Annotated in this window: 52 protein-coding genes and 1 riboswitch; of the genes, 11 read left to right on the forward strand and 41 right to left on the reverse strand. The window is 41.1% G+C overall.

Going from position 1 to position 57,671, the window contains the following annotated elements:
* Positions 1-36: 36 nt before the first annotated feature.
* From ACLNCS_RS06465 to uvrA, 8 genes are all read right to left on the reverse strand, one after another.
* Positions 37-342, reverse strand: coding sequence for a DUF1292 domain-containing protein (locus ACLNCS_RS06465; protein ID WP_000017624.1), 306 nt, complete (start codon positions 340-342; stop codon positions 37-39).
* A 15-nt stretch (positions 343-357) separates the two neighbouring features.
* On the reverse strand, positions 358-777 hold the full coding sequence (gene ruvX, locus ACLNCS_RS06470) for a Holliday junction resolvase RuvX (protein ID WP_006152930.1): 420 nt from the start codon (positions 775-777) through the stop codon (positions 358-360).
* Positions 778-780: 3 nt separating this feature from the next.
* Positions 781-1,047 carry an IreB family regulatory phosphoprotein gene (locus tag ACLNCS_RS06475; protein WP_424847851.1) on the reverse strand — a complete coding sequence of 89 codons (267 nt, stop codon included), beginning with the start codon at positions 1,045-1,047 and terminating at the stop codon, positions 781-783.
* 98 nt (positions 1,048-1,145) lie between these two features.
* On the reverse strand, positions 1,146-1,715 hold the full coding sequence (locus ACLNCS_RS06480; RefSeq protein WP_424847853.1) for an SP0191 family lipoprotein: 570 nt from the start codon (positions 1,713-1,715) through the stop codon (positions 1,146-1,148).
* Positions 1,716-1,775: 60 nt separating this feature from the next.
* Entirely contained in the window at positions 1,776-2,174 is a 399-nt protein-coding gene (spx, locus tag ACLNCS_RS06485) for a transcriptional regulator Spx (protein WP_006149601.1), read from the reverse strand.
* A gap of 135 nt (positions 2,175-2,309) precedes the next feature.
* Positions 2,310-4,970: a magnesium-translocating P-type ATPase gene (gene mgtA, locus ACLNCS_RS06490; RefSeq protein WP_424847855.1), complete on the reverse strand. Its 2,661-nt coding sequence runs from the start codon at positions 4,968-4,970 to the stop codon at positions 2,310-2,312.
* 298 nt (positions 4,971-5,268) lie between these two features.
* A riboswitch (M-box (ykoK) riboswitch) is annotated at positions 5,269-5,422 on the reverse strand.
* 53 nt (positions 5,423-5,475) lie between these two features.
* Positions 5,476-6,537: a M24 family metallopeptidase gene (locus ACLNCS_RS06495; protein WP_424847857.1), complete on the reverse strand. Its 1,062-nt coding sequence runs from the start codon at positions 6,535-6,537 to the stop codon at positions 5,476-5,478.
* A complete protein-coding gene (gene uvrA / locus ACLNCS_RS06500) occupies positions 6,530-9,361 on the reverse strand; it encodes an excinuclease ABC subunit UvrA (RefSeq protein WP_424847859.1) in 2,832 nt (943 codons plus the stop codon). Before uvrA ends, ACLNCS_RS06495 begins: the two co-directional genes overlap by 8 nt.
* Positions 9,362-9,503: 142 nt before the next feature.
* On the opposite strand from uvrA, the gene ACLNCS_RS06505 reads away from it, so the two are divergent.
* The 3 genes from ACLNCS_RS06505 (at position 9,504) to ACLNCS_RS06515 (ending at position 11,597) form a co-directional block, all read left to right on the forward strand.
* Entirely contained in the window at positions 9,504-10,448 is a 945-nt protein-coding gene (locus tag ACLNCS_RS06505) for a magnesium transporter CorA family protein (protein WP_036758156.1), read from the forward strand.
* Between the two features lie 12 nt (positions 10,449-10,460).
* Positions 10,461-11,135 carry a DUF1129 domain-containing protein gene (locus ACLNCS_RS06510; RefSeq protein WP_006146142.1) on the forward strand — a complete coding sequence of 225 codons (675 nt, stop codon included), beginning with the start codon at positions 10,461-10,463 and terminating at the stop codon, positions 11,133-11,135.
* Positions 11,136-11,333: 198 nt separating this feature from the next.
* Positions 11,334-11,597, forward strand: a complete 264-nt coding sequence (locus ACLNCS_RS06515; protein WP_004250486.1) for a SemiSWEET family transporter — start codon at positions 11,334-11,336, stop codon at positions 11,595-11,597.
* 60 nt (positions 11,598-11,657) lie between these two features.
* On the opposite strand, the gene ACLNCS_RS06520 is transcribed toward ACLNCS_RS06515, so the two are convergent.
* From ACLNCS_RS06520 to mutL, 4 genes are all read right to left on the reverse strand, one after another.
* Entirely contained in the window at positions 11,658-12,335 is a 678-nt protein-coding gene (locus ACLNCS_RS06520) for a lysostaphin resistance A-like protein (RefSeq protein WP_424847863.1), read from the reverse strand.
* Positions 12,332-12,895 (reverse strand): DNA-3-methyladenine glycosylase I, encoded by a 564-nt coding sequence (locus tag ACLNCS_RS06525; RefSeq protein ID WP_424847865.1) that lies wholly within the window; start codon positions 12,893-12,895, stop codon positions 12,332-12,334. The genes ACLNCS_RS06520 and ACLNCS_RS06525 overlap by 4 nt, the downstream gene beginning before the upstream one ends.
* Positions 12,896-12,904: 9 nt before the next feature.
* On the reverse strand, positions 12,905-13,498 hold the full coding sequence (gene ruvA, locus ACLNCS_RS06530; RefSeq protein WP_424847867.1) for a Holliday junction branch migration protein RuvA: 594 nt from the start codon (positions 13,496-13,498) through the stop codon (positions 12,905-12,907).
* A gap of 119 nt (positions 13,499-13,617) precedes the next feature.
* Positions 13,618-15,567 carry a DNA mismatch repair endonuclease MutL gene (gene mutL / locus ACLNCS_RS06535; RefSeq protein ID WP_424847869.1) on the reverse strand — a complete coding sequence of 650 codons (1,950 nt, stop codon included), beginning with the start codon at positions 15,565-15,567 and terminating at the stop codon, positions 13,618-13,620.
* A 183-nt stretch (positions 15,568-15,750) separates the two neighbouring features.
* On the opposite strand from mutL, the gene tyrS reads away from it, so the two are divergent.
* A complete protein-coding gene (gene tyrS / locus ACLNCS_RS06540; RefSeq protein ID WP_424847871.1) occupies positions 15,751-17,007 on the forward strand; it encodes a tyrosine--tRNA ligase in 1,257 nt (418 codons plus the stop codon).
* 53 nt (positions 17,008-17,060) lie between these two features.
* Positions 17,061-17,909: a putative RNA methyltransferase gene (locus ACLNCS_RS06545; protein WP_424847873.1), complete on the forward strand. Its 849-nt coding sequence runs from the start codon at positions 17,061-17,063 to the stop codon at positions 17,907-17,909.
* Positions 17,910-17,962: 53 nt separating this feature from the next.
* Here ACLNCS_RS06545 and glgP read toward each other — a convergent pair whose 3' ends face one another.
* Both glgP and malQ read right to left on the reverse strand, forming a co-directional pair.
* Positions 17,963-20,221 carry a glycogen/starch/alpha-glucan family phosphorylase gene (glgP, locus tag ACLNCS_RS06550; protein ID WP_424847875.1) on the reverse strand — a complete coding sequence of 753 codons (2,259 nt, stop codon included), beginning with the start codon at positions 20,219-20,221 and terminating at the stop codon, positions 17,963-17,965.
* A 23-nt stretch (positions 20,222-20,244) separates the two neighbouring features.
* Complete coding sequence (gene malQ, locus ACLNCS_RS06555; protein ID WP_424847877.1) at positions 20,245-21,762, reverse strand: 4-alpha-glucanotransferase; 1,518 nt, start codon at positions 21,760-21,762, stop codon at positions 20,245-20,247.
* A gap of 417 nt (positions 21,763-22,179) precedes the next feature.
* Here malQ and ACLNCS_RS06560 point away from each other — a divergent pair, with 417 nt between their 5' ends.
* The 5 genes from ACLNCS_RS06560 (at position 22,180) to ACLNCS_RS06580 (ending at position 27,707) form a co-directional block, all read left to right on the forward strand.
* On the forward strand, positions 22,180-23,448 hold the full coding sequence (locus ACLNCS_RS06560) for an extracellular solute-binding protein (protein ID WP_424847879.1): 1,269 nt from the start codon (positions 22,180-22,182) through the stop codon (positions 23,446-23,448).
* A 123-nt stretch (positions 23,449-23,571) separates the two neighbouring features.
* Positions 23,572-24,861 carry a carbohydrate ABC transporter permease gene (locus ACLNCS_RS06565; RefSeq protein ID WP_004250464.1) on the forward strand — a complete coding sequence of 430 codons (1,290 nt, stop codon included), beginning with the start codon at positions 23,572-23,574 and terminating at the stop codon, positions 24,859-24,861.
* Position 24,862: 1 nt separating this feature from the next.
* Complete coding sequence (locus ACLNCS_RS06570) at positions 24,863-25,705, forward strand: sugar ABC transporter permease (RefSeq protein WP_070678328.1); 843 nt, start codon at positions 24,863-24,865, stop codon at positions 25,703-25,705.
* 205 nt (positions 25,706-25,910) lie between these two features.
* On the forward strand, positions 25,911-26,711 hold the full coding sequence (locus ACLNCS_RS06575; RefSeq protein ID WP_424847882.1) for a DUF1189 domain-containing protein: 801 nt from the start codon (positions 25,911-25,913) through the stop codon (positions 26,709-26,711).
* 9 nt (positions 26,712-26,720) lie between these two features.
* Positions 26,721-27,707 (forward strand): LacI family DNA-binding transcriptional regulator, encoded by a 987-nt coding sequence (locus ACLNCS_RS06580; RefSeq protein WP_424847884.1) that lies wholly within the window; start codon positions 26,721-26,723, stop codon positions 27,705-27,707.
* Between the two features lie 53 nt (positions 27,708-27,760).
* Here ACLNCS_RS06580 and ACLNCS_RS06585 read toward each other — a convergent pair whose 3' ends face one another.
* The 13 genes from ACLNCS_RS06585 to hisS form a co-directional block, all read right to left on the reverse strand.
* A complete protein-coding gene (locus ACLNCS_RS06585) occupies positions 27,761-28,702 on the reverse strand; it encodes a YitT family protein (protein WP_049496772.1) in 942 nt (313 codons plus the stop codon).
* A complete protein-coding gene (gene aspS / locus ACLNCS_RS06590) occupies positions 28,680-30,443 on the reverse strand; it encodes an aspartate--tRNA ligase (protein WP_049496770.1) in 1,764 nt (587 codons plus the stop codon). The genes ACLNCS_RS06585 and aspS overlap by 23 nt, the downstream gene beginning before the upstream one ends.
* A 137-nt stretch (positions 30,444-30,580) precedes the next feature.
* Positions 30,581-30,796, reverse strand: coding sequence for a hypothetical protein (locus ACLNCS_RS06595; RefSeq protein ID WP_049496767.1), 216 nt, complete (start codon positions 30,794-30,796; stop codon positions 30,581-30,583).
* Between the two features lie 18 nt (positions 30,797-30,814).
* Entirely contained in the window at positions 30,815-31,456 is a 642-nt protein-coding gene (locus tag ACLNCS_RS06600) for a lysostaphin resistance A-like protein (protein ID WP_424847887.1), read from the reverse strand.
* Positions 31,457-31,465: 9 nt separating this feature from the next.
* Entirely contained in the window at positions 31,466-31,966 is a 501-nt protein-coding gene (locus ACLNCS_RS06605) for a DUF3169 family protein (RefSeq protein WP_424847970.1), read from the reverse strand.
* Entirely contained in the window at positions 31,857-32,159 is a 303-nt protein-coding gene (locus ACLNCS_RS06610) for a hypothetical protein (RefSeq protein ID WP_424847889.1), read from the reverse strand. Before ACLNCS_RS06610 ends, ACLNCS_RS06605 begins: the two co-directional genes overlap by 110 nt.
* A gap of 14 nt (positions 32,160-32,173) precedes the next feature.
* A complete protein-coding gene (locus tag ACLNCS_RS06615; RefSeq protein ID WP_049496756.1) occupies positions 32,174-32,524 on the reverse strand; it encodes a PspC domain-containing protein in 351 nt (116 codons plus the stop codon).
* The gene (locus ACLNCS_RS06620; RefSeq protein WP_024054457.1) at positions 32,521-32,724 is read right to left on the reverse strand and encodes a hypothetical protein; all 204 of its coding nucleotides are present in this window, start codon (positions 32,722-32,724) and stop codon (positions 32,521-32,523) included. The genes ACLNCS_RS06615 and ACLNCS_RS06620 overlap by 4 nt, the downstream gene beginning before the upstream one ends.
* On the reverse strand, positions 32,724-32,927 hold the full coding sequence (locus ACLNCS_RS06625) for a helix-turn-helix transcriptional regulator (RefSeq protein ID WP_414288079.1): 204 nt from the start codon (positions 32,925-32,927) through the stop codon (positions 32,724-32,726). The genes ACLNCS_RS06620 and ACLNCS_RS06625 overlap by 1 nt, the downstream gene beginning before the upstream one ends.
* A 196-nt stretch (positions 32,928-33,123) precedes the next feature.
* On the reverse strand, positions 33,124-36,051 hold the full coding sequence (gene pgfM1 / locus ACLNCS_RS06630; RefSeq protein ID WP_424847892.1) for a glycosyltransferase PgfM1: 2,928 nt from the start codon (positions 36,049-36,051) through the stop codon (positions 33,124-33,126).
* A 210-nt stretch (positions 36,052-36,261) separates the two neighbouring features.
* Positions 36,262-38,034, reverse strand: coding sequence for an Ig-like domain-containing protein (locus tag ACLNCS_RS06635; RefSeq protein ID WP_424847894.1), 1,773 nt, complete (start codon positions 38,032-38,034; stop codon positions 36,262-36,264).
* A 133-nt stretch (positions 38,035-38,167) separates the two neighbouring features.
* Positions 38,168-44,482 carry a G5 domain-containing protein gene (locus ACLNCS_RS06640; protein ID WP_424847897.1) on the reverse strand — a complete coding sequence of 2,105 codons (6,315 nt, stop codon included), beginning with the start codon at positions 44,480-44,482 and terminating at the stop codon, positions 38,168-38,170.
* Between the two features lie 273 nt (positions 44,483-44,755).
* Complete coding sequence (gene hisS / locus ACLNCS_RS06645) at positions 44,756-46,033, reverse strand: histidine--tRNA ligase (RefSeq protein WP_424847899.1); 1,278 nt, start codon at positions 46,031-46,033, stop codon at positions 44,756-44,758.
* Positions 46,034-46,228: 195 nt separating this feature from the next.
* Between hisS and ACLNCS_RS06650 the strand changes: the two genes are divergently transcribed.
* Complete coding sequence (locus ACLNCS_RS06650) at positions 46,229-46,801, forward strand: MptD family putative ECF transporter S component (RefSeq protein ID WP_424847901.1); 573 nt, start codon at positions 46,229-46,231, stop codon at positions 46,799-46,801.
* Positions 46,802-46,823: 22 nt separating this feature from the next.
* On the opposite strand, the gene ACLNCS_RS06655 is transcribed toward ACLNCS_RS06650, so the two are convergent.
* From ACLNCS_RS06655 to ACLNCS_RS06720, 14 genes are all read right to left on the reverse strand, one after another.
* Positions 46,824-47,516 carry a methionine ABC transporter permease gene (locus tag ACLNCS_RS06655; protein WP_424847903.1) on the reverse strand — a complete coding sequence of 231 codons (693 nt, stop codon included), beginning with the start codon at positions 47,514-47,516 and terminating at the stop codon, positions 46,824-46,826.
* A gap of 1 nt (position 47,517) precedes the next feature.
* Complete coding sequence (locus ACLNCS_RS06660; RefSeq protein WP_424847905.1) at positions 47,518-48,579, reverse strand: methionine ABC transporter ATP-binding protein; 1,062 nt, start codon at positions 48,577-48,579, stop codon at positions 47,518-47,520.
* Entirely contained in the window at positions 48,572-49,945 is a 1,374-nt protein-coding gene (locus ACLNCS_RS06665; protein WP_424847907.1) for a M20 family metallopeptidase, read from the reverse strand. The genes ACLNCS_RS06660 and ACLNCS_RS06665 overlap by 8 nt, the downstream gene beginning before the upstream one ends.
* Positions 49,946-50,066: 121 nt before the next feature.
* Complete coding sequence (locus ACLNCS_RS06670) at positions 50,067-50,921, reverse strand: MetQ/NlpA family ABC transporter substrate-binding protein (protein ID WP_424847909.1); 855 nt, start codon at positions 50,919-50,921, stop codon at positions 50,067-50,069.
* A gap of 151 nt (positions 50,922-51,072) precedes the next feature.
* Positions 51,073-51,915, reverse strand: a complete 843-nt coding sequence (locus tag ACLNCS_RS06675; RefSeq protein ID WP_424847911.1) for an amino acid ABC transporter substrate-binding protein — start codon at positions 51,913-51,915, stop codon at positions 51,073-51,075.
* Positions 51,916-52,017: 102 nt separating this feature from the next.
* The gene (locus ACLNCS_RS06680; RefSeq protein ID WP_424847913.1) at positions 52,018-52,341 is read right to left on the reverse strand and encodes an AzlD domain-containing protein; all 324 of its coding nucleotides are present in this window, start codon (positions 52,339-52,341) and stop codon (positions 52,018-52,020) included.
* A complete protein-coding gene (locus ACLNCS_RS06685) occupies positions 52,331-53,026 on the reverse strand; it encodes an AzlC family ABC transporter permease (RefSeq protein WP_424847915.1) in 696 nt (231 codons plus the stop codon). Before ACLNCS_RS06685 ends, ACLNCS_RS06680 begins: the two co-directional genes overlap by 11 nt.
* A gap of 70 nt (positions 53,027-53,096) precedes the next feature.
* Entirely contained in the window at positions 53,097-53,699 is a 603-nt protein-coding gene (locus ACLNCS_RS06690) for a hypothetical protein (protein ID WP_424847917.1), read from the reverse strand.
* A gap of 95 nt (positions 53,700-53,794) precedes the next feature.
* The gene (locus ACLNCS_RS06695; RefSeq protein ID WP_424847919.1) at positions 53,795-54,418 is read right to left on the reverse strand and encodes a hypothetical protein; all 624 of its coding nucleotides are present in this window, start codon (positions 54,416-54,418) and stop codon (positions 53,795-53,797) included.
* Positions 54,419-54,510: 92 nt separating this feature from the next.
* A complete protein-coding gene (locus ACLNCS_RS06700; RefSeq protein WP_424847921.1) occupies positions 54,511-55,134 on the reverse strand; it encodes a hypothetical protein in 624 nt (207 codons plus the stop codon).
* Positions 55,135-55,199: 65 nt separating this feature from the next.
* Positions 55,200-56,210: a tRNA (adenosine(37)-N6)-threonylcarbamoyltransferase complex transferase subunit TsaD gene (gene tsaD, locus ACLNCS_RS06705; RefSeq protein WP_424847923.1), complete on the reverse strand. Its 1,011-nt coding sequence runs from the start codon at positions 56,208-56,210 to the stop codon at positions 55,200-55,202.
* Positions 56,200-56,637, reverse strand: a complete 438-nt coding sequence (gene rimI / locus ACLNCS_RS06710) for a ribosomal protein S18-alanine N-acetyltransferase (protein ID WP_424847925.1) — start codon at positions 56,635-56,637, stop codon at positions 56,200-56,202. Before rimI ends, tsaD begins: the two co-directional genes overlap by 11 nt.
* Positions 56,634-57,317, reverse strand: a complete 684-nt coding sequence (gene tsaB / locus ACLNCS_RS06715) for a tRNA (adenosine(37)-N6)-threonylcarbamoyltransferase complex dimerization subunit type 1 TsaB (protein ID WP_424847927.1) — start codon at positions 57,315-57,317, stop codon at positions 56,634-56,636. Before tsaB ends, rimI begins: the two co-directional genes overlap by 4 nt.
* 110 nt (positions 57,318-57,427) lie before the next feature.
* Positions 57,428-57,634, reverse strand: a complete 207-nt coding sequence (locus ACLNCS_RS06720; RefSeq protein ID WP_424847929.1) for a hypothetical protein — start codon at positions 57,632-57,634, stop codon at positions 57,428-57,430.
* Positions 57,635-57,671: the final 37 nt, after the last annotated feature.

A 57,671-nucleotide genomic window follows, 5' to 3' on the forward strand; every position in this document is an offset into this window, starting at 1 on the left:
TCTAGGAGTTGGGCTAAAAACATCCCCCGGATGTTTTTACTCCTCCATAAAGCTGTTGAAGACTTCTTCAATCATGTTCCATTCATCTTCTGAATCTTCAGGGATTGGTTGCAATTCACCTTCAGTTCCATCTTCATTTTCGATGAATGAGTATGCTTGGATTTCAACTTCACCGTTTTCATCTTCTTCTGCATTAACTGGTACAAGAAGAACATAGTTTTTACCAAATTCTTCTTTTCCATCAATAGTCAAAAGGATTTCAAATAAAGTTTCGTTTCCTTGCTCATCTACAAGTGTGATAAGTTCACGTTCTTCGTGATCGTGGTTGTGATCGTGTGACATAGTTTCTCCTCTGTCTTAAAATTTTCTATCTAAATAATTTTGCAAAATCAATTGAGCTGCTAATTTATCAATAACTTTTTTACGCTTATTGCGACTAATGTCTGCTTGCTCAATCAACATGCGCTCAGCAGCAACTGTGGTTAGGCGCTCATCTTGGTACTCCACTGGCAAACCAAAGAGTTCTTCCAGTTTTGCTCCATATGCTTGACTCGCTTCCACGCGCGGTCCGCTGGTATTATTCATATTTTTAGGCAAACCAACAACAAAGCGCTCTACCTTATAGGTGTCAACCAATTCCTTGAGTCGTTCAAAGCCAAACTCTCCCTGGTCTTCATTGATTTGGATGATTTCGAGCCCTTGTGCTGTAAAACCTAACGGATCGCTAATCGCTACTCCTACTGTTTTGGAACCAACGTCCAACCCCATAATTCTCATTGGTTATAGATCGACTCCTTGTCCCTTAAGGTAGTAGCGGACTAATTCTTCAACAATCTCATCGCGTTCGTATTTACGGATTTGATTTCTTGCGTTATTGTAACGAGGAACGTAAGCTGGGTCTCCACTGAGAACATAGCCCACAATTTGATTAATAGGGTTATACCCCTTCTCATCCAATGAAGCATAAACTTCTGTCAATGTTTCACTGATCTCTTTTTTATTGGAATCGTCCAATTTAAAACGTACGGTTTCTTCAGTAAATCCCATTCTAACACCCTCTTTCCTTAGAATAGTACTATTATAGCACATTCACTGTCGTTCTACAAATGACACAGTCTGATTTTTCCTGATTTTCTGCGACTTCTTTACTGAACAGTCGCCCCACTTGCAACTCGATTTGCGATATACTCTTCTGGTTCGTTTTTTAGTAGATTTTCCAAGCCAACATTTTTTAAATATTCGCTTTCGCTTGCCTTTTTAACATCTAGGACTTGAAAATCATAACTTGTTTTCGTTTCAATCTCTGTCTCACTTAAAAGATTGGTTTCAAGACTAAAACCAGGAATTTTTCGAGCTGCTTGAACCGATTCATCCTTGTCTTCTTCTTTCAAAGCACTCTTTGCCTGCTCTAATCCATGTTCTGCAATAAAGTTCTTGAGGTCTTCTGAAGCTTGCCGTTTTTGCTGAATCGTTAAGGTCAAGAACTGTTTGCCCTTATAGGTAATGGTCTGGGTTTGTTGAACCCCATTTTCGTCAGTGGGTAGGACAAGTGTCTTGGTTACTACTGTATTGTTATTGGCATTTTCTAGGACTGGTAGAGTTGATTGGAGAGCTTCTGTTGTTGTATCTTTAGCAGGTTCCGCAGACTCTTTTTTCTGTCCACAGCCAGCTAGCAAAAATAGGAGCGCAACTGTACCGATAACTATCTTCTTCATGTTCGTTTTTCCTTATTTACCTATCAAATAAGGCCAGGAGTCACTCCCAGCCTTTATGTTTTATAGTGCTGCACGTAAACGTGCTTCTGCATTTTCTACATTGCGGACAGAGCGTGGCAAGAAGGCACGAATGTCATCTTCTTTATAGCCAACTTGTAAACGTTTCTCGTCAACAAGAATTGGACTTTTTAGGATACGTGGTGTTTCCATTATTAAGGTGAGCACTTCATTGACACTCAAATCTTCGATATCAACTCCAAGAGCTTTAGCGTAGCGATTCTTTGATGATACAATGCTCGCAATTCCATTGTCTGTTTTTGTTAGAATATCTAATAATTCTTCTCTAGAAATCCCCTCTTTACCGAGGTTTTGTTCTTTATAACTTAACTGGTGGGCATTGAGCCAGGTTTTCGCTTTTTTACAGCTAGTACAACTTGAGACTGTATAAATTTTGATCATGTACCTACCCCTTTCGCTACATGTTACTATCAGTTTATTCTATTATACCATAAAAAACATCCGACTTGCGACCTATTTTTAAAAAAATTTAACTTTTTCCCCAGTTTTCTATCTTTTTTCTTGACAAAAACCGAACTATAACCATTCTTTGTACTTCCTAATGTAAAATTTCTTAATAACTGTGACGCTAAACATGTACAAGAAAATAATACAGGTTAGGAAGAAGAAATAAGGAAGTCCTAATGGAGCTAAACGAAGAATATTTACTAGCGGTCCATAAGGCAGACTAGTTACGAAAATTGCGGCAATCAAGGTTGTCAAAATCACAAGCCAAGCTGGTCTGCTTTGTACAAAAGGAACTTTTGCTGTACGAAGCATATGGATGACCATGGTTTGAGACCACATAGATTCGATGAACCATCCTGTTTGGAACAAGATAATAAACTGAAGGGCAGATTCAGAACCATGAACATAATGATAACCTGTCACCAAAGGAACAATGATAAAGTAGAGGAAGATAAAGGTCAAAATATCAAAGATAGATGATATTGGACCCATCCAAACCATAAATCGAGTAATGGATTTTGCTTCCCATGTATGGGGTTGTTTGAGGAAATCTTGGTCCACATTATCAAATGGCAATGCCACACAAGACAAATCATAAACTAGGTTTAGGACAATGAGATGAACAGGAGCCATTGGTAAAAATGGCAAGAAGATACTTGCAACAAGGAGTGAGAAGATATTCCCAAAGTTTGAACTAACGGTCATCTTGATGTACTTGGTCATGTTGGCGTAGACCTTACGGCCTTCAACGATACCAGTTTCAAGGACCATGAGATCCTTGTCTAGCAAAATAACATCAGCTGTTTCCTTTGCGATATCTACTGCTGTATCAACGGAAATTCCAACATCTGCCACCTTCATAGATGGGGCATCATTAATACCGTCACCCATATAACCAACTCCATGACCATTTCTCTTTAACTGTAGAATGATACGCGCTTTTTGGTCAGGTGACAATTTAGCAAAGACTGTTACTTTTTCAACAACTTCTGCCAATTCTTTGTCTGTCATTTGGTCGATATCAGAGCCTAAGAGCATATGTTCAACATCCAAACCAACCTTTTCACAGATAGCTTGGGTTACTTTTTCGTTATCCCCAGTTAAAATTTTTGTTTTGACACCATGCTCAAGCAGAGCTTGAATAGCGGGTGCTGCAGATGGTTTTGGTGGGTCTAAAAAGGCAAGGTAACCTGTAAGGATCATGTCACTTTCATCCATCACAGCATAGGCATAGTCTTCACGTAGACCTGACTTGTACCCAACACCTAAGACACGCAAACCTTGACGGTTTAATTGCCCTACTTCTGCTAGTACTTCTTGGCGAATGTCTTCGGTTAGGGGAATGATCTCTCCGCGGTACTCCACGTGTGTCGAAATGTTCAACATTTCTTCTAAAGCGCCTTTGGTCACCATACTAACGACATTGGTATCGTCTTTGACGATGACACTCATGCGTCTACGTTCAAAGTCAAATGGAAGTTCATCGATTTTTTGGAAGCTAGTATCCAAATTTTGTAGGATAACATGTTCCTTGGCTTCTTTTTCAGTTCTACTGATGATGGCACGGTCCATCAAGTTTTTCAAACCTGTTTGAAAATGTGAATTTAGATAAGCCCTTCTTAAAACCGCCATATCCAAATCACCATGGATATCCAAGGGATATTCTAAGACAATCTCATCTTGCGTTAGAGTTCCAGTTTTATCCGTACAGAGGATATCGATTGCTCCTAAGTCTTGGATAGCATTGAGTTTTTTGATGACCACCTTTTCCTTGGCCATAATAATAGAACCTTTGGCCAAGCTGGCTGTGATAATCATTGGAAGCATTTCTGGTGTAAGTCCGACACCAACGCTCAAGGCAAATACTCCCGCCTCTAGCCAGTCTCCATCGGTTAAACCATTTGCAAAAAACACAATCGGAACCATGACAAGCATCAAGCGGATCAAGAGCCAGGAAATGCTGTTCATTTCACGTTCAAAAGAAGTTGGCTCATCATAGGTGTTAAGAGTTTGCTCAATAGCTCCCATCATGGTGTCATCACCAACCGCTAGAACCATAGCTGTAGCACTTCCTGAGATAACGTTTGTCCCCATAAAGGCCAAAGATTCTGCTTCTAAGAGGCTATCTACATTTTGACCAGTGGCTTTATTTAAAGCTAGCTTTTCAACTGCATCACTTTCTCCAGTCAAACCTGACTGTTGAACGAAAAAGTCGCGCGATTCGAATAAGATGACATCTGCTGGAATCATATCTCCAGCGCTCAATTTCACGAGGTCTCCCACAACCAACTCATCGATTGGCAACTCTTGTTCAAGACCATCGCGAATAACAGTTGCAGTGTTGACAATCATTTTTGAAAGATTGGTTGTCGCCTTGTCGCTCCGCAACTCTTGGACAAAACGGATGCCTCCTGAAATCAAAACCAAGACAACGATAATAATAGAGGTCGTAGGGTCCTCTTGACCAGGTTTGGCAAGCCAGACGTTTGTAACGAGAGAAATAAAGGCAATCACAAGCAAAATGATTGTGAAAGGATTGATAATGGACTCATAAATCTTTTTAAATATGGAATCCTCTTGACCCTTAGTAATAGTGTTTTCACCATATAGGTCACGGTTTTCTTCGACTTGTTCTTGGTTTAAGCCTTTTAGACTTGTATGGTAAAAAGCTAGACTATCTTTTAATGGAGTTTGAATAGCTGCTGCTAGTCTTTCTTTTGTAGTTTTCATTGGTTTCTCCTATCTGTATAAATGGTGATTTCATACTCAATGAAAATCAAAGAGCAAACTAGGAAACTAGCCACAGGCTGTACTTGAGTACGGCAAGGCGACGTTGACGTGGTTTGAATTTGATTTTCGAAGAGTATCATACACAGAGACCAATCACTTTATAGGGACAGAACGACACAAATCAGCGATTGGCTGTGTATGTGCGGTTCTGGATGATCGTCAATTTGCATCGTTTGTCTCCTTTCTTTGTTTTAAAACAGCAGAAAATCCTGCCATAAAATGGCAGGACTAAAAAACTTATGATCTGTTTTCGTTCAAGCTTTAACTCCATAGGGCAATGTAACGAGCTTAGTCTTGACCTTCGCGACCAGGACTGTTGACCAACGAGTAGTGTCTCCACTGCTTTGCGGTAGTCATCCGTATCCCTATGGTAGCCTCACCTACCGTTTTCGCCTTTCAGTATAAACCTTTAACTAGTAAAAGTCAACGATTTATCTCATTTTTCTTAGATTACGATTAATTCTTTTGGAGCTAGGGTTAATACCTCGCAACCGGTATCTGTAATCAAGATATCATCTTCGATACGAACTCCATATTTACCTTCGATATAAATACCGGGTTCATCAGTCAAGACCATACCCGATTTAATAACTTCTGTAGAAGTTTGGCTAAAGTAAGGTTCTTCGTGGATATCAAGTCCGATACCGTGCCCGATACCGTGAGTAAAGTATTCTCCATAGCCTGCCTCCACAATAATATCACGAGGGATTTTATCAAAGTCACGGAAACCTAAGCCATCCTTAGCTTGGTCAATCAGAGCTTGATTAGCCTTCAAAACGGTGTTGTAAATTTCTGCTTGTTCATCACTAACATGACCTAGGTAGATGGTACGTGTCATATCACTGACATAGTGGTCATAAAGGCACCCAAAATCCATAGTGATTGCTTCGCCTAGTTCTACTGGCTTGTGCATTGGGTGGGCATGGGGTTTAGAAGAGTTGATGCCACTCGCTAGAATGGTATCAAAAGACAAGCCTGCCGCTCCCAGCTCACGCATACGGAAATCAAGGAAATTGGCAATTTCAATCTCTGTCTTACCAGGCTTGATAAATTCAAGGGCATCGTGGAAAGCTTGATCTGAGATTGAACAAGCCTTGCGAATAGTCGCGATCTCTGTCTCATCCTTAATCATACGAAGCGCTTCAACAAACTGTGTCTGTGGAACTAGTTCCAAACCTTCAAAGGCAGTTTGCATGCGATGGTAATAAGAAACTGAAATCTCATCTTCAAACCCGATACGAGAAAGACCCATGTCTTTAGCAATTTTTGCGATAGTAGCCAACTCGTCACGCTCTGCAAAAATCTCAAAACCAGTAACTTCTTGCTTAGCAGCGATAATATAGCGAGCATCTGTCACTAAGACCTGACGGTCACGACTGATAAAGACTGTCCCATTTGAACCCCAAAATCCTGTCAAATAGTAGACATTTTTAAGGTTATTGATAATGATTCCATCTAGTTCTTTTTCTTGCATTTTATCGAGAAATGCTTGCACACGTTTATTCATGATGTAACTTTCCTTTCAAATACTGTCCTGTATAGCTAGCTTCATTGGCCGCTACTTCTTCTGGGGTTCCTGTTGCAATGATGGTACCACCACCGACACCGCCTTCTGGACCTAAGTCGATGATATGGTCTGCTGTTTTGATGACATCTAGATTGTGCTCAATCACGAGAACTGTATTACCATCATCTACAAAGCGAGACAAAACGGTAAGCAGACGAGCGATATCCTCGGTATGAAGACCAGTTGTCGGTTCATCTAGAATGTAGAAGGATTTACCGGTCGAGCGTTTATGGAGCTCACTAGCCAGCTTCATACGCTGCGCTTCTCCACCAGAAAGAGTTGTGGCAGGTTGTCCCAAGGTCACATAACCTAGACCTACATCCTTGATGGTCTGGAGTTTACGTTGAATTTTTGGAATGTGTTTGAAAAATTCCACCGCATCGTTGACAGTCATATCCAAGACTTGCGAGATATTCTTTTCCTTGTAGTGAACTTCTAGGGTCTCACTATTATAACGGGTTCCGTGGCAGACTTCACAAGCTACGTATACGTCTGGCAAGAAGTGCATCTCAATCTTGATAATCCCGTCACCTGAGCAGGCCTCACAGCGACCGCCCTTGACATTAAAACTAAAACGACCCTTCTTATAGCCACGAATCTTGGCTTCATTTGTCTGAGCGAAGAGGTCTCGAATGTCATCAAAGACACCTGTATAGGTTGCAGGATTGGACCTTGGTGTTCTTCCAATAGGACTCTGGTCAATATCAATCAGACGATCGATATGCTCAATTCCTGTAATCGCCTTAAACTTTCCAGGCTTGTCTGAATTGCGATTGAGATTTTGAGCAATGGCTTTTTTGAGAATGCTGTTAATAAGTGTCGACTTCCCTGAGCCAGAGACACCTGTCACCGCAATGAATTTCCCTAGTGGGAAGCGAGCGGTGATATTTTGCAAGTTATTCTCACGCGCACCTGTCACCTCAATAAAGCGACCATTTCCTACACGGCGTTCTGACGGCACTGGAATGACACGTTTTCCTGACAAGTACTGACCTGTGATAGACTTGCTATTGCGAGCTACCTGCTTAGGCGTTCCTGCTGCTACAATCTCTCCACCAAAGACACCTGCACCAGGACCAACGTCAATCAAATAATCTGCCTCACGCATGGTATCTTCATCATGTTCTACTACAATGAGAGTATTCCCTAAATCACGCATCTTTTTCAGACTGGCAATCAGACGGTCATTGTCCCTCTGGTGAAGACCGATGGACGGCTCGTCTAGGATATAAAGCACTCCTGAGAGATTGGAACCAATCTGGGTTGCCAAGCGAATACGCTGACTCTCCCCTCCTGATAGGGTTCCTGCCGAACGAGAAAGTGTCAGATAGTTGAGTCCGACATTATTGAGGAAGGTCAAGCGGTCTTTGATTTCTTTAAGAATAGGACGAGCGATGATAGCTTCATTTTCAGATAGGCTTAGTTGATCAATAACCTCCAAATGGTCTGCGATGGAGAGGTCTGAAATTTCTCCAATATGAGGGGCTTTCTCTCCTCCTACACGAACGGATAAGGCCTGATCGTTGAGGCGATAACCGTGACAAGTGCCACAAGTTAGCTCATTCATATAAAGACGCATCTGTGTGCGGGTGTAGTCACTATTGGTTTCATGGTAGCGTCGCTTAATATTCCCTATAACACCTTCAAAGGGAATGTCAATATCACGAACTCCGCCGAATTCATTTTCATAGTGGAAATGGAATTCCTTACCATCTGAACCATAGAAAATGAGATTCTTATCCTCCTCTGACAAGGCCTCAAAAGGAGTATCCATGTCCACTCCAAAGGCTGTCATAGCTTGTTCCAGCATATTTGGATAATAGTTAGAAGAGATAGGGTTCCAAGGTGCTAATGCTCCCTCACGAAGGGTCTTGCTAGCATCTGGTACGACTAAGTCCGTATCAACCTCTAGCTTGATCCCCAAACCATCACACTCACTACATGAACCAAACGGTGCATTGAAAGAGAAGAGACGAGGTTCTAGTTCCGGAACTGTAAAGCCGCAAACTGGACAAGCATAGTGTTCTGAAAAAAGCAACTCTGAATCATCCATAGTATCGATGACCACATAACCTTCTGCGATACGAAGGGCTGCTTCGATGGAGTCAAAGAGACGACTACGGATACCTTCCTTGATGATAATACGGTCTACCACCACATCGATTGTATGTTGTTTATTCTTTTCAAGTTCAGGAACTTCGGTCACATCGTATACAACCCCATCGACACGGACACGAACATAACCATCCTTTTGAATTTTTTCAATTAGCGTCTTATGTTGCCCTTTTTTCTTACGAATAACAGGAGCCAAAATCTGCAGACGCTGGCGCTCTGGCAACTCCAAAACCTTGTCGACAATCTGCTCTACAGACGAAGCCTTGATAGCCCCATGCCCATTGATACAATAGGGTGTTCCTACACGAGCATAGAGGAGACGTAGATAATCGTTGATTTCCGTCGTTGTCCCAACCGTTGAGCGAGGGTTTTTACTAGTCGTTTTCTGGTCAATAGAAATGGCAGGGCTGAGACCATCGATAGAGTCCACATCTGGTTTTTCCATATTGCCCAAAAACTGACGAGCATAAGCTGACAGACTTTCAACGTAGCGACGTTGCCCTTCTGCATACAGGGTATCAAAGGCAAGACTCGACTTGCCCGAACCCGACAGCCCCGTCACCACAACTAGCTTGTCACGTGGAATTTCCACGTCAATATTTTTTAAATTATGGGCGCGTGCCCCATGGATGACAATCTTATCTTGCATGTTACTTCTTTCTAGTCCATTGTTGCTTTCCATTATACCAAAAAAAGTGAAATTCTATTACCAAAAAAGCCGAATTTGTAGTATAATAGTACGGTGCTAAAAATCACTTAAACACAGAATAGATTAGGAAAGGATAGGAGATATGAAACAAGTCTTTCTCTCAACAACAACTGAATTTAAAGAGATCGATACGCTCCAGCCGGGCACTTGGATCAATCTCGTCAATCCTACCCAGAGCGAATCGATGGAAATTGCTTCTGCTTTTGATATTGATATCGCTGACCTCCGTGCACCACTCGATGCGGAAGAAATGTCTCGTATTACCATTGAAGATGAATACACTCTGATTATCGTAGACGTTCCCATTACCGAGGAGAGAAATAACCGTATCTACTATGTAACTATTCCCTTGGGGATTATCATCACAGAGGAGGCTATCATTACCACTTGTTTGGAGCCTCTCCCACTTCTAGATGTCTTTATCAATCGGAGACTTCGGAATTTCTATACCTTTATGCGTTCTCGCTTTATCTTTCAAATCCTCTACCGCAACGCTGAAATTTATCTGACAGCCCTTCGTTCAATTGAGCGTAAGAGTGAGCAAATCGAAACCCAACTTCACAAATCTACTCGAAATGAAGAATTGATTGAACTCATGGAGTTGGAAAAGACCATCGTCTACTTCAAGGCCTCTCTCAAGACAAACGAGCGCGTGATTAAAAAATTGACCAGCGCAACTAGCAATATTAAGAAATACCTTGAAGACGAAGACTTACTTGAAGATACCTTGATTGAAACGCAACAGGCCATCGAGATGGCGGATATCTATGGAAACGTCCTTCACTCTATGACAGAGACCTTTGCCTCTATCATTTCAAACAACCAGAACAATATCATGAAAACCTTGGCCCTCGTGACCATCGTTATGTCTATCCCGACTATGATTTTCTCAGCTTACGGAATGAACTTTAAGGACAATGAAATCCCTTTAAACGGAGAACCGCACGCTTTCTGGCTCATCGTTTTTATCGCCTTTGCTATGAGTGTTTCTCTCACTCTTTACCTCATCCATAAAAAATGGTTCTAAACAGGAGTTATTATGTCACAGATTGATTTAAAAGAATTAACAAAGAAAAACCAGGAATTTATCCATATTGCAACCCAGCAATTTCTCAAGGACGGGAAAACCGATGCCGAAATCAAGGCTATCCTTGAAGAAGTGATTCCTCATATCCTTGAGGAGCAACCAAAAGGAGTGACAGCTCGTTCTATCTACGGAGCACCAACTCACTGGGCTCATAGTTTCAGCGAAAAAGAGCAATACGAAAAAGAACATCCAAAAGAAAACGACGATCCAAAATTGATGATGTTGGATTCAGCCCTTTTCATCACAGGATTATTTGCAGTAGTTAGCGCCTTGATGAGCTTCTTCTCAAACCAACCTGTGGCCTACGGATTGGTAACACTTATCAGTGTAGGGGCCTTTGGTGGAGTTGCCTTTTACCTTCTCTATCACTTCATTTACCGCTACTACGGACCAGATACTGACCGTAGCCAACGCCCACCATTCTGGAAATCACTTTTGGTTATGTTAGCAACCATGTTTGCCTGGGTCTTCATCCTCTTCTTGAGTAACTTCCTTCCACAAGCCATCAACATCAGCCTCCCACCTCTTGTTTTGTTGGTCATTGGAGGAGCTCTCCTTGCCCTACGTTTCTACCTCAAAAAACGTTTCAACATTAAGAGCGCAAGTGCAGGACCAGCTAGATATTAAGATAAACAATAAAAGTAGTGTGTTTTGTAGACAGACTACTTTTTTTGTAGTTCCAAATCATTTTTCGATTCTCAAAAGAAGTAAACACATTTTCTAATAACATTCTAATGTAAAGTCTTCCCTTGGAATCCCGAGGTTTTATCCTTGAATCCAAGTTGTTTTTCTGTTATACTAATAAAGTAATAAGGAGAAATATATATGACTAAACAGAGAATTAATCAAATTGTTGGTTCAATTGGTGCCTTTATCGGGATTATTGTATTTATAGCCTACATCCCCCAAATTTTTGCCAATTTACAAGGAAATAAAGCTCAACCATTTCAACCTTTATCAGCAGCAGTCTCTTGCTTAATCTGGGTCATTTATGGATGGACAAAAGAGCCTAAGAAAGACTGGATTCTAATCATTCCAAACTCGGCTGGGGTTATCCTTGGCGGACTGACCTTCCTTACTGCTCTATAAGAATGCAACTAATATAAAAAGAAAAAGCAACCACATCGAGCGGTTGCTTTTTTATGTTTATTAAGACAGGGCTAAACTGATAAAGGAGAGGCTGTTCATTATCATATGGACGACCAAGGGATAGTAGATATTTTCTTTTTCTTTCACATAGATGATAGACAAGGCAAGGCCACCACCTAGGTATACGACTGCACCAATCCACTCTGATAAACTTACATTATGCATATGAGTCAGAGCAAAGACAAGTCCTACCAGAAGAATGCTTAGCCAAGTTGACAGTTTTTTCTGCAGGTAATGCAATAAGAGCTGACGGAAAAAGAGCTCTTCCACCAAAGGTCCGATGATGCAGGCGAAAACGGCTATCAGTAATGGTTGCTCTTGAAAGGTGCTTTGAATATTAGACTGATTTAGACCTTGTCCGTCTAGCGCCAAAAACTGCCTCAACATTCCTGATATAAAGTCAAAGGCAACCGTCATCAGAATGAGAAAGAGCCAGCCTTTTAAAACGCCAAAGAAGAATTTTCTTTTAGTCTTTCTAATCTCATTCCATTGTTGAATCAATCTATCCTTGAACAAGAAAGAGCCATATAGAGCTAATACTACATAGAGTAGATATTGTAGATAATTCTCAATGGCAGATGGCATCACAGAAGCCAGCAATTTATCACCATCAAACACAAAAAGAACTGTATAGAGAATACCAAAACCAAGGATTCCCTTATATTTGTTAGACATCATTTAAGACCCTTCCATTCACAATCATTCTCATGGTCATCAACCAGACCTGCAGCCTGTAGAAAAGACAAGACAGCAACTGGCCCAGTGAACTTAAAGCCTCGTTTTTTGAAATCTTTGGATAATTTCTCAGATAGAGCTGTTTTGGCAGGCGCTTGGCTGTAGTCAGGTACATCATTCACAATCGTCTTCCCACCGACCAAAGACCAAAGATAAGCATCAAAAGAACCATAGTCTGCCTGCACTTGTAGAAAGGCCTGAGCGTTGGCACGTGTCGCAAAAATCTTAGCTCGATTTCGGATGATCGCTACATTGTCCATTAAAGCTTCCAATTCGGTGTCAGTCATCTCTGCGACTGCTTGAATTTGATAGCCATAAAAGGCTTCTCGGAAAGCTTGACGTTTATTGAGTACTGTTTCCCAAGATAGCCCTGCCTGATAAGTTTCCATACAGAGTAACTCAAAAAGGGCTTGGTCGTCATGTAAGGGGTGACCCCACTCTTCATCATGGTAGGCTACATATAGAGGGTTGTTCATTTTAACCCAGCCACAGCGTTTTGGCATATAAATCTCCTATTTCACCAACATCTTAAGAGCAGACTTGATATAGTTCTCTGCTGTATCTGTCGTACCTTCAAAGAATTTCTTAATTTTCTTGAGCTCTGTTGCCTTGTAGCCCAGTGCCAACATGGCTTCCATAGCTTCTTCCAGTTCTTGGTTGTCACTGCTAGACGTAACTGCAGCCTTAGCAGGGAGATCGTCTCCTGCCACAACAACTTTCCCTTCTAAGTCCAAGACCATCTGTTGGGCTGTTTTCTTACCGATTTTAGGGAATTTGGTCAAGTAGGTGATGTTCTTAGTCTCAATGGCTTGAACGAGGCCTGCATTGTCATCAGCTGCGATGATGGCAAGAGCGGAAACAGGACCAATGCCTGATACAGAAATCAAACTGAGAAAGAGTTTCTTCTCGTCTTCTGAACGAAAACCGTAAAGTAGATGAGCATCTTCACGTACAACTTGATGCACATAGATTTGTGCTTCTTGGTTGACTTGTCCTGAGTAGGCATAAGGGTTAGCTACATGCAGGATGTAGCCGATACCGTTAGCTTCTAGAACGATGTATTTAGCAGTGATTTTGGTAATAATACCCTTTAGATATTCGTACATAATTTTCCCTTCAATTTATACTCAATGAAAATCAAGTCTAAACTAGGAAGCTAACCGTAGGCATAACTTGAGTTAGGCAAGGTAAAGCTGACGAGGTTTAGAGAGATTTTCGAAGAGTATTAGTATTTTCCTAGCTCTCGTAGGCTTGTGTGATTTTCCTGAATGCGACGGAACATTTTTTCCATGTCTGACTTGGTAAAGTGAACCAAAACAGGACGTCCGTGTGGACAGTTATAGGGGTTGTCACATTGAGAGAGCTGATAGAGGAGTTGTCTAGCCGAGTGGTCATCAATACGATGGTTGGCCTTGATGGACCGCTTGCAGGACATCATAATCGCTAGTTCAGCTCGGTATTTCTTGATCGAAACTTCCTTGGTCAAGAGGAGCATGTCGCACATCTCATAGATTCCAGACTCGATTTCCTCCTCTGCCATCCAAATAGGATGTTCACGCAAGATAAATTGATTCTCCCCGTACTCTGCTAGAAAGACGCCAACTTCCTCTAAGAGAGGCATTCTTTCCTTGAGACGAAGGGCATCATCCGCAGGAAACTCAAATATATAGGGCACTAGGAGTTGCTGCTGGCTCTGGTCAACATTGTCAATGCTCTCACGGTACTCCTCATACTTAACCCGTTCCTGAGCCGCATGCTGATCTATGATGTAAAGCCCATCTCGACCTTGGGCAAAGAGGTAGGTCCCGTGCATTTGCCCGAAAAATTCCAACTCTGGGAAGCTTGAAGATTCTTCCCGCTCCAATTTGTCATAAGCCTTATCAAGACTAGCCAGGTCTAGCTCTGGATGGTCTAGTTGGTCATAGCTAGCTGGCTTTCTCTCTGCAAAATGCAGTTTAGCTGGTTTGGTTATCTGGTCTAAAGTTTCCTTAGCAAACAGATTCAAATCCTGTCTTTCTTCCGTCAGATTCACCTGATGGTCTGCCACCTCAGCTTGTGTCGGTCTGGTCGGTTCATTTTTTTCATAATAGAGCGTATTTTCTCTCAGTGGCAAAGTCGTTTGCTCTACTTTTTCACGATTGCGAACAGTAGATTTTGCCAGATTTTCCAAGGCATCTGGAATCAAGGTCTGTTCCTTGAGACTCTTTGCAATAGCTTCTGAAACCAGCGCCATTAGTTCTCTTTCCTTGGAAATCCGCACCTCTTGCTTGGTTGGATGCACATTGACATCTGCTAGATAAGGATCAATATGGATGTGAATAACAGCCAGCGGAAAACGCCCCACCATGAGCTTGCTACCGTATCCATCTAAAATGGCACGATTGAGCAAGAAGTTTTTGATATAACGGCCATTGATAAAAAGGCTGATGTAGTTACGATTAGCCCGTGTCAATTCCGGCAATGAGACAAAGCCTGAAATTTCAAAGTCTAGGTCAGCATTCTCAATCTCAACCATTTTTTTAGCACTGGCTAAACCATAAATTCCAGCAATGGCTTGACGCAGTTGACCCGTACCAGCTGTTCGTGTCATTTCCTTGCCATCACTAATCAGGCTAAAAGAAATCTCAGGATGGGCTAGCCCCAGACGATTGACAATATCAATGATATGAGACAACTCTGCCTGCTGGCTCTTCATATACTTGAGACGGGCTGGTGTGTTGAAAAAGAGATCTTCCACACAAACCTTAGTCCCCACAGGACTGGTCGCTGGAATGATTTCCTCAACTTGACCCCCACGAGCCACTAGCTTGGTCCCGTGACTAGCACCGTCCACCGCTGTCAACAAAGTCAAAACACTGACAGAAGCAATAGAAGGCAGAGCTTCACCACGAAAACCAAGGGTCCGAATCCGAAAAAGATCCGCTTGATTCTTAATCTTACTGGTCGCATGACGGCGGAGGGCCAACTCTACTTCGTCGTGGGCAATCCCGTGACCATTATCTGTGATTTGGATCTTCTTAAGCCCAGCTTCTTCAATCTCTACGATAATCTGGTTAGAGCCAGCATCAATGGCGTTTTCAACTAGTTCCTTGACTACACTAGCAGGGCGTTCGATTACTTCTCCTGCCGCGATTTGATTGGCCAAGACTTCTGGCAATTCAATAATATGAGACATCTTTCAGCCCCTTTCTTAACGATTTTTATCTATTTCTCTGAAAATAAGCTAGTGCTATTATACCATATTTCGCTCGTTTCCAAAAAAGTCCGAGTAGCAACTTTCTTCCCGATTTTACTAGGTTATTTGCCAAGTTTGTGGTAAAATAGGTAGAAATAATATTTTAAAAAGGAGAAAAGACACATGCACATTTTTGATGAGCTAAAAGAGCGTGGTTTGATTTTTCAAACGACTGATGAAGAAGCTTTGCGTAAAGCCCTAGAAGAAGGTCAAGTTTCTTATTATACTGGCTACGATCCAACTGCTGACAGCCTTCACCTAGGTCACCTTGTCGCAATCTTGACAAGTCGTCGTTTGCAGTTAGCAGGTCACAAACCATATGCGCTCGTTGGCGGTGCTACAGGTCTCATTGGAGATCCGTCCTTCAAAGATGCTGAGCGTAGTCTCCAAACAAAAGACACAGTAGATGGCTGGGTCAAGTCTATCCAAGGACAACTTTCTCGCTTTCTTGACTTTGAAAATGGGGAAAATAAAGCTGTCATGGTCAACAACTACGACTGGTTTGGCAGCATCAGCTTCATTGACTTCCTCCGTGATATCGGAAAATACTTCACTGTCAACTACATGATGAGCAAGGAGTCTGTAAAGAAACGGATTGAAACAGGGATTTCTTACACTGAGTTTGCCTACCAAATCATGCAAGGTTATGACTTCTTTGTCCTCAACCAAGATCACAATGTTACCCTTCAAATCGGTGGTTCTGACCAATGGGGAAACATGACAGCTGGCACTGAGTTGCTTCGTCGTAAGGCTGACAAGACTGGTCATGTTATTACTGTCCCACTGATTACAGACGCAACTGGTAAGAAATTTGGTAAATCAGAAGGGAATGCTGTTTGGCTCAACCCTGAAAAGACTTCTCCATACGAAATGTACCAATTCTGGATGAACGTCATGGATGCTGACGCTGTTCGCTTCTTGAAGACTTTTACTTTCTTGTCATTAGACGAGATTGAAGACATCCGTAAACAATTCGAAGCAGCACCACACGAACGCTTGGCTCAAAAAGTCCTCGCTCGTGAAGTTGTGACTCTTGTCCACGGAGAAGAAGCTTACAAAGAAGCCCTTAACATCACTGAACAACTCTTTGCAGGAAATATCAAAAACTTGTCTGTCAAAGAACTCAAACAAGGACTTCGTGGCGTGCCAAACTACCAAGTACAAGCAGACGAAAATCACAACATCGTTGAACTTCTTGTATCTTCTGGCGTGGTTAACTCAAAACGCCAAGCCCGTGAAGACGTACAAAACGGTGCTATCTACGTCAACGGCGACCGTATCCAAGACCTTGAATATGTCTTGAGTGACGCAGATAAGTTAGAGAACGAACTCACTGTTATCCGCCGTGGTAAGAAAAAATACTTCGTCCTTACATATTAAAAAACAGACTGGAGGCATTTGCTATCCAGTCCTTTTTTTGCTAGACTAAAACTATGAATACAAACCTCAAACCCAAACTCCAGCGTTTTGCTTCTGCGACTGCCTTTGCCTGTCCTATCTGCCAAGAAAATCTGACCTTGGTAGAGTCTAGCCTCAAGTGTAGCAACCGCCATTCTTTTGACCTAGCAAAATTCGGCTATGTCAATCTAGCACCGCAAATCAAACAATCGGCCAACTACGACAAGGAAAACTTTCAAAATCGCCAGCAAATTCTAGAAGCTGGCTTTTATCAGGCTATCTTAGAAGGTATCTCCGACTTACTAGCCACTAAACCATCCGCAAAAACTGTCTTGGACATCGGTTGTGGCGAAGGCTTCTACTCTCGTAAACTCCAAGAAAGTCACTCTGATAAAACCTTTTACGCCTTTGACATTTCAAAAGACTCAGTCCAAATCGCTGCTAAAAGTGAACCCAACTGGGCAGTCAATTGGTTTGTTGGCGACCTGGCTCGTCTTCCTATAAAAGACGCTAGCATGGATATCCTGCTTGATATCTTTTCGCCTGCCAACTATGGTGAATTTCGCCGCGTTTTATCCCAAAACGGTATCTTAATTAAGGTCATTCCAACTGAAAATCATCTCAAGGAAATCCGTCAAGTGGTACAGGAGCAACTAACAAAGAAGGACTATTCCAACCAAGATATCAAGGAACATTTCCAGGAACATTTCAGCATCCAATCTAGTCAGATAGCTTCCCTGACCAAGTCCATCACCGCAGAGCAACGCCAATCCCTGCTTAGCATGACTCCTCTACTCTTTCACGTTGACCAAAGCAAGATTGACTGGAGCCAGTTAACTGAGATTACCATCGAAGCAGAGATTCTAGTCGGAAAAGCACTGTAAATTAGTTTAAATATGAAAAAACGCATCTATTAAAGATGCGTTTTTGTTTAATCTTAGTTCAAGTGCCAGATGTCTTCGTTGTACTGAGCGATTGTACGGTCAGATGAGAAGAATCCTGCTTTAGCAATGTTGACGATCACTTTATCCAACCATGCATCACGGTCTTCGTAATCAGCAAGCATTTGCTCTTTAACTTTGATGTAGTCTTCCAAGTCAAGAAGAGTCATGAACCAGTCTTTGTTGATCAATTCGTTGTAAAGACGTTCCAAGCGTTCTTTCTTACCAACTGCAAGAACAGCGTCACTCACGATGAAGTCAACCAATGGTTTGATAGCTTCACGTGCGTAGAATTCACTTGATTTGTATGCTGATTTCGCGTAAAGGTCGATAACAGTTTCTGAATCTTCACCAAAGATGTAGATGTTTTCGTCTCCAACCAACTCAGCGATTTCCACGTTAGCCCCGTCCATAGTACCAAGAGTCAAAGCTCCGTTCAACATGAATTTCATGTTACCAGTACCTGAAGCTTCTTTAGAAGCAAGTGAGATTTGTTCTGAGATGTCACATGCTGGGATCAAGAAGCTTGCTGCAGTAACGTTGTAGTTTTCAACCATAACCACTTGCAAGTGTGGAGCTACTGCTGGGTCGTTTGCAATCACTTCTGACAAGCAAAGGATCAAGTGGATGATGTCTTGAGCGATAGTGTAGGCAGGAGCTGCTTTACCACCAAAGAATACTGTGATTGGACGAGCAGGGATATTACCAGCCTTGATGTCCAAGTATTTGTGGATCACATACAAAGCGTTCATTTGTTGACGTTTGTATTCGTGAAGACGTTTGATTTGGATATCAAAGATAGAGTTTGTATTGATTTCCACACCTTGGTGCTCTTTCAAGTGACGAGCCAATTTACGTTTGTTGTGAGCTTTAATGCTTTCCAATTTTTCTTTGACAGCAGCCTTGTCTTCGTAAGAAAGAAGGTCTTCCAATTTAGAAGCTTCATGGTGCCATTCACGTCCAAGGATCTCATCCAAGTAGTGAGACAAGCTTGGGTTAGCATGCATGAGCCAACGACGGAATGTGATACCGTTTGTTTTGTTGTTGAATTTTTCTGGGTAGATGTCGTAGAAAGCTTTCAACTCTGAGTTCTTCAAGATTTCAGTGTGAAGAGCTGCAACCCCGTTTACGCTGTATCCGTAGTGGATATCCATGTGAGCCATATGAACACGTCCGCTCTCATCGATGATTTGAACAGCTGGGTCTTTGTATTCTGCTTTAACACGACGGTCCAATTCTTTGATGATTGGTACCAAGTGAGGAACCACTTCTTCCAAGAATTCAAGAGGCCATTTTTCAAGGGCTTCAGCAAGGATTGTGTGGTTTGTGTAGGCAGTCATGCCACGAACGATAGAGATTGCTTCATCAAGTTCGATGCCACGTTCAGTCAAAAGACGGATCAATTCAGGAATCACCATTGATGGGTGAGTATCGTTGATTTGTACAACTGCGTAATCAGCAAGGTCATGCAAGTTGCTTCCTTTTTCGATGGCTTCATCGATGATCAATTGAGCACCATTTGAAACCATGAAGTATTGTTGGAAGATACGGAGCAATTCACCTTGTTTGTCGCTATCGTCTGGGTAAAGGAAAAGAGTCAAGTTGCGAGCGATGTCTGTCTTATCAAAGTTAATGCCATCTTCAATGATAGATGAATCAACTGAATCCAAGTCAAACAAACGCAAGCGGTTTTTCGTAGCTGTTTTGTAACCAGGTACATCGATATCGTAAAGAGTAGATGTCAATGTAAAGTGTGCAAATGGTACTTGGTAGCTACGGCTTGAACGAACCAACCAGTTTTGGTCAGTCAACCAAGCGTTAGGAATTGTTTCTTGTTGGTTGTTTTTAAGAACTTGTTGGAAAAGACCAAAGTGGTAGTTCAAACCAACACCGTCACCGTTCAATCCAAGTGTAGCGATTGAGTCGATAAAGCAGGCTGCCAAACGTCCCAAACCACCATTACCAAGCGATGGTTCCAATTCTACTTCTTCGATTTCGATCAACTCTTTACCTGCGTCAGCAAGTTCTTTTTTAACTTCGTCATAAAGACCAAGGTTAATCAAGTTGTTAGACAAGAGTTTACCAATCAAGAACTCAGCTGAGATATAGTAAACTTTTTTCTTACCAGTGTTCACTGGTTTTTGGCTGCTTGCAAGTTTGCTGTAGTTAAGAAGAGCAAGGTAAAGCTCTTCGTTGCTACATTCTGCGATAGATTTATTGTAACGATTTTGTACAAATTCTTTTAATGGTAACATTTTTTGTGTCTCCTGATAATGTCTTATTTCTTTAATTCTACCAAATTTTCATTGATTCGGCGATAAATTGTAGTCAAGTCAAGCAAAGTTTCTTCTACAGCAGGAGTCAATTGATCCTCTGTCATACGCCATGACCAGTTTCCACCAAGAGTAGATGGGAAGTTCATACGAGCTGAACCATCCAACTCTAGCAAATCTTGCATAGTAGCGATAGTCATAAAGCTTACTGATGAGAAGGCTGTACGAAGCATAGCATGTACTACTGTTTCATATTCCTTGCGGTTTGTGTAACGTGCCATGTACTCACGAGTTGGATCGTCGATTTCATTGCGATACCAACCAAGAACAGTGTTGTTATCGTGTGTTCCTGTGTACATAACTGAGTTGGCTGGTGCCAAGTGTGGACTGTCGATACTTTCGTGCTCTGGGTTGAAGGCAAATTGAAGGACTTTCATTCCTGGGAATCCAGTGCGTTCACGTAGTTCGATAACTTCGTCAGTCATGAATCCAAGGTCTTCTGCGATGATGTTCAAGTCACCAAGTTCCTCTTTCACCGCTGCAAAGAGTTTGTAGTCAGGTCCTTTCACCCATTTACCAGGTGCTGCTGTTTCAGAACCAGCAGGAATTTCCCAGTAAGACTCAAATCCACGGAAGTGGTCGATACGAACGATATCGTAGATTTTGAAGCTTTCACGCAAGCGTTCAATCCACCATTTGTAACCATCTTTGTCCATAGCTTCCCAGTCATAGATTGGGTTACCCCAGAGCTGACCAGTAGCAGAGAATTCATCTGGTGGGCATCCTGCGATGCAAGTCGCCTTACCGTTGACATCTGTCTTGAAGAGATGTGGATTTGCCCACATATCGCTTGAATCTTCCGCTACATAGATAGGCATATCTCCGACAATCTCGATGTGATTTTCGTTAGCGTATGCTTTCAATTTCAACCATTGTTGGAAGAAAAGGTATTGGGTTACGCGGTGGTAAACAAGCTTGTCAGCTAATTTCTCACGGTAGCTTTCAAGAGTTGAAGCTTTACGAGCACGAGCATCTGCATCTGGCCATTCTGTCCAAGCAAGATTATCAAAATGCTCCTTGATAGCCATATACTCTGCAAATAGTTCAAGCCATGATTGATTTTCTTGAGCAAATTTTTCGAAGTCTTTGACAGCTCCGACTTCAAGGAAACGTTTGACAGCTTTCTCTAGAAGTGGACGACGTGCATAGTAGATTTTAGCGTAGTCAACTTCAATTGGGTTGCTACCAAAATCAACACCTTCAAGATCTCTTGTTTCCAACAATCCTTGCTCCACCAAAATATCAAGGTCGATAAAATGAGTGTTTCCAGCAAAGGCTGAGAATGATTGGTATGGAGAATCTCCATAGCTAGTTGTTCCCAAAGGAAGGATTTGCCAGTAGCGTTGCTTAGTGCGAACCAAGAAGTCAACGAAATCATAGGCGCTTTGACCAAATGATCCGATTCCGTATGCTCCTGGAAGTGATGAGATGTGCATCAACACACCGCTTTGACGTTTTTTCATATTAGCACCTCAAGTGTTTATATTGTTAATTATTTCAATTTTTGCGCAAACGTTTGCGCTAAGTCAAGTATACCCCATTTCTAAAATAAATGCAAGCGTTTGTAAAAAAAACTTTTTCACTACTTTTTATTTCCGAAATCGGAAATTCCCTATATTTTCATTTTCCCCCTCCCTTTGTTTCGTCTTCTATTTATGCAATCGTTTCCCTTCGATTATTTTTGAATTGAAATTTACACGATTTCCTATTTCTCTTCTATTATACAAACAATTTTAGGAATTAGCCAGTCACAAGCTTTTTAAAATTTTTTCAAAAAAATGCTTGCAACCGTTTTCTGTTTGTGCTATACTATGGTCATAAGGGAAAACGTTTGCGTTTCCTCGAAATTAAAATTTGTTATTCTTTAGGAGGAATACACTATGTCAACTAAATTCATGAAGAGCGCTGCTGTACTTGGTACTGCTACTCTTGCTAGCTTGCTTTTGGTAGCTTGCGGAAGCAAAACTGCTGATAAAGCAGCTGATTCATCTGCATCAGGAAGCCAAGAAATTACTTTCTACGTTGAAGACCAATATAAAGCTTACGCTGAGAAAGTTGCTGCTGCTTATGAAAAAGAATCAGGAACAAAAGTTAACATCAAATCTGGTGACCAACTTGGTGGACTTGACAAACTTTCACTTGACAACCAATCAGGTCAAGCCGCTGACGTTATGATGGCTCCATACGACCGTGTAGGTAGCCTTGGTACTGACGGACAACTTTCAGAAGTAACTTTGAGCGACGGTGCTAAAACTGATGACACTACTAAATCTCTTGTAACTGTTGGTGGTAAAGTTTACGGTGCTCCAGCTGTTATCGAGTCACTTGTTCTGTACTACAACAAAGACTTGATCAAAGAAGCTCCAAAAACATTTGCTGACTTAGAAAACCTTGCTAAAGATAGCAAATACGCTTTCGCTGGTGAAGAAGGTAAAACTACTGCTTTCCTAGCTGACTGGACTAACTTCTACTACGCATACGGACTTCTTGCTGGTAACGGAGCTTACGTATTCGGACAAAACGGTAAAGATCCTAAAGATATCGGTCTTGCTAACGATGGTGCTATCGCAGGTATCGAATACGCTAAAACTTGGTACGAAAAATGGCCTAAAGGTATGCAAGATACTGAAGGTGCTGGAAACTTGATCCAAACTCAATTCCAAGAAGGTAAAACAGCTGCTATCATCGATGGTCCTTGGAAAGCTCAAGCATTCAAAGATGCTAAAGTAAACTACGGTGTTGCAACTATCCCAACTCTTCCAAACGGTAAAAACTACGCAGCCTTTGGTGGTGGTAAAGCTTGGATCATCCCATCAAGCACTAAGAACCTTGAAGGCGCTCAAAAATTTGTAGACTTCCTTGTTTCAACTGAACAACAAAAAGCATTCTACGATGCTACTAACGAAATCCCAGCTAACACTGAAGCTCGTGCTTATGCTGAAGGTAAAAAAGATGAGTTGACTACAGCTGTTATCGAGCAGTTCAAGAACGCTCAACCAATGCCAAACATCTCTCAAATGTCAACAGTTTGGGACCCAGCTAAAACAATGCTCTTTGACGCTGTAAGCGGTAAGAAAGATGCTAAAACTGCTGCTAATGATGCTGTAACATTGATCAAAGAAACAATCCAACAAAAATTTGGTAACTAATTGATTGATTCAAGGGAGATAGTTTAAACATCTCCCTTGATTTTTAGATATATTGACAATGTTTTCAGCAATTTTGCTGATTAGCATCGAGCTCAATGCTCGTATCTTATGAAAGGAGCACTCATGGAACAACAACCAAAAAAAGCAGCCTTGCTTTCATTGATTCCTGGGTTGGGACAAATCTACAACAAACAAAAAGCTAAAGGTTTTATCTTCCTTGCTGTAACAGTGGCTTTTGTCCTCTATTTTATAGTACTTGCAGCACCTGAATTGAGCAACTTAATCACGCTTGGTGAAAAACCTGGCCGTGACAACTCTCTCTTCATGTTGATTCGTGGTGCATTCCACTCTATTTTTGTAATTGTTTATCTAGCCTTTTATATTCTCAATATTAAAGACGCTCACACTATTGCAAAACGTATCAATAATGGCATCCCTGTCCCATTGACACTTAAGGATATGATTAAAGGTATCTATGAAAATGGATTCCCTTACTTGCTTATCATTCCATCTTACGTTGCCATGACATTTGCCATCATCTTCCCGGTTATTGTAACCTTGATGATTGCCTTTACTAACTACGATTTCCAACACTTACCACCAAATAAATTATTGGATTGGGTTGGATTGACTAACTTTACAAATATCTGGAGCTTGAGTACCTTCCGTTCAGCCTTCGGTTCTGTTCTTTCTTGGACTATTATCTGGGCTTTATCTGCATCTACTTTGCAAATCGTACTCGGTATCTTTACAGCTATTATTGCTAACCAACCATTCATCAAGGGTAAACGTATCTTTGGTGTTATCTTCCTTCTACCTTGGGCGGTTCCAGCCTTCATCACTATCTTGACATTCTCAAACATGTTCAACGATAGTGTTGGTGCTATCAATACTCAAGTTTTGCCACTTTTTGCTAAGGTACTTCCTTTCTTAGATGGCGTTCTTATCCCTTGGAAGACAAATCCAACTTGGACTAAAATTGCCTTGATTATGATGCAAGGATGGCTTGGTTTCCCTTATATCTACGTCTTGACTCTCGGTATCCTACAGTCTATTCCAAATGACTTGTATGAAGCAGCTTATATCGACGGTGCAAACGCTTGGCAAAAATTCCGCAACATCACTTTCCCAATGATTTTGGCCGTTGCGGCACCTACTTTGATCAGCCAATACACCTTCAACTTCAACAACTTCTCTATCATGTACCTCTTCAATGGCGGTGGTCCTGGTAGTGTCGGTGGTGGAGCTGGTTCAACCGATATCTTGATCTCATGGATCTACCGTTTGACAACTGGTACAGCTCCTCAATACTCTATGGCAGCTGCCGTTACCTTGATTATTTCAATCATTGTCATCTCTATTTCTATGATTGCATTCAAGAAACTACACGCATTTGATATGGAGGACGTCTAAGATGAATAACTCAATCAAAATCAAACGTAGACTGACTCAAACCCTTACTTATCTTTACTTAATTGGACTTTCAATCGTTATTATCTATCCTCTTTTAATCACGATTATGTCAGCCTTTAAGGCCGGTAACGTTGTGGCCTTCAAGCTCGACAGCAATGTCAATTTCAGTCTTGATAACTTCAAAGGGCTCTTTACTGAGACCTTGTACGGCACATGGTACCTCAACACTTTGATCATCGCTTTGATCACTATGGTTGTTCAGACAAGTATTATCGTACTTGCTGGTTATGCCTATAGCCGTTACAACTTCTTGGCTCGTAAACAAAGTTTGGTCTTCTTCTTGATTATCCAAATGGTGCCAACAATGGCCGCTTTGACTGCCTTCTTCGTTATGGCCCTCATGTTGAACGCCCTTAACCAAAGCTGGTTCCTCATCTTCCTCTACGTTGGTGGAGGTATCCCGATGAATGCTTGGTTGATGAAAGGTTACTTTGACACCGTGCCAATGTCTCTTGATGAGTCTGCAAAACTTGATGGTGCAGGACATTTCCGCCGCTTCTGGCAAATCGTTCTCCCTCTTGTTCGCCCAATGGTTGCTGTACAAGCACTCTGGGCCTTCATGGGACCTTTCGGAGACTATATCCTCTCTAGTTTCTTGCTTCGTGAAAAAGAATACTATACAGTTGCCGTTGGTCTACAAACCTTCGTCAGCAATGCGAAGAACTTGAAGATCGCCTACTTCTCAGCAGGTGCTATCCTCATCGCTCTTCCAATCTGTACACTTTTCTTCTTCTTGCAAAAGAACTTCGTTTCAGGACTTACAAGCGGTGGCGACAAGGGGTAATATACCCCCGCCACCCCTTTTCATTTTTGAACTTGTACATCGATTGTCTGGTGAGAAACAAGAGCTTGCTGAGATTACCTTGTTAGTTAGTGGACGAATCATAACAAACATTCACCTTTACCAAGGATTCTACTATCCCCGCTTGAAATAAAAAACATTTCTCTATATAATACTCGTATAGAAAAATGCCTATAGAAAGAGATTTATGTTACCATATCCATTTTCTTATTTTAATAGTATTTGGGGATTTCGTAAGCCCCTCTCCCAACGTTTTGGTCTAAACTGGTTTCAACTGATTTTTACCAGTATTTTCTTGATTAGCTTATCCATGGTGCCTATTGCTATCCAGAACAGTTCTCAGGAAACCTATCCTTTAGAGACGTTCATCGATGATGTCTATGCTCCATTGACGGACGAAGTCGTTCAGGATCTAGCTACCAATGCTCAGATTGTAGATGGCAAACTAAGCTATACGGGTTCGACTCCTCATCAAGATTCTGTACAAATCGGGGCTACTGCTCCTTCAAGTTTCCCTGAGGAATTACTTCTTAGCTTTGAACCTGAGCAACTCGTCATCAGTAAGCAAGGAAAAGAACTAACCAGCATTCGCTATCATGCTATCACAACTGATAGTTTCCAAAGCAAGGAAAGCTTGACTCAGGCTATTTCAAAAGACTGGTATCAACAGAACCGCGTCTATATCAGCCTCTTCCTAGTCTTAGGTGCTAGTTTTCTCTTTGGACTTAATTTTTTCATTGTAGCTTTAGGTGCTAGCCTTCTGCTCTACTTCACGAAAAAATCTCGTCTCTTCTCATTTAAGACCTATAAAGAGTGCTATCATTTTATTTTGAACTGTTTAGGATTACCAACTTTACTGACCATGATTCTAGGTCTTTTGGGGCAGAATATGGCAACTTTGATCACTGTTCAAAACATTTTATTTGTTCTATATCTGGTCACTATCTTTTATAAGACTCATTATCGTGATCCAGACTACAAAAAGTAGGAGATTATTATGCCTGTTACGATTAAAGACGTGGCCAAAGCTGCAGGAGTTTCTCCTTCAACCGTAACCCGTGTTATTCAAAACAAATCAACGATTAGTGACGAAACAAAAAAAAGAGTTCGAAAAGCAATGAAAGAACTCAATTATCATCCTAATCTAAATGCTCGAAGTCTTGTTAGCAGTTATACGCAAGTTATTGGCTTAGTCCTTCCAGATGATTCAGATGTTTTCTACCAAAACCCTTTCTTCCCTTCTGTTCTTAGAGGGATTGCCCAGGTTGCCTCGGAAAATCACTATGCCATCCAGATTGCGACTGGTAAGGATGAAAAAGAGCGTTTAAACGCCATTTCACAAATGGTCTACGGAAAACGTGTGGATGGGCTTATCTTCTTGTATGCTCAAGAAAATGATCCCTTGGTACAACTGGTTGTCGAGGAGCAATTCCCCTTCCTCATTCTTGGAAAATCACTTTCCCCTTTCATACCGCTTGTTGATAATGATAATATCCAAGCCGGATTTGATGCGACCGAATATTTCATCAAAAAAGGATGCAGTCGCATTGCTTTCATTGGTGGTACCAAGAAACTCTTCGTTACCCAGGACCGTCTGACAGGTTACGAGCAAGCCCTCCAAGAACACAAACTATCTCTTGATAGTCATCGTACCTTTTTCGCTGATGAATTTCTTGAAGAAAAGGGATATAAATTTAGCAAACAACTTTTTGAATACGATCCAAAAACCGATGCTGTTATCACAACAGATAGCCTCTTAGCTGAAGGTGTTTGTAACTACCTCAACGAACATCAGCTGAATGTCCCTATTCTCAGCTTTGACTCTGTAAATCCAAGATTAAATCTGGCTGCCTATGTTGATATCAATAGTCTTGCTCTTGGCCGAACTTCATTTGAAACCATTCTTCAAATCATTAATGATGTCAAAGAGAATCGTCAAATCTGCTATCGTCAGGTGATTGCACACGAAATCGTTGAAAAATAAAAACCAACTCTCTATTTTGAGTTGGTTTTTTTGTATCCTATTTACCTGAACGACTAGTTTTCAACTTCGACAAATCGCCCTAAAATATGAACATTTTCTGAGACAGATACAAAGGCTGTCGGATCAACTTGTTTCATGATGAGTTTAAAATCATTAAACTCTGCACGAGTGATAACCGTTATCAAAACTGCCTTACGCTCGTGATTATAGGTTCCTTCCGCATCGTGAATCATGGTCGCACCACGGTGCAATTTATGATGGATTTTCTCAATCACTGCGTCAGGATTGCTAGTGACGATCATGGCCTGCATGCGTTTTTGTTTGGTGAAAACTGCATCTGTTACACGGCTGGAGACAAAGATCGTAATCATGGAATAAAGGGCATATTTCCAACCAAAGGTCAAGCCAGCAATCAGCATGATTGTCCCGTTCACTAGGAAGGAGATACTTCCGACGTTACGCCCCGTCTTCTTGCGAATAGTCAGACTGACAATATCTGTTCCACCACTGGAGATGTTATGGCGTAAAGCAAAGCCGATTCCCAGTCCCATGACGACTCCCCCAAAAAGGGCATTGATGATTGGATCCTCTGTCAAGACCACCACTGGCACAAACTGGATAAAGAGCGAGCTCATGGATACCGTAATAAAGGTAAAAATCGTAAACTTATGTCCAATTTGGTACCAGGCTAAAATCATCAGCGGGATATTGATAGCGTAAAATGCTACTGAAATTGGGAAATAAAAGCCAAACAAGTGATTACTAAGCGCAGAAATGATCTGAGCCAAACCTGTTGCTCCACTTGAATAAACATGTCCTGGTTGGAAGAAAAAATTGACGGCTACTGCTGATAGAAAACCATATACTAGAGAAGCTGAAATTTTTTCATCGTATTTTTCTCGGGAGATACTTTGCAAAACACGTAAAATCTTCACCCGATAAGCAAAGCGGCGCAGATAATGGTACCACTTTTTAGTTAGTTTCGTTTGTTTCATCTTGTTCTACTTGTAGATTGAGTTCCTCTAATTGTTTAAGAGCTACTGTTGATGGTGCTTGCGTCATTGGGTCAGTTGCCTTATTATTCTTAGGGAAGGCAATGACTTCGCGGATATTTTCTTCTCCAGCGAGCAACATTACAAAACGGTCAAGCCCGATAGCCAAGCCACCGTGTGGTGGGAATCCATAGTCCATGGCTTCCAATAGGAAACCAAACTGGTCATTTGCTTCTTCTGCTGAGAATCCAAGGGCCTTGAACATACGCTCTTGGAGTTCCTTTTGGTTGATACGAAGGCTACCACCGCCAAGCTCATAACCGTTCAAGACGATGTCGTAGGCAATAGCACGAACCTTAGCCAAATCACCTTCAAGCTCATGTGCAGTATCTGCTTGAGGAAGAGTAAATGGATGGTGGGCACTCATATAGCGACCTTCTTCTTCAGACCATTCAAACATTGGCCAGTCAACTACCCAGAGGAAGTTAAATTTGTCGTTATCAATCAAGCCAAGCTCTTTGGCAATACGTCCACGAAGGGCTCCAAGTGTTGCATTTGCTACTTCAAGCGTATCAGCCACAAAGAGAACCAAGTCTTTATCTTCAAGACCAAGCGCACTTGTTAAATCGCCTTGAATGCTAGTCAAGAATTTAGCAACAGGTCCGTTTAATTCACCGTCAACAACCTTAACCCAAGCAAGACCCTTAGCACCATACTGCTTGGCTACTTCTGTCATCTTGTCGATGTCTTTACGTGAGTAGTTGTCTGCTGCACCTTTGACGACAATGGCTTTAACAGCAGGTGCTTCTGAGAAGACTTTAAAGTCCACACCTTTGACCACTTCTGTCAAGTCCTGAAGCAACATCTCAAAACGAGTATCAGGCTTGTCAGAACCATAAAGAGCCATGGCATCATCGTACTTCATACGAGGGAACGGAAGCGTTACTTCAATCCCTTTTGTTTCCTTCATCACGCGCGCAATCAAGCCTTCTGTGATATCTTGGATTTCTTGCTCAGTCAGGAATGAAGTTTCCAAGTCGACCTGGGTAAATTCAGGCTGACGGTCTCCACGCAAGTCTTCATCGCGGAAACATTTGACGATTTGGTAGTAACGGTCAAATCCCGCATTCATCAACAACTGTTTTGTAATCTGCGGACTTTGAGGAAGAGCGTAAAAATGCCCTTTATTAACACGAGATGGAACCAAATAGTCACGCGCCCCTTCTGGTGTTGACTTAGAAAGGAATGGCGTTTCCACATCGATAAATTCCAACTCATCCAAGTAGTTGCGGATCGAATGTGTCACCTTGGCACGAAGTTTAAGATTTTCCAACATTTCTGGACGACGAAGGTCAAGGTAACGGTAACGTAGACGCGTATCATCGTTAGCCTCAATGCCATCCTTAATTTCAAATGGTGTTGTCTTAGCTGTATTGAGTACAGCAAGAGCTGTTACATTCAGTTCAACCGCTCCAGTCGCCAACTTATCATTTGCTTGCTCACGTGCAGCAACTTGACCAGTCACCTCGATGACATATTCACTACGAAGGCTCTCAGCTGTTGCCATCACCTCTGCTGATACTTTTTCAGGGTTGATAACCAACTGCATAATCCCTTCACGGTCACGAAGGTCGATAAAGATCAAGCCACCCAGGTCACGACGACGGGCAACCCAACCCTTCAAGGTAATTTCTTGTCCGATGTGTTCCTCACGAACACGACCAGCATACATACTGCGTTTCATTTCTTCTCTCCTCTTGTATTCTGTTACTATTTTACCATAAAAGCGCAGGCTCTTCATGAAAATCATCAGAAAAGTTGAGAGTTTCCTGCGATAAATGAAAAAATCCAGCAAAGTCTTTCGCTGGATTTGGTATTTCTTTATTTTTTTCGCTTTTCAGCAATCTCCGCTGCCTTTTTAGGGAGAACAATCTCCGTTGCATAGGCTGTCGCAAATCGCATAATACCTGCAATTGGTGCAAAGATAACTGCTAGATGATTATAAAAGAAATCCCCTTTAAAAGCATAGGCAAGCGCTCCAATAATAAGGAAGAGAACAACTGCCTGAATCACTGCTAATAATATCACTCGTTTCATGACTTCCTCCTGAGTCTATTATAGCATGATAATCATTAAAAATCCGATTAAATTATTCAAGGCATGTAGAGCTATACTATAGGCCAGACCACCCTTGCTGATGTAAGCCAGTCCCAAGCTAAAGCCGAGTGAAGCATAGACCAGGAACTGTTGAGGAGTCCCAGGGAAATGAACAAGTGCAAAAATGATGGTGCTTACAAGAAGAAAGAGAACTGTCTGCTTGACGTTATCTTGTTGAGGAAAGACATAGCGAGCTAACATTCCTCTAAAGGTCAATTCTTCTGTAAGAGGCGCAAAGACCACTATCATAAAGAAAGAGAAAAGAGGTTGATTATGAGTCATTTGTTCTAACATCTGTTGATTGACTGATGGATCATTTGGTAAGAAATTTTGTGCTGCTATGACAAGAACCAATACCAAGGCAGGCAACCAGATGTATTTGTTAAGGGCTGTTTTTTCAATCGTAACGGTTCCTGTCTTATACCACTTGTAGGTAACAAAGGTGAAAATTCCTGCCAATAAGACATATACCGGAACAAAAACGTAGTCAGGTGCTCCCAACTTCATCGCTGCCACACCTACACCCTGAATAAAACTATAAATCATAATAAAGGATAAGAAAGTAAGGCTATACCAACCAATATTTTTAAGTGTTTTCATAAGATTCTCCTATTTAAAATAACGTTTTGTTTTACGCAACTGTGCCACATTCGTGTACAAATGGATGACAACTGCTACGAGCAGAGCAACCAACTGTACTTGACCTAATACTACAGATAGCACGACTAAGACAACATAGATCCCAGGAATGAGGAGTTGATTAACCTTGAACAAGATCAAGTAAGCTTCTTCCATTTCAGCCTGTTTTTCTCCCTCATCATAAGTGTCAAGGTAGTCCAAAACTTCCTTTGGAGTCGCCATAATAGACAGTTTATAGTTACGAACCTTGCTGGTGATTTTTAGGCAGTAAACACCCGACCAGATACCCACAACTATCAAAAGTAATAATGTTGCTGATGGTCCTAAACCTCCCAAATCTAAAAGTAGGCAGGATAGCATACTAATTTGGCAAACATTCCAAGCTACCGTACCATAATCCAAGAAACGATACATAGCAAGATAGTCTTGTTCGTTTTCTTCGTCCTCTTTGGTAGCTCTGATAAGCCTGATGACTTTTTCTAATGAAATAAAAAGTTAGAATCGTCGTAATCAGTCCTAGACCAAGAAAGAATAATTTCAAGGCAATGACTACTTGCCCTTGACTGATACCTAAAGGATTAACACCAAGGAAACCCGCAACTATTCCTAATAAAACTCCGGCAATAAAAAGTTTCAGTGCAAAAATAATATGTTTCTTTTCCATCTTTCAACCTCTTTCTAAAACAAGCCAGACAACCATTGACCAAAGGCTTTCCCTGATTCAAAAATAGCTGTCAAACCTTCTGCTCCTAGTGATACCAAAATCAAACAAACAGCAAGTAAGAGAATAGCTTGATTTCTAGCTTTTTTTGCTCCATCTCCCAAGGGTTCATTCCCAAGCCAACCTGCTAGATAGGCATAGAGAGTTACTGTTATAATCCCGACCTCAGTCGAAGAGAGGAATAACAAGACTGTCACCAAACGAACGATATTGGCTTGAATGTTAAAATAATTTCCTAGACCTGCACAAACACCTGCAAGTGCTTTGTTCTCTGTATCGACTTGAAAACCTGCTAAAAACTCTTTCATAACTTTTCTCCTTTTAGGATCTCTTTAAACTTTATCTTTCTCTCTACCCATCTAAAGACTAATAGTAAAACTATGTTAATCCAGAAGAGGTATTTACTTTCAACAATTGTAAACCAACCAAATAGGCTTCCAATCATAGCCATAAGATTTACGATAAACACGACTATAGATAGATAATAAATCACTTTATACTTGTTCATCACTCATCCTCCTCTAAGCGGAAGACTGACTCGACTGGCTCATGGAATATCTGAGCAATCTTCAGGGCAATGACGATGGATGGCGTGTACTCATCTCGCTCAAGCAAGCTGATGGTTTGCCTGGACACGCCAGCTAGCTTGGCCAGGTCGGTTTGATTGAGACCATCGCGAGCCCGAAGCTCTTTTAGACGATTTTTTAGCATGTCTTTTTTCTCCTTTGTTCTTATCTTGATTTCATTGTAACACATCTTTTTATTTTTGACAAGCATATTTGTCAAAAAGTTTAAGATTTTTGTCATTTTGTAAAAGAAAACGGTCAGGAATGGTATCCTGACCGTATTTTTATAGTTGATAAAAGATTGCTTACTCAGCTGATGGAGTGTCTTGACTTTCTTTCAGCTACTTTTTATCATCCTTCTTGTAATCTCTTCTGACGATATAAAGCGTTGTTAGACTGATGAGAGTCAATACAGCTCCTGTAACCCTTCCTTTTTGGGAGAAGACAAATTCTACTTTGTGTTGTCCGGAAGTAATCGGGAATGAAATAAAGCTGTTCCATGCTTTTGTCACAGGGACATCCTTGCCATCTACTTTCACCTTCCAACCCTCACTATAAGGGATAGAGGTCATCATGTATTTACTATCGTCAGTAATATTCACTGAACCGACGATATGAGTATTCGAGAACTTCTCAACTTGTAGACCTTGTTCCTTCCGCTTTTCTAAAGCACTTTGAATTTGACTGATTTCTGCTCGGTAAACTCCTGCGTTTGAAAGGTCAACCTTGTCTGTTTTAAAGCGGAACTCAAGTACAGACTCTTGATTCTCCGCATTGTCTGCGATTTGCCATAGTTGACGTTGCGTATTTCTCTTGGAATGAGTGAACCACTTGCCGTTCAGAAGGACGGAGTAATCTTTCTCAGAATTTAGACTTGCTGGTACGAAGAAGTAATTGGTCAAGTTTGTTCGCGGAGTAATTCGGTAGCGAACGACTGCATCCTTAGAAGAATCCACCCGCTTGTAGACTGCAGTTCCTTTTTCTTTGTCGACATTTTCCTCAGTAAGATTTTCTGTTTCAACATCTCCGTAGGCTAGGGGTTTGAAGTAGTCGAGGTAGTTTTCCTCGCCTTTTTTCACACCTTCCATAGAGTTAAGGATGATATTTTGATTTTGGATAGCGTTGTTTCTACCAAAGTTGATGTTTCTTACCAAATCATTTGTTCCATAGGCTAATGGGAAAGAATTTGGATTTTCGTACACGATATAGCGTTCATCTTCATAAACCTTCTGCGTGAAATAACGGTTCATATCAAAACGACTGGCAAAACGTGTGAAATACATTCTCTCAGGATGAGCTTCTTTCTCAGTAGGATCCAGGTCTTTGACATCCATATAGTAGCGAACACCGTATAAGGCATCTGTCAGAGGAGTTCCATTTTCGTATTCAATTGCTTCATCGCCCGCTTGATCACCCATATAGGCAAAGTGATTCATAGTAGATCTCTCCAAATTTGAACTAAAAGTACTCAAACCTGGATAACCTATCAGAGATGGAGTTGTTCGAGAATAGGCAAAGGTCGTTGCAATTCTATAGAAAGGTTCATCTGCGTTTTCTTGGATTTTATCCGTCACACGTTTAACCGAGAGCGTTCCGTCCACAAATGTATCAACATTTGCATAACTAAAGGTCACTTGTGATAGATAGGCATTGTAGCCTAGCTCAAATACTGTCAGAGTTGATAACAAGACAACAGCTAAGCGAATCATTCGTGGACGTAACAGGGACAGTACAGCTAAGTAAATGAGTAGAGTTAAGACTACACGAGAAAAGAGATAACCTGTTTGTAATAATAACAGCAATACCACCACAGATCCAGCCGCAATCACCAATACCCTCTCCTTTTCTTTCTGGGACTTGGCAGAGCGTTCCCAGTATAGATAAAATCCTGTAGCTGTAGCTGATACAACCAGTATCACAATAGCAATAAAACGGCTATTGATAAACAGAGTTAGAGCCTCAGGTTGTTTTTGGGGTAGATAGGTAAAGTCTTTAGTATAGAGGTAGATTGCCGATAAGACTAGGGCTACAACTGATAGCAATTTCCCTCGGCGAGAGATTTTAAATTTCTCTTTTAATGCTTGATAGGCTAGAAGCAGCATGAAGAAAGAGAATAACCATGAGAAGCGGAAGAAGAATCCGGCAGGGTTTTGTCCCATATGCCAAATCTTACTCACAAATTCATTTACAAAGGAAGTAAAGAAAATGAGAGTAACCACTCCCGCAGCCCATCTTCTTTCTTTGACTATCCTTCTTGATAAAAAGTACAAGATAAAGCCGATAAACCCGAGAGTTCCAATATAGATATTTGGCAGGTTTGGTCCAGCTGCCCAACCTGATTGCGCATCAAAGCCCCCGACAGTTAGTTTGGATAAAATGTCTAAGGGATTAATCTGAAAGGCCATGGAAAATGTCATGGCTCCTCCTGCTTGTCCCTTACTTTCAATCAAGTTGAAAAATACGGGAACTAATAATATTGAAGCAGCCGCAACCCCTAGGATAGAGTAGAGAAATACATCCCATAAGGGTTGAACGTAGTGTTTGAGTTTTACTTTCCATGTCCCCTCGATAGAAAGACGAGGTGAAAGATAATAGCAGGTATATAAGACAACAAATAGCGATATCATATAGCCCATGTAGAATTGAAGGAATACCGTAAGACCAAGTACAAAGGCATATGGATAAGCCGCTTTGCCATCTAACAACTGCTCTAGATATAGGACGACAAGAGGAAGCATGAACATGGCATCATAAAAGATAACATTCATCTGGTAGGATACCAACATACCAGACAGGGCATAAGCTGTCGCAAACAAGGGAACCATCCATCGTTTTGACTCTGCACCCTTATAACGTTTAATTAAGAGATGAGCAAAAGAAAGTCCAAAAGCTCCATATCTGAGCCAGATTGTTAGAAAAACAGATAACCCTATATATTTTAAAGGCAGCAGAACATAAATAAAATTGAAAGGGCTCATCAAATAATAGCCCAACTCACCAACCATATCTCCACCTATAGATTTAGTAAAGGAATATGTCAGACTACTTAAATCACCAGATAGAATGGCATTCTTTAACAATCCATAAAAACTAATGTACTGCTGATCAAAGACAACGGTCATTAAACTTTTATTGCCAAAAGGATAGCTCCCCATGAAAAACCATACCACCAGCATGATGGTCATCGGTAGCAAGGCACTACTGACATAAAGGACACCCTTCGGATATTTTTCCTTTAATTTCTGCCAATGTGTCAGCCAATTTTCCATTATTGATTTCTCCTCTATGTTTTTAACCAACTTCTGTTTGCTGTTTGCTACCGGCTAAGTTAGCTAGTATTGTAATGTTGGCTTTGTGACTTTGTGATAAGTGGGGTTTCCCCTTGAAAAGGGAAGGATAGGTATCTACTACTCCATCATTTTAACATTTAAAAAAGGAGAGAGCAATGCTCTCTCCTCTCTAAAGAAATTTATCTAATATTATTTAGTAAATTTACGTTTCATTACTACAGTACCTGACAAGATTACCACACCTGCCAATACAAGTACTAGGCTTGTAGATTCACCAGTAAATGGAAGAGTTGGTCCTTCTTCTGTTGTAGTCGTTGTATCTGCATGTTTTGGAGCCTCAGTCGTTTTTGGAGCTTCTGTTGTTGTTGGAGCCTCAGTTGTTGTTGTAACTTCTGAAGGAGCTTCTGTTGTTGTTGTGCCGCCGTTACCACCACCGTTTCCATCATTTGGAACATATGGGTATGGTGGCGTAGTTGGGGCTACTGTTGTTGTAGTTGTAGTTGGGGCTACTGTTGTTGACTCTGTTGTCGTTGTTGTTGTAGTTGGGGCTACAGTCGTTGACTCTGTTGTCGGTGTTGTTGTAGTAGCTTCTGTTGTTGTAGCTTCTGTTGTTGTAGTAGCTTCTGTTGTCGTAGTAGCTTCTGTTGTTGTAGTAGCTTCTGTTGTCGTAGTAGCTTCCGTTGTTGTAGTAGCTTCTGTTGTCGTAGTAGCTTCTGTTGTTGTAGTAGCTTCTGTTGTCGTAGTAGCTTCTGTTGTTGTAGTAGCTTCCGTTGTTGTAGTAGCTTCTGTTGTTGTAGTAGCTTCTGTTGTTGTAGTAGCTTCCGTTGTTGTTGTCGGAGCTTCCGTTGTTGTTGTCGGAGCTTCCGTTGTTGTTGTTGGAGCCTCAGTTGTTGTTGTTGGGGCCTCAGTTGTTGTTGTAGTTGTTGTTGTAGTGGTTGTAGTTGTTGTTGTAGTAGTCTTATCACCGCTACCTTCACCTGAACCAGTCTCTAAACGAGTTTGTTTAGTGATAGTACGTTCATCAGGGAAGTTAGTTGCTTTCCACTTCAATGTGTTAGCTACTTTAGTTTTTGCTGGAAGGTCTTCTGTAAGTTCTGTTGAATACTCAATCCAAATTGGCCATCCCCAAACTTCTTTTAATTCAAATTTGAATCCTGTGATTTGACCTGCTGCATTTCTTGTAAATTGAGCTGTCTTAGTGAAGTTATCATCTGGAGTCAACTTGAAGAGTTCATTTTCATTTTGGATTCTGTTTGGTTGTTTTGGATAACGAACTGCACGCAATGTACCTTCTACAAGAACTTGACCATGATCGCTGAAGTCATCTTCGATAACCATATTATCCATTTTATCTTGAACAGCGTTCAAAAGGATACGCCATTTGATACGTTTAGGGTTTTCTTTGTCTTGGTAACCATATTTGTACTCATAGTCACCTGGAGTACCTACGTATTGCTCATAGGTTACATTGTAAGTTTCTTCACCAAACTTAAATGTGTACTTACCAGATTCTTTCAAATTTGTTGCGTTCGGACGAACTGAGTATTTCAAAGCCATGACTTTGTCTTTGTAGTTTTTAGAGAAGTAGTCCGTGAAAGTAATGGTTACTTTACCAGTTTTTGGATCCGTTACGGCATCACCAACCTTTTCACCGCTACTGTGAAGGATTGGGAATTCAAGTTTAGTAACAAGTTCCAATTCTTTTGGAAGGTCCAAAGTCAAAGTATCCCCAGCATTGATCTTTTGTGAGTCTGGGAAAGTAAGGCTATTTGTTGCCTCCAAGACACGACCAGTCGTAATCTTTTTGTCCGCAGTTATAGGTTTACCATCAACCTTAACTTCTGTGTGCATAGTATATTGAGTTACTTCAGTAGCGAAAACTGTCGTCAGTGTCGCCAATGAAAGAACTAAGATACTTAACATCGCTAAAATACGCGTAGTGCTAAGTTGTGAATTCTTCATCACAATAAACTCCTTTTAATTAATCAAATGTATCATAGCATTTTTTGAATTCGTTTACAAGCTATTTTTTATAATATTCCACTTTTCCTTCCAAAAATGTTCAGTTTCCTAACTTTTTATATAAAAATAGTCTTCAATGGTCGGATTTTTTATCACTGAGACCAATAAATGTTAAGAACATCATCAGAATTCCAATAAGACTTAACCACCAGTTTGACTGTTCTCCAGTCTCTGGTAGGAGCTGGTCTTGGACAACTGGCGCTTCAGCTGTTTGAGGTTCTTGAGCTGAAACTGCTAATGGCTTCATTTCCTCCTCCTGTTTAAGAGTTGGAATTGCTGGGATAACCTTATCGGCTGGTACCATTGGTTTCGATTCGGGTTTCAATTCTGGCTTCTCAACCAGTGGTTGAAACTCAGGGATGTGAGCCTGTGGTTTTTCAACCAGTGTTCCGATTTCAATAATCTCTGTTTGTGGTTCTTCTAAGACTTCTGAGCCAAGCAATTCTTTCTTAATCACAACTCCATTCTGCAAAGTCAAACGATACATATATTGACGTTTTCCTGGTTTACCTTTTTGTAGAAGAATTTGTGTACCTTTAGCAAACTTAGGATTTTCAACTATTTGTTTCTCAAAGTCAATTTCTTCTACTTGGATGAGTTCCTCTTGTGTAATAGTAGGAATTCGTTTTGTCCCTATCAAAATAACACGATTTACTGCTTTTCGGATAACTTTCGTATCAACCAATGTTGCAGAACGTTCTTCATCATTGAAGTAGTATTTTTCAAAAGTCTTATGGATGAGTCCATCTTGACCTTCTTGGAAGACTCTAGTTTCACCTTCTGGTAAGCTATCATCATTGCGATATTCTGTTTGATGAGTAATGACCTCATCCTCAGTTACTAGGACTGTACGCTCAACTCCAGTACCCACCACAAGAACTTGGTTGACAGGTTGAGTCGTGATCACAGTTCTTAGATACTCACGTTGAGTTTCTTTACCATTGACATAGGTTACTTGATAGTAGTCTGTTTGAGTTCCTTCTTGGCCCTCTACTTCGACCAGACGGTAGCTAACAGGCTTAGTCTTGTCCTCACGAACGATGATATTGTAAGGAATTGAACTTGTTGTGCTGATTTCCCTAGTTTCAGTAATTTGAGAACCGATATGGATGATCTGTTCTAGAGCTGGACGTAACTCCTTGACGCTAATCAAATCGGTCTTGACCAGAACACCATCTCTGTAGATTAGTTGATAGACTTTTTCAACTAGACCTGCACGACCTTCTTGAACAAGTTTATGTTCACCCTTCGGCAAACTTTCATCTATAACAGTCACAGTTCTAAAATCAGTTTCCTCGGTTCTAGTTTCTTGCTTGACTGTAATATTTGGAACATGTTTTGTTCCGACTAAAATGATGGTTGGAACTGCTTCTCTGACAACTTTAGTTTCGATTAGTCTTGAAGAACGTTCTTCATCATTGAAGTATTGCTTCTCGATTGTCTTATGGATTAGACCATCTTGACCTTCTTGGATAATCTTCGTTTCACCTTCTGGAAGAGTGTCATCATTACGGAATACCGTTGATCTTGTGATTCTCTCTTCTTGAATTTCGAAGATTGTGCGTTCGATACCAGAACCTTCAACTAGGACTTTATTGACAGGTTGAGCTGTAATGACTGTTCTGAGGTGTTCACGCTTAGTTTCCTTGCCATTGACGTAAGTTACTTGATAGTAGTCTGTTTGAATTCCCTCTTGGCCCTCTACTTCAACAAAGCTGTATCCAACTGGCTTGGTCTTATCCTTACGGATAATAACATTGTATGGAATTGGACTTGTTGCGTTGATTTCCTCAGTTTCAGTGACTTGAGTACCGATATGGATAATCTCATCTTGGACTTTCTGAACTTCCTTGCTACTGATCAAGTCTGTCTTGATTAAGACTCCATCTTTGTAAGTTAGTTGGTAAACTTTTTCTATGATTCCATTTTGCCCTACTTGAACTACCTTGGTCTCTCCTTTTGGTAGGTCAGGATCTTCGATTTTTTGAGTCTTATAGGCAATCTTCTCAGTTTGTGTATCCTGTTCTACCTTGATCGTCGGTACATGTTTTGTACCTACTAAGATGATAGTTGGAGTTGCTTCTTTAATCAGTTTGCTGTCTACCAATTTCGTAGAACGCAATTCATCATTGAAGTATTGTTTTTCGATTGTCTTGCGAAGGAGACCTTCCTCACCAACCTGAACAACTTTTGTTTCACCTTCTGGAAGAGTATCATCATTACGATACTCAGTTGTGCTGGCGACTTTATCTTCTTGAATCTCTAAGAGAGTTCGTTCCACGCCTGCACCTTCGACGATGACCCTATTGATAGCTTCTTTAACAACTGTTGTCTTAAGATGTTCGCGTTTTGTTTCTGCTCCGTTGATATAGGTAACTTTATAGAGATCTGATTGTTCTCCGTCTTGACCTTCAACTTCCACGACCTTATAACCAATTGGTTTCGTAATATCTTTGCGAACTATTACAGTGTATGGAATTGGACTTGACTCACTTGATTCTCTAACCTCTTTAACACGAGTTCCTACTTGGATGATTTTATCCTCAGGCTCTATAGTGATGTTAGATTCAACAAATGTTCGAGAAGTTTCTTCACCGTTCACCTTAGTTACAGAGTAGCGACTTGTCTTTTGCCCCTTCTTACCAGGCTGAATAATCTTAGTTGTTCCTGAAGGAAGTTGGTCTGTAAATTCCTCAACAGTATTGTAGTCAATTACTTCTGTTTCTTCTACAAGTTCCGTTGTCTCAACAATAGGTGTTGAATTACCGACACGGACGACACGATTGACAGCATCTGTAACCTTGTGTTCCGAAACGATAGTACGACTAATCTCATTACCATTCTTATAGCTTACCAAGAATGTTCGGATAATTTGTCCAGGACTACCTTCTTCCTCGACAACACTTTCACCTGCCGGAAGTGTATTGTCAGCGATATAGATTGTCTTAAACGAAACATCAATCTGCTCATCCACTGTACGTTCTGTCATTTTAGAAGTTCCGATTACAGTGATTTCATCAATCGCTTTTGGATCTTCCACTTTCGAAAGTTCCTTGCGAGCAACTTCAATATCGTCCTCATAGGTGACTTCATAGGTTATTGTTATTGCCCCTGGGGAACCCACTTGAGTAACCTTGTTGTAACCCTCAGGTTGGGTTTCGTCTTTTTCAATGACCTTGTTGAAGTCTTTTTCTTCGGCAACAACTACGGATCTGACTGAGACAACCACACCCAGACCTTTAACAATAATCTTGTCTTTCTTCTCTTTGAGGGTGTTTTCATTGACCAAGGCACGGTCAACAAGTTCATCATTGAGGTAAGTCAGTTTGTATTGCTTTTCAATTCGACCTTTCTCACCGTCTTGACGGACTTCTTCGTAACCTTTTGGTTTCGTGTAGTCATATTCGATGACAGTTTCAAAGTCTACATCTTTGATTTCAGTAGTGTATTCTACTTTTTCTACTGCACTACCAACTGTGATAATACGTTTAACTGGTTGATCAATCACTTTTTCAGACGTCAAAGTCTTACCAGCTTCCTTACCATTCAGTTTTCTGATTTGGTAAGTCTTTTCAACAGAACCGTTCTTACCAGCTTGATTTTCAAATTGGTAAGTCTTTGGTTTTGTTGGATCCGTTCTAACCTCTGTATCGTATTCGACCGTTTCTTTCTCAGAGACAGTTTCAAAGGTTTCTGTCGCTGTACCAATCAAGATAATCTCTTTTGTAGGTTCAAGAATTGTTTCTTCAGAAATGATCTGACGTCCTACTACTGTATCACCAACTTTGGTAATCTTGTATACATTAACTTTCTTACCAGCGATACCTTTTTGAACAGTCTCCTTAAATCCGATAGGAAGCTCGTCTGTCTCACGAGTTTCGATGATGTACTCTGTTATTGTCGTTGTACGAAGTGTTTCAACCGTTTTATCACCAACGATATCCACTGGAGCTAATGGTTTGCCGTCTAGAGTGTTACGTCCTAGGAAGACATTCTTACTCTTAGCATTCAAGTTCACCCATTCCCCATTGTATAGTCTAAAGAAACCATTTTTGTTTGGTGTGTCTGCGATGAATTTGTTGTCTGTTGCTGTTACTTTAACACTATCGTTGAGACGGTTGATACCAAAGAAAGCTTGCATCAAGTCTTTGATAACTGCTCCGTCTGTTTTACGAGTGACATCGTAACGTTGCCATGGCTCATTGTCTTTATACTTGAAGGTATTGCTATTGACATCAATAGAAGCTGCGTTTGTACTTTCAATAGCGACCGCATTCTTCCATCTTGATTTAATTTTCGATACAGTCAACTCATTGTTGTCAATATTGATACTTCCTCTAGTCTTAGTAAATGGTACTTTTGTAACCTTGTTGACACGTTTTCCAGTAGTACGGTCAATAACACTTGCTACATAAGTTGTATCATCATTGATGTAAATCGGTAACTGCTTGATGTCATCTACTTCAATCTTGTTTCTTGAAATAGTGATGTCACCTGAACCGCCACCTTCAACACCTCTAGATGCTTGAGCAGTATTGTTGTTGACAGAGATGATATAGTCTGTCGAATCACCAGTGATGGTGTTTCCTTCAATGTTTAGGCTATAATCATTTGAACTTTCGTTGTTTCTAAAGAGAATACCAAATGTTCCTAGTTGTCCATTTTCAAATGATTTTGTTAAACCTTCAATGGTGTTATTTGAAATGACATAACGACCTTTATCAAGAGGTTTGGTCCATTTATGGTTTTTCTCATTTGTCAGGATAGAGATGGCTGTGTAACCACGGTAACGAGCTGGATCATCATCATCGTTTTCCAACTTAGAGTTTGGATCTTGTGTTACCTTGTTGTTACGAATAATGACATCTGTCATTGGATTGGCACGGTTATAGACCTCAATACCATTCAAACGGTCTCCAAGCGAGACGTTGTTTTCGATGAGGATCTTATTCCCGTCGTGAATATCCAAGCCTTTACGGTAGTTGTAGTTTGTATAGTTTCCAGTATAGGTAATGCCATCATTATAAGACCCTGCCATTGAGGCAGCACCATATCCAGTACCACCGTCCAACACATGACCGTTGTATGACAGGATATTATTGTCTACCACAAAATTACGTTGGTAACCGAACATAACACCAGCAACACGGTTGTTATGAAGGAAAGAGTTGGTTACCTTGTTACCGTCCATGATAGGAACATCTGGATCTCCAATAGACTTGACTTCATTTGAAACCTTCTCAGAGATACTGCTGTAACGGATTGGTCTACCGCTAGCATCATACTCTTGAGCTGTCGCCTTGCTTGAACTAAAGAAGACACCGGCTCTGTTGAATTTCATAGCACGAACATCATTGATCGTAACATTTGAAGAATCGTTTACGTAGATACCGTTTGAACGCCCAAAGTAAGATTTTCCTTTACGGTAAAACTCATTATCCTTAGTGTAGTCTGATGAATCATAGGCGTGCTCAACAGTTAAGCGGCCTACAGTAAAGTTATTCTGATTTTGAATGAGGACCGCAGACTCGTAACGGTTATCCGTCAAGTTTGTTTCAGGATCGTGCTCTCCATCTTGCTTTTTGTTAAACACAATTTTTGTATTGTTACGACTTGGACCACTACCAATCAAACCTTTTACATTGGCATAGTTCTCATCGATAACCAAGGTTTTCTTCAAGAGGACATTCCCTGAAACCATTACGGCAGCTCCTCCCTCGACCTCATTGGCTGCTTTCAGAGCTTTTTGAAGAGAATCACTTGCTTCAACCTTACCTGTTGTATCTAATCCGAAATCCGTAGCTTTTACATACTTACCGTATGTTGCATCTTCATATACTTTTGTATTGCTAGCAGCAGCTCTTCTGCGACGAACTTTAGGGATTGTAGATGCCTCTTGAGTTTTCTCTTTAGAAGCATCGGATAATTTCTTATCCCCCTCAGCAACTGATGTTTCTGCTTTGCTTTTCTTCTCAGCTTCTGGTTGCTCTTTTCCCCCTTTATCTGACTTTTCTTTATCTGCTTGTTCTACATGTGGTTTCTCTTGGACAGGTTGTTCTGTTGCTGGTTTCTCTCCAGCAACTTCCTTCTCAGCAGGAGCCTTGTCTGCTTCCTTTTCTGCCACTTCCGTTGTAGTAGTAGAGTCTTCTGGCGTTAAAACTGCAGACTTACCCTCATTAGTTATCGCCTCTTTCTTGTCTGTAGCAGTAGTTGCACTCTTTTCATTTAAGTTCTTATTTAATGAAGTGTCTTTTTCATCCTGATTTTGAACAACTGTATTATTTAAAAAATCAATTGTATCAGCTTTGACATGCACTTGACTTAATTGGAAGGTAGTTAAAATCCCAATTGTCAATAGTGAATATTTTGTTGATTTTTTAATATTCATTTCCTTTTTCTCCAAATTCTCATTTAGCCATCATCTCTTTATAAGATTTGAATTATGCATAAATATTTTTATCATACCTAAATTAGGGCGCAATATATTCATTCTATTCTATACAATAATACAGTGACCACGAGGGAAAGTCAATAAATTTTAACCAAAATTTTGATTTATCCAACTAACACCTTTTATTTGCTATTTTTTCTAATATTTGTGTCTTTTTGGTACTTTTTATTCAAAAAAGCTAGGAGTTTTTCCCTAGCTTTTTTGGTTCTTTTATACTAATTTTTCAAATACTTCCGAGAAGTTTTTGCTAATAGTTTCAAGCGAAACTTCTACTTCCTCTCGAGTTTGGTTGTTCTTAACCTTGACTTGTCCACTTTCGACTTCGCTCTCTCCCAGAGTGATAAGAGCCTTAGCTCCAAAAACATCTGCTGACTTGAACTGAGCTTTAAGTTTACGATTGAGGTAATCACGCTCCGCTTTGAAGCCTTGTTGGCGAAGAGTTTGTACCAACTCCAAAGCTTTCAGGTTAGCCCCTTCACCAAGAACAGCGATATAGACGTCGAGAGCGTTTTCGATAGGTAGGGCCACTCCTTGTTTTTCAAGGACTAAAAGAAGACGCTCTACACCAAGTCCAAAGCCAAAGCCAGCAGTCTCAGGACCGCCAAAGTAGGCAACCAAGCCATCGTAACGACCACCTGCACAGACTGTTAAGTCATTGCCCTCAATCTCTGTGATGAACTCGAAAATGGTGTGGTTGTAGTAGTCCAGACCACGCACCATATTGGTATCGATGATATAGTCTACTCCTAGATTCTCCAACATCTGACGAATAGCATCAAAGTGGGCTTGGCTTTCTTCATCCAGGTAATCCAAGATAGATGGTGCATTCTCCACTGCCTCCTTGTCTTCTTTTTCCTTCGAGTCCAAGACACGAAGAGGGTTTTCCTCCAAACGACGTTGGCTATCCTTAGACAAGGTCTCCTTGAGCGGTGTCAAATAGTCAATCAAGGCCTGACGGTAAGCCGCACGGCTTTCAGGATTTCCAAGGGTGTTGAGGTGCAGTTTGACACCTTGAATACCAATTGCTTTCAAGAAGTGAGCTGCCATAGCGATCGTTTCTACATCGGTAGCTGGATTGCTAGAGCCAAAGCACTCCACACCAATCTGGTGGAATTGGCGTAAACGACCTGCTTGTGGGCGCTCATAGCGGAACATTGGCCCCATGTAGTAGAACTTGCTTGGCTTTTGCACTTCTGGTGCGAAGAGTTTGTTTTCCACATAAGAGCGGACGACTGGAGCAGTTCCTTCTGGACGGAGGGTAATATGGCGATCTCCCTTGTCGTAAAAATCGTACATTTCCTTGGTTACGATATCAGTTGTATCTCCAACGGAACGACTAATGACTTCGTAGTGCTCGAAAATAGGGGTACGTACTTCTGCGTAGTTGTAGCGTTTGAAGATTTCACGCGCAAAGCCTTCAACGTACTGCCACTTGGCAGACTCAGCAGGTAAAATATCCTGCGTTCCTTTTGGTTTTTGTAATTTCATAGAGAATCCTCTTTCTAACTTAATAGTCCTATTTTACCATAAATGAAAGGATTGGGACAGTCGGAGGAGTAAAGAAATAGCTTTGATCATACACGGTTGTTATCATTTCCACCCAAATACCTGATTTTAACTAGCATTTACAATCTGAGCCATGCATGATACAATGAATACCATCAGATATACGAAGGAGAACTTATGAAAAAGAATATTTTTACAACCCTTGTTGCTGCCCTTGTCTACTTTCTCTGTATCGGAGTGGGGGTTCTACTAGGGAACCTTGTCGACCACACTGGAAATATGTTTTACGCCCCTGCCTTTTCTGCTCTTGTGGGCGGTAGCGTCTATATGATCCTTTTAGCAAAAGTGCCTCGTTTTGGAGCGATTACTTCGATAGGACTTGTGATTTCTCTATTTTTCCTCGGGAGTAAGCATGGTGCCGGAGCCTTTCTGCCAGGTATTATCTGCGGTCTTGCAGCAGATGGCATCGCTCACCTAGGACATTACAAGGATAAGGTTAAAAACCTTCTTTCCTTTCTAGTTTTTGCTTTTAGCACTACTGGTCCCATTCTACTCATGTGGTTGACCCCTCAAGCCTATATCGCAACTCTAGTCGCTCGTGGAAAATCTCAGGACTATATCGATCGCATTATGGTTGCACCGAATCCTGCTAATATCCTCCTCTTTATCACAAGTGTTCTCATCGGTGCTTTACTTGGTGCCCTGATTGGACAAGCATTGAGCAAAAAATTAGCACATAAAACATCATAAAAAAGAGCCATCTGGCTCTTTTTTATTTATGACTTAATTTCTTGGTCAAGAAATCTCCCAAAAATTGGATAGTAAAGATAATCAAAATAATGATGAGGGTTGCAAGAATAGTCACATCGTGATTGTAACGGTTAAAACCATAAGCGATAGCTACGTTACCGATACCTCCAGCCCCAACTGCTCCCGCCATAGCTGTTTCACCGACTAGTGAAATCAAGGTTACAGTCGTCACGCGAATCAAGTCTGGAAGTCCTTCTGATAGGTAAACTCCTACGATATCCCAGAATGTCGCTCCACTTGCTTGAGCCGCCTCAATGACACCACCATCAAGCTCTGATAACACTACTTGAACCTGACGAGCAAAGAAGGCAAAAACTGCAAAAGAAAGAGGTACAATAGCCGCATTTTGCCCGATACTTGTCCCTACGATCAAATGAGAGAAGGGTGACAAGACAGCCAAGAGAATGATAAAAGGAACCGCACGGAAGATTGAGGTAATCTTATCCAAAACCCAAAAGACGAATTTATCTTCTAAGACGCCACCTGGTCCAGTTAAGACGAGGAAAAGTCCTGCAACTAGTCCTAGGAATCCTCCAATGATAAAGGAAAGAACTGTCATATAAAGTGTTAAGTAAATAGCTGTCCCCCAGCCCGCTTGGCCTAACCAACCCATCTTGTAGACGTTTGGTAAATATGTTTGGATCAAGTCTGCCATCTTACTGTCCTCCCTTCAATACTTTTAGTTGTACACCAGCCTGATGGATGGCCTCTTGAGCGCTTGCCAAGGCTTCTTTTTCTCCAGACAAAACAACCACAAGCTCACCCACAGGAGTGCCGTCAAGAATTTCAATGTTTCCATAGAGAATATTGGCTGTTACTTGATAGTGCTTGTACAATTCATTCAGAAGTGGTTCATCTGTAGAAGCGCCTGCATACTTGAGTTGTACCAAAATGCTATTTTCAGATAAGTGCTCCACGATTTCTTGCTTTTCAATCTTGACCATAGCTTCATCGATACCAGTAGCCGTTGAGATAAAGTCCTGGGTCAATGGTTGCTTAGGATCTGAGAAGATTTCAAGAACGCTGCCCTCTTCAATCAAGCGGCCATCCTGCATAACTGCCACACGATTAGCAATGTCTTTGACAATCTGCATCTCATGCGTAATCAAGACAATAGTCAAGCCTAGTTTACGGTTCAATTCTTGCAAGAGTGACAAGATTTGTTTAGTCGTCTTAGGGTCAAGAGCTGAAGTCGACTCATCCGAAATCAAGATTTTTGGATCATTGGCCAAGGCACGCGCAATGGCTACACGCTGTTTTTGCCCACCAGAGAGTTGCGAAGGATAGTTTTCAGCACGGTCTGCTAAACCAACCAAGTCTAATAATTCAGCCACTTTAGCCTTCTTATCTTTCTCACTGAGTCCAGAGTGTTTGAGGGCAAAAGCTACGTTTTCCTCTGCTGTCTTCTGACTCATAAGGTTAAAGTGTTGGAAAATCATCCCAATATCCTGACGTTTGCGACGTAATTGCCCGGCAGTTAAGGTTTCTTTACCATCAAAAATCACATCATCATCAACAGTAATTCTACCTGCAGATGGTTTTTGTAAAAGGTTAATAACACGAACCAAGGTTGATTTCCCTGCTCCAGAATATCCTACAATCCCGTAGATATCCCCTTCTTGGATGTGAATGGTCACATCCTTGACCGCTGTGATGGTTCTTTTCTTTTGGTGGAAAGTCACATCAATCTGGTCTAATTTGATAATGTCTCTACTCATAACTTCTAATCAGCTCCTCTACTAATTCAATATGGGTGTAATAATCGGCGATTCGCACATTTTCATCTCCACCGTGGTCTCGGCTATTGGCATTTCCTAGACCAAAGGCAACCATAGGTACTTCTAAGGCATCAAATACCGTATGCATAGGACCTGTACCAGCCGTTGTTGGCAAGACAGATACACCCTGTGGATAGAATTTCTTGGCTAGCTCAATAACATTGAGAATAGATGGTGCACTCATGTCACTTCGATAGCTCATCTCACCCAAGGTATAGTACAATTCTACCTTATCAAAGCCATTTTTGTCTAGTTGTTTTCGGATTTTCTCCAAAACATCATGTGGGTCTAAGCCTGGAACCAAACGGACTTCTAGCTTGGCACTAGCCTCTGCTGGCAAGATTGTTTTGACTCCTTGACCTTGATAACCAGACTGAATTCCTTCGATATTGAGCGCTGGCTCAAAAAAGAAACGTTTTAGAAAGGCGGTACGTTCCTCTTGTAAAAGTGGTAATTCCAAGCCATAAATCTGGCTGATTTCCTCTGGATTGCGTTGGGCATAAGTTTCAACCAAGGCTAACTCTCGTTCGTTTGGTTCCTGCACATCATCGTACAAACCTTCTACCAAGATACGGCCGTCGGCAGCGCGAAGACTTGTCAAAGCTTGAATGAGATACCATGGAGCTGATTCGATGACTCCACCATAGCTAGAATGGATATCGACGTCTGCACTCTTAACCTTGGCATCAAAGGTCACAATCCCCTTATTTCCGCCTGAGATTTCTAACTGTTCTAAGGCATTCTTTGTTCCTTGTTCCCAGACTAATAAATCTGCACCTCGGAGTTTGTCCGCATGTTTTTCTAAATATTTATCCAAATCCATAGAGGCCGACTCTTCAGCTCCTTCCATGATGAAGCTGATATTGACTGGAAGATCATCGTGATGTTGCATGTATTTTCTCAGAGCGCTCAAGCGAGCAGTGATATGCCCCTTGTCATCATCAACCCCGCGCCCATACATAATGCCATCACGCACAGAGAGTGTAAAAGGATCCTCGGTCCAAACTTGATCACCATCTGCTGGTACTGTGTCATAGTGGTTGTAGAAAATGATAGTCTTGGCATTTGGTCGTGAACTTTTGAAATGTGCCATGACAAAAGGCGCTGTATAGCTCCCGTCAATCTCAACTTCTGCACCAACACGTTTAAAAATCTCACCTAGATAACGAGCCACCTCTTTCAGGCCGACTTGTTGGGCAAAGACTGATTTTTTAGAAATCAAGGTACGCAAAACTTCAAAATAATGTTGCGCTACATGATCCTTTTCGAACTTTTCAATTTGTTCTTCTTGGCTAGGGAAAACCATTTTCTCTCTACCTTTCTACTAGGACTTGTACCTTTAGAATCAATACAAGTGGATTTCATTTGCTTGAGGCTCTATATAAAAGCAAGAGGTGGAAAAAATCTCTCCCACCTCCCTGTGTTTATTACCATACTGGTTGATCCAAGCCATCTGAAGTTTCTTCAATGACTTTTTTCACTTCGTCAGTGTGGTAAGCTGCGATAATTTTCTTGATTGCATCAGCTTTAGGTGATGATTCCCAATCTTTTTTCGCAACGATGATGTTATACCATTGTTTTGAGTTTTCGTCAGCTTGCTCTTTAAAGAGTGCTTTCTTGTAGTCCAATTTTGCTTCTGTAACAAAAGTGTTGTTTACAACAGCTGCATCAACTGATGTCAATGAACGAGCTGTTTGGCTAGCATCCAATTCAGTAATTTTCAAGTTCTTTGGATTTTCTTTGATGTTTACGATTGTAGCAAGTTCAGTTCCTGAAACATCCAATTTAATCAAACCAGCTGATTGAAGAAGGTAAAGGGCACGGCTTTCGTTAGTAGCATCGTTTGGAATTGCGATTTCACCCTTATCTGGGATTTCTTCCACTTTAGTGTACTTGTTTTCTTCTCCGTTTTTACCTGAGTAAAGGCGGATTGGTGAGATATAAGTATCTGCAATCGCTACAAGATCTTTACCGTTTTCTTTGTTCCAGTTGTTCAAGAAGTTGTAGTGTTGGAAAGCATTCAAGTCTACTTCACCATAAGCAGTTGCTTTATTTGGTTGTGAGTAGTCTGTAAACTCTGTGAATTCCAATTTAATTCCGTCTTTTTCAACCAATTCTTGGACTTTATCCCAACGTGCTTCTTCTGAACCACTACGGTTAACAGTCGCAATTTTAACTGTAGTTGTATTGTCCGCTTTCTTGTCTGAATTTCCGCAAGCTGCAAGTGTAAGGCCTGCTACTGTAGCAATCGCTGCTACGCTTAACCATTTTTTGATTTTCATGATTCATTCTCCTTTAAAAATAATACCGTAATAGTATCTCATACTTTATTTGATTTCGCAAATTGTTATTAGATAGGCAGACGTATAGTTTGAAACTATATGCCTAAAAGTTGCAAATCATCCATCTCTGAGAGATGGATGATTTACAAACTTATTTAATGTCAGCTTCTGCTGGGAGGTAAGAACCACCGAAGAACTGTTGAGATAGTTTTTCAAGAGTTCCGTCTTTATATAGTTCTTGGATGCGTTTGTCTACAAATGATTTCAACTCATCTTGACCTTTGGCAAGAAGTGGGTATACGTAAGGTTGTTGGTCGCTTGGGAGTTCGATGACTTTCAAATTATCCAAACCTTGGTTTTTGATAACTGTCTCTACACCGATCTTGTCAAAAATCTTATAGTCAAATTGTCCATCGCTCAAACGAGACATGATTTGTTGGAAATCTGCCTTAGTATAATTAAGGATAGTTGGATTGTCCGCATGTTCTGTGTTGTATGCTTCCAATTGTTTAGCTGAGGTTGTTCCTTGAACGACTTCAGTAGATTTTCCACCGATATCATCAAGAGACTTGATGCTAGTGTCGTCCTTCTTCACAACAAGAACGTTAGGGTTTTTAGCAGTTGGCGCTGCGTAGAGGTATTTCTCTGCACGTTCTTTGGTATAACTAAGGTTGTTAACGGCCATTTGGTAACGATCACTATCAAGTCCTGGGAAAATCCCTGACCACTCTGTCTTTTCAAACTTGACAGTATACTTGTCTGAGTCTTTAAAGATAGCACGAACAAGCTCAATCTCGTAACCTGTCAATTCACCATTTTCTTCATAGATAAATGGTTTTGGTGATCCATTAGTTGCTACAACGATTTCTTTCTTACCAGATGTTGCTTCACCAGATGCAGCATCTTTCTTCTCACCACCTGAGCAAGCTGCTAATACACCTGCGGCAACAAGCCCTAGGGCAGCAAGTGATGAATATTTAACGATTTTTTTCATGATATTTCCTCCAAAATAAGATACAGTCTTATCTTAACAGAAAAAAAGTAATTGCGCCATTATATGATTTCTATATTTGCCATAGGTTTTCTTTATGGCTGATTAAAAAACCAAGCGTAGGACTGCTATCAAGACCACTCCAAAGATAACCGACCCCACCAGATTGCGGTAGCGAAAGGCGACAAGGGCTGTCGGAAAGATTGCTAGAAAGTCTAACCACTTTATTTGTGGGAAACTTCCAACTTTTCCTGTCACTACACTTGAAAGAATCAAGGCGAAGATAATAGATACAGGTAAAAATTTCAAAAAACGCTCAACGATAGCAGGCAAGCCCTTATACTTGACCAAGACAAAGGGAATCACTCGTGGAATCCAAGTCACTAGGCCAGAAAAAATAACGGCTAACAAAAGATACTTACTGACCATCTAAGACCACCCCCATTGTACATCCAAGCAGTGTCGCAAGTAGGACCGCTAGCGATTGAGATACCACTGTCAAGAGTATAAAGAAGGAAAGGGCGACAACTCCTAAAATGATAAAGAGGTTGCGCAAGGGAATTCTTCTTTGCATAATCTGAAACTGAGATGTAAAAATTCCAATAAACATTCCGACTAGGGCAAAGTCAAGACCGAAAATCTCAGGATTTGGCAAAAGGCCACCTAAGGCAGTTCCGACAACTGTCCCCACAAACCAAGCTAGATAGCTGTTAAGGTTGTTTCCGTGCATCCACATAGGATTGACCTTGTCCCTATGAATCAGCTCTCCCATCAAGACCCCGTATGTCTCATCCGTCAAGAGGCTAGACATTCCGATATTATGCCAGAGACTAGTATGACGGAAATAGGTCGACGCATGCAAACTCAATAAAAAGAGACGCAGATTAATCAAAAAGACCGTCATAGCAATGGCTGCCACAGGCGCTTGAACTGCTATCAAGGCTATCATAGCGAACTGGGCACTTCCAGCATAGACAAAGAGACTCATCAAGCCCATCTCAACAGGTGTTACGTAGGGCGAACCGATAATCCCACAAGCAAGGCCGATACTGACATAGCCTAAAGCGGTCGGCATCGCAGCCTGTACTCCCTCCCAAAATCCTTTTTCTTTCATAAACCTCCTCATTCTTACAAATACATCATTCTATTGTCACAAAGCGTTCAAAACAAGAACCCTAGGGCGACTAGCATCGAGATTGATCGATTCGAATATGATATTGATTATTCTCAGGATTGTCATCATCCTCATATTCTGTGGGATAGACATCAATCCAGAGCTCTCTCTTTTGCCCTTTCAGTTTAACCTTGTAGCGATAACCGTCATCATAGAGCCCTACCGTATCAGTGGTCATGGACTGGTAATCTGGAAGAGCTTCAATTTCTGCTTTCATATCTTGGGTTATCTTATAAAGCACTTCCTTCTGTTGAGCCTTGGACGCCACAGGGAAATAAACCGCAGCCCCTTGTAAACGATGTGATTTTGAAAAAGTAAAGATCACGCGACCACTATAACCTTTCCATTTAAAATTTTCATAGTCGTAGAAAAGGCGCCCGGTTTTATAGAGATAGGGATCTTTTGCATGCCAAGGATTGTGATAGCCTGTTTCTGTCTCTTCTACTATTTCATTAGGTTTTCCAAACACTTTTTCAACAGATTCGAGGGGCATGTTAAGTGAAATAGAGTCAAACATGATCAATTGCATCTTTTGAAACATTTGAAAAACCATTAGAGATAGCAATAATACCACTAGGGCAAGCGTCATACTGATTGTTTTTTTAAATCTCATATTTCTACTATACTAAAAAACTCGCGCATTTGTCCAAGATAAAAGAGTTAACGCTGAGCTAACTCTTTATTCCATAGTATCAAAAGCGAGGTTTATTATGAATAACTGCGAGATTGACTTATACTCACCCCATATTTCTTATCTTCAGGTTTTTCATGATATCCAAGTTCTGTCGGAGAGACTTCAACCCTAAGTTCCCCCGTTTTCCCTTGTAACTTAACTTTATATTGATAGGTATCATGATCGATTCCTACCATTTCAACCGTCAATGATTTGTAATCTGCAAGAGCTTCAAGTTCTGTTTTCACAATTTGGGATAAATTGTCGACCAGTTCTTTCTGTTGAGCTTTGGAACTCACAGAAAAATAAACCTTCGCCTCTTCCAAAATATGAATTTGTGAAAAGGTAAAGTTCGCTCGAACGGTATAATCGTTCCAGCTAATATTTTCGTAGTAATAGAAATGCCGTCCCGTTTTATAAAAATAAGGGTCTTCTGCACGCCAAGTATCACGATAGGCCATTTCCTCTTCTTCTACTACTTCATCAGCCTTTCCAAATACTTCTTCAAAAGACTTCTCAGGCATATAAAATGAAAGGGATTTAAACATGACTAGTTGAGTTCTTTGTATTTGTCTCTCTGGAGCATTTAGGCATGCTGTTAAAGACAGCAACAATCCCACTAGAGCAAGTGCTATACTAATTGTTTTTTTAAATCTCATATGTCTACTATACTAAAAAGTTCTGGTATTTGTCCAAGATAAAAGAGTTAACACTGAGCTAATTCTTTACTCCATAGTATCAAAAGCGAGACTTATGGTGTATGCCTCCGATATTGAATAATCCTAACCCCATACTCCTTATCTTCAGGCTTTTCATGATATCCAAGTTCTGTTGAATAAACCTCGACCCAGAGCTCCTCCGTTTGCCCTTGTAATTTGACTTTATATTGATAAGAATCTTGATCGAGTCCTACCATTTCAACTGTCATAGACTGATAGTCTGGTAAAGATTCAATTTCTGTTTTTATAGCCTGCGATAGATTGCCAAGTAGTTCTTTCTGTTCCATTTTTGAAGCAACAGGAAAAGAAGCCCTCGCTTTTTCCAAGGTATGCCATTTTGAAAATGTAAAATCTGCGCGGATAGTATAGCCTTCCCATCTCATATTTTCGTAATAGTAGAAAAGACGCCCTGTTTTATAAAAATACGGATCTTCTGCACGCCAAGTATCTCGATAGGCCATTTCCTCCTCTTCCACGACTTTGTCAGCTGCTATAAATGTATTTTCAAAAGATTCTACAGACATATAAAACGAAAGCGATTTGAACATGACTAGTTGCGTACTAGGGAATTCCATATTTTTAAAATTTTGGTAAGATTTTATAAATAAGACAAGCACTACTAGCGCAAGCAAACTACTGATTATTTTAAATTTCATATTTCTACTATACTAAAAAACTCGCGCATTTGTCCAAACAAAAGAGCCAGCCTCAAGCTGACTCTTTATTCTATGGTATCAAAAGCGAGACTTGGTTTGGCATTTAGATCCAAGCCTGCAAAATTTTCTTTGTTCCACTCGCTAACACTGGCATAGGCAATCATACCTGCATTGTCTCCGCAGAGACGCAGAGGCGGAATGATGACATTGATATCTGTGATTTCAGCTGCCAAACGTTCTCTAAGACCTTTATTGGCTGCCACACCACCAGCCACAACTAGGGTTTTAACAGGATATTTCTCTAAGGCTTTCTTGGTTTTTGCCATGAGAATATCCATGACTGCTGCTTGGAAAGAAGCAGATAAATCTTCCTTGGACAAACTTTCTCCCTTTTGCTCGGCATTGTGGTGGAGATTGATAAAGGCAGACTTCAAACCTGAGAATGAAAACTCCAGATTGTCTTCCTTGATCATGGCACGTGGGAAATCATACACATCCTGACCTTTATGGGCCAACTCGTCAATCTCACGACCTGCTGGATAGGTCAAGCCCATGACACGACCGACCTTATCATAGGCCTCACCAACTGCATCATCTCGGGTTTCGCCAACAATCTTGTAATCACCAGCCTCAGACACATAGACCAACTCTGTGTGTCCACCACTGACTAAAAGGGCTAACAAGGGGAATTCCAAAGGCTCGACACTTTGAGCTGCCATGAGATGACCAGCCATGTGATTCACAGGAATCAGAGGAAGTCCATGAGCCCAAGCAAAGGCCTTAGCAGCTGACAAGCCAACTAGCAAGGCTCCGACCAAGCCTGGTCCGCAAGTAACCGCAACAGCTGTCACATCCTCTTCACTAATTCCTGCTTCTGCTAGCGCCTCCTCGATACAGGCTGTAATGACTTCAACATGGTGGCGGCTAGCCACTTCTGGCACTACGCCACCAAAACGTTTATGACTCTCAATTTGACTAGCAATGACATTGGACAAGAGCTCGTCATCATTTTTCAAGACGGCGACACTGGTCTCATCACAGGATGTCTCAAATGCTAAAATATATCTATCCTTCATCTATTTCTCTCTTCATGATAATGGCGTCCTCAACTGGATCATGGTAGTAGGTCTTTCTCTCAGCGATGACTGCCATTTTTTCTTTCTTGTAAAATGCTTGCGCTCGGTGGTTGGACTTTCTAACTTCGAGGAAAATCTCCTTGTCTGTCGGCAGTGTCGCAAACAAGGTTGAGGCTATCCCCTGACCTTGATAGGCTTTTTTGACAGCGATTTGCAAGACTTCTGCTTCAAAAAGATTCTCCTGAATTGCTAGAAAACCTATCACTTCTGCCCCATCATAAGCTAGAGCATACCAAGTCTGGTTTTGGGACAGGTCTGCTTGGATTTGTTCCAACGTCCAAGGACTGACGGGATAAACATCCGTCATCACTTCGTAGATAGCTTGTGCCACATCAGGTTGCTGTTGGATTCGTTTGATTTCTATCATAGGCGTTTAATGTAAGACTCGCAAGACTCGCTATGATTCTTGAGCCAATTTTCCTCAGCTTCGACACGTTTGAGGTAATTCGGCACAAAATCGTGCAAGGAGTCTGCTTCCTTGTCCCAGGCCCAAAGAGCAAGATTCGCTGCGTTTGGTATGGTTTCTTGATAGTTAGCCTGTGGTAATTGTTCTTGAATCTGCTCGACAAAGGCACCCACTTCACCAACAAAGGTCACCTGGTCGGCATCCTTGACTTGCTCTAGGACTTCCGCAAAGGACAGATGCGCTTCTGGAAAGACAGGTTGAGCATGTTCATAAAACCCTGCGTATACATTGTTACGACGAGCATCCATCAAAGGAACAACCAAACCTTCCTGTTGATTCGGTACCAGAGCTAAAAGGCTCGACATACCTACCAACTCAATGTTTAGGGTATGAGCCAAGGTCTTGGCAGTTGCTACTGCGATTCGCAAACCTGTATAGCTACCAGGCCCCTCTGCCACGACGATTCGACCCAAATCCTTAGGTGTCCAATCCAAACTCGCCATCAAAAAATCAATGGCAGGCATGAGGGTAATACTGTGATTTTTCTTGATATCAATAGTCGTCTCGGCAAGAAGCTGCTTGTCCTCTAAAATGGCTAAAGACAGTGCCTTGCTGGACGTATCAAAAGCTAATACTTTCATAACACATTCCTATCTTTTTGTCTGTTTACTATTATACTACAAAAGCCGACACATGGGAATTTTCTTTGTTCCCAAACAAAAATGTCCTGCCAAACAGACAGGACAAGCACTTAAGTATTCAAGCCAAAGTAAAATACAAACCAGACCACATAGGTCACAAGAAGAAGGAAAAATGAATACAGAGTCACGAAGCCAATCTTCCATAGGAATTTGGCCTTCCGATGCTCTAGCAGAGTATACAAAACATTGCCACCGTAAACACAAGCAACAAATCCCGCAAAGGCCAGAAGACGAATGATAATAGCTAGTTGAAACATGTCCTGCCCTCCTTAAAAGGAAAAACCTCTTTTCTAA

Origin of the sequence: Streptococcus sp. CL9.43 (genome assembly GCF_049737935.1) — a bacterium.
GTDB lineage: Bacteria > Bacillota > Bacilli > Lactobacillales > Streptococcaceae > Streptococcus > Streptococcus infantis_I.

Excerpts from the sequence above, each read along its gene's own strand:
- ACLNCS_RS06465 (WP_000017624.1), bottom strand. The coding sequence starts at position 342 with ATGTCACACGATCACAACCACGATCACGAAGAACGTGAACTTATCACA.
- ruvX (WP_006152930.1), bottom strand. The coding sequence starts at position 777 with ATGAGAATTATGGGGTTGGACGTTGGTTCCAAAACAGTAGGAGTAGCG.
- ACLNCS_RS06475 (WP_424847851.1), bottom strand. The coding sequence starts at position 1,047 with ATGGGATTTACTGAAGAAACCGTACGTTTTAAATTGGACGATTCCAAT.
- ACLNCS_RS06480 (WP_424847853.1), bottom strand. The coding sequence starts at position 1,715 with ATGAAGAAGATAGTTATCGGTACAGTTGCGCTCCTATTTTTGCTAGCT.
- spx (WP_006149601.1), bottom strand. The coding sequence starts at position 2,174 with ATGATCAAAATTTATACAGTCTCAAGTTGTACTAGCTGTAAAAAAGCG.
- mgtA (WP_424847855.1), bottom strand. The coding sequence starts at position 4,970 with ATGAAAACTACAAAAGAAAGACTAGCAGCAGCTATTCAAACTCCATTA.
- ACLNCS_RS06495 (WP_424847857.1), bottom strand. The coding sequence starts at position 6,537 with ATGAATAAACGTGTGCAAGCATTTCTCGATAAAATGCAAGAAAAAGAA.
- uvrA (WP_424847859.1), bottom strand. The coding sequence starts at position 9,361 with ATGCAAGATAAGATTGTCATCCATGGGGCACGCGCCCATAATTTAAAA.
- ACLNCS_RS06505 (WP_036758156.1), top strand. The coding sequence starts at position 9,504 with ATGAAACAAGTCTTTCTCTCAACAACAACTGAATTTAAAGAGATCGAT.
- ACLNCS_RS06510 (WP_006146142.1), top strand. The coding sequence starts at position 10,461 with ATGTCACAGATTGATTTAAAAGAATTAACAAAGAAAAACCAGGAATTT.
- ACLNCS_RS06515 (WP_004250486.1), top strand. The coding sequence starts at position 11,334 with ATGACTAAACAGAGAATTAATCAAATTGTTGGTTCAATTGGTGCCTTT.
- ACLNCS_RS06520 (WP_424847863.1), bottom strand. The coding sequence starts at position 12,335 with ATGATGTCTAACAAATATAAGGGAATCCTTGGTTTTGGTATTCTCTAT.
- ACLNCS_RS06525 (WP_424847865.1), bottom strand. The coding sequence starts at position 12,895 with ATGCCAAAACGCTGTGGCTGGGTTAAAATGAACAACCCTCTATATGTA.
- ruvA (WP_424847867.1), bottom strand. The coding sequence starts at position 13,498 with ATGTACGAATATCTAAAGGGTATTATTACCAAAATCACTGCTAAATAC.
- mutL (WP_424847869.1), bottom strand. The coding sequence starts at position 15,567 with ATGTCTCATATTATTGAATTGCCAGAAGTCTTGGCCAATCAAATCGCG.
- tyrS (WP_424847871.1), top strand. The coding sequence starts at position 15,751 with ATGCACATTTTTGATGAGCTAAAAGAGCGTGGTTTGATTTTTCAAACG.
- ACLNCS_RS06545 (WP_424847873.1), top strand. The coding sequence starts at position 17,061 with ATGAATACAAACCTCAAACCCAAACTCCAGCGTTTTGCTTCTGCGACT.
- glgP (WP_424847875.1), bottom strand. The coding sequence starts at position 20,221 with ATGTTACCATTAAAAGAATTTGTACAAAATCGTTACAATAAATCTATC.
- malQ (WP_424847877.1), bottom strand. The coding sequence starts at position 21,762 with ATGAAAAAACGTCAAAGCGGTGTGTTGATGCACATCTCATCACTTCCA.
- ACLNCS_RS06560 (WP_424847879.1), top strand. The coding sequence starts at position 22,180 with ATGTCAACTAAATTCATGAAGAGCGCTGCTGTACTTGGTACTGCTACT.
- ACLNCS_RS06565 (WP_004250464.1), top strand. The coding sequence starts at position 23,572 with ATGGAACAACAACCAAAAAAAGCAGCCTTGCTTTCATTGATTCCTGGG.
- ACLNCS_RS06570 (WP_070678328.1), top strand. The coding sequence starts at position 24,863 with ATGAATAACTCAATCAAAATCAAACGTAGACTGACTCAAACCCTTACT.
- ACLNCS_RS06575 (WP_424847882.1), top strand. The coding sequence starts at position 25,911 with ATGTTACCATATCCATTTTCTTATTTTAATAGTATTTGGGGATTTCGT.
- ACLNCS_RS06580 (WP_424847884.1), top strand. The coding sequence starts at position 26,721 with ATGCCTGTTACGATTAAAGACGTGGCCAAAGCTGCAGGAGTTTCTCCT.
- ACLNCS_RS06585 (WP_049496772.1), bottom strand. The coding sequence starts at position 28,702 with ATGAAACAAACGAAACTAACTAAAAAGTGGTACCATTATCTGCGCCGC.
- aspS (WP_049496770.1), bottom strand. The coding sequence starts at position 30,443 with ATGAAACGCAGTATGTATGCTGGTCGTGTTCGTGAGGAACACATCGGA.
- ACLNCS_RS06595 (WP_049496767.1), bottom strand. The coding sequence starts at position 30,796 with ATGAAACGAGTGATATTATTAGCAGTGATTCAGGCAGTTGTTCTCTTC.
- ACLNCS_RS06600 (WP_424847887.1), bottom strand. The coding sequence starts at position 31,456 with ATGAAAACACTTAAAAATATTGGTTGGTATAGCCTTACTTTCTTATCC.
- ACLNCS_RS06610 (WP_424847889.1), bottom strand. The coding sequence starts at position 32,159 with ATGGAAAAGAAACATATTATTTTTGCACTGAAACTTTTTATTGCCGGA.
- ACLNCS_RS06615 (WP_049496756.1), bottom strand. The coding sequence starts at position 32,524 with ATGAAAGAGTTTTTAGCAGGTTTTCAAGTCGATACAGAGAACAAAGCA.
- ACLNCS_RS06620 (WP_024054457.1), bottom strand. The coding sequence starts at position 32,724 with ATGAACAAGTATAAAGTGATTTATTATCTATCTATAGTCGTGTTTATC.
- ACLNCS_RS06625 (WP_414288079.1), bottom strand. The coding sequence starts at position 32,927 with ATGCTAAAAAATCGTCTAAAAGAGCTTCGGGCTCGCGATGGTCTCAAT.
- pgfM1 (WP_424847892.1), bottom strand. The coding sequence starts at position 36,051 with ATGGAAAATTGGCTGACACATTGGCAGAAATTAAAGGAAAAATATCCG.
- ACLNCS_RS06635 (WP_424847894.1), bottom strand. The coding sequence starts at position 38,034 with ATGAAGAATTCACAACTTAGCACTACGCGTATTTTAGCGATGTTAAGT.
- ACLNCS_RS06640 (WP_424847897.1), bottom strand. The coding sequence starts at position 44,482 with ATGAATATTAAAAAATCAACAAAATATTCACTATTGACAATTGGGATT.
- hisS (WP_424847899.1), bottom strand. The coding sequence starts at position 46,033 with ATGAAATTACAAAAACCAAAAGGAACGCAGGATATTTTACCTGCTGAG.
- ACLNCS_RS06650 (WP_424847901.1), top strand. The coding sequence starts at position 46,229 with ATGAAAAAGAATATTTTTACAACCCTTGTTGCTGCCCTTGTCTACTTT.
- ACLNCS_RS06655 (WP_424847903.1), bottom strand. The coding sequence starts at position 47,516 with ATGGCAGACTTGATCCAAACATATTTACCAAACGTCTACAAGATGGGT.
- ACLNCS_RS06660 (WP_424847905.1), bottom strand. The coding sequence starts at position 48,579 with ATGAGTAGAGACATTATCAAATTAGACCAGATTGATGTGACTTTCCAC.
- ACLNCS_RS06665 (WP_424847907.1), bottom strand. The coding sequence starts at position 49,945 with ATGGTTTTCCCTAGCCAAGAAGAACAAATTGAAAAGTTCGAAAAGGAT.
- ACLNCS_RS06670 (WP_424847909.1), bottom strand. The coding sequence starts at position 50,921 with ATGAAAATCAAAAAATGGTTAAGCGTAGCAGCGATTGCTACAGTAGCA.
- ACLNCS_RS06675 (WP_424847911.1), bottom strand. The coding sequence starts at position 51,915 with ATGAAAAAAATCGTTAAATATTCATCACTTGCTGCCCTAGGGCTTGTT.
- ACLNCS_RS06680 (WP_424847913.1), bottom strand. The coding sequence starts at position 52,341 with ATGGTCAGTAAGTATCTTTTGTTAGCCGTTATTTTTTCTGGCCTAGTG.
- ACLNCS_RS06685 (WP_424847915.1), bottom strand. The coding sequence starts at position 53,026 with ATGAAAGAAAAAGGATTTTGGGAGGGAGTACAGGCTGCGATGCCGACC.
- ACLNCS_RS06690 (WP_424847917.1), bottom strand. The coding sequence starts at position 53,699 with ATGAGATTTAAAAAAACAATCAGTATGACGCTTGCCCTAGTGGTATTA.
- ACLNCS_RS06695 (WP_424847919.1), bottom strand. The coding sequence starts at position 54,418 with ATGAGATTTAAAAAAACAATTAGTATAGCACTTGCTCTAGTGGGATTG.
- ACLNCS_RS06700 (WP_424847921.1), bottom strand. The coding sequence starts at position 55,134 with ATGAAATTTAAAATAATCAGTAGTTTGCTTGCGCTAGTAGTGCTTGTC.
- tsaD (WP_424847923.1), bottom strand. The coding sequence starts at position 56,210 with ATGAAGGATAGATATATTTTAGCATTTGAGACATCCTGTGATGAGACC.
- rimI (WP_424847925.1), bottom strand. The coding sequence starts at position 56,637 with ATGATAGAAATCAAACGAATCCAACAGCAACCTGATGTGGCACAAGCT.
- tsaB (WP_424847927.1), bottom strand. The coding sequence starts at position 57,317 with ATGAAAGTATTAGCTTTTGATACGTCCAGCAAGGCACTGTCTTTAGCC.
- ACLNCS_RS06720 (WP_424847929.1), bottom strand. The coding sequence starts at position 57,634 with ATGTTTCAACTAGCTATTATCATTCGTCTTCTGGCCTTTGCGGGATTT.